The sequence below is a fragment of the Catenulispora sp. GP43 genome (assembly GCF_041260665.1).
In the GTDB taxonomy this organism is placed as follows: Bacteria; Actinomycetota; Actinomycetes; order Streptomycetales; family Catenulisporaceae; genus Catenulispora.
The window spans coordinates 1-57,671 of record NZ_JBGCCT010000037.1 but is presented as its reverse complement, the minus strand read 5'-3'; the positions used below and the strand labels follow the sequence as shown (position 1 = coordinate 57,671).

The 57,671-nt window shown below is 66.7% G+C and carries 44 protein-coding genes and 4 pseudogenes (1 of these 48 running past the window's edge); 30 read left to right on the top strand and 18 right to left on the bottom strand.

Going from position 1 to position 57,671, the window contains the following annotated elements:
* From ABH926_RS45675 to ABH926_RS45665, 3 genes are all read right to left on the bottom strand, one after another.
* Positions 1-2,038 carry the 5' portion of a tetratricopeptide repeat protein gene (locus tag ABH926_RS45675; protein WP_370373337.1) on the bottom strand. It extends 1,094 nt beyond the left edge of the window, so only the first 2,038 of its 3,132 coding nucleotides appear in the window; the start codon lies at positions 2,036-2,038; its stop codon lies beyond the left edge, outside the window.
* A 316-nt stretch (positions 2,039-2,354) separates the two neighbouring features.
* On the bottom strand, positions 2,355-2,864 hold the full coding sequence (locus tag ABH926_RS45670) for a transposase (protein ID WP_370373335.1): 510 nt from the start codon (positions 2,862-2,864) through the stop codon (positions 2,355-2,357).
* A gap of 409 nt (positions 2,865-3,273) precedes the next feature.
* Positions 3,274-4,062 (bottom strand): G1 family glutamic endopeptidase, encoded by a 789-nt coding sequence (locus ABH926_RS45665; protein ID WP_370373333.1) that lies wholly within the window; start codon positions 4,060-4,062, stop codon positions 3,274-3,276.
* 819 nt (positions 4,063-4,881) lie between these two features.
* Between ABH926_RS45665 and ABH926_RS45660 the strand changes: the two genes are divergently transcribed.
* On the top strand, positions 4,882-6,573 hold the full coding sequence (locus tag ABH926_RS45660; RefSeq protein WP_370373332.1) for a serine/threonine protein kinase: 1,692 nt from the start codon (positions 4,882-4,884) through the stop codon (positions 6,571-6,573).
* Between the two features lie 815 nt (positions 6,574-7,388).
* On the opposite strand, the gene ABH926_RS45655 is transcribed toward ABH926_RS45660, so the two are convergent.
* Entirely contained in the window at positions 7,389-8,240 is an 852-nt protein-coding gene (locus tag ABH926_RS45655) for a hypothetical protein (RefSeq protein WP_370373330.1), read from the bottom strand.
* A gap of 446 nt (positions 8,241-8,686) precedes the next feature.
* On the opposite strand from ABH926_RS45655, the gene ABH926_RS45650 reads away from it, so the two are divergent.
* Positions 8,687-8,995, top strand: coding sequence for a hypothetical protein (locus tag ABH926_RS45650; RefSeq protein WP_370373328.1), 309 nt, complete (start codon positions 8,687-8,689; stop codon positions 8,993-8,995).
* A 303-nt stretch (positions 8,996-9,298) separates the two neighbouring features.
* Positions 9,299-9,751, top strand: coding sequence for a hypothetical protein (locus ABH926_RS45645; protein ID WP_370373327.1), 453 nt, complete (start codon positions 9,299-9,301; stop codon positions 9,749-9,751).
* Between the two features lie 536 nt (positions 9,752-10,287).
* On the opposite strand, the gene ABH926_RS45640 is transcribed toward ABH926_RS45645, so the two are convergent.
* Positions 10,288-11,085, bottom strand: a complete 798-nt coding sequence (locus ABH926_RS45640; protein WP_370373325.1) for a serine/threonine protein kinase — start codon at positions 11,083-11,085, stop codon at positions 10,288-10,290.
* A 181-nt stretch (positions 11,086-11,266) separates the two neighbouring features.
* Here ABH926_RS45640 and ABH926_RS45635 point away from each other — a divergent pair.
* The 4 genes and pseudogenes from ABH926_RS45635 to ABH926_RS45620 all read left to right on the top strand — a co-directional run.
* A pseudogene (locus tag ABH926_RS45635) lies at positions 11,267-11,515 on the top strand (transposase); the annotation flags it as partial.
* 1,911 nt (positions 11,516-13,426) lie between these two features.
* Complete coding sequence (locus tag ABH926_RS45630) at positions 13,427-14,140, top strand: tetratricopeptide repeat protein (protein WP_370373324.1); 714 nt, start codon at positions 13,427-13,429, stop codon at positions 14,138-14,140.
* Between the two features lie 250 nt (positions 14,141-14,390).
* A complete protein-coding gene (locus ABH926_RS45625) occupies positions 14,391-14,864 on the top strand; it encodes a hypothetical protein (RefSeq protein WP_370373322.1) in 474 nt (157 codons plus the stop codon).
* Positions 14,839-15,036 (top strand): hypothetical protein, encoded by a 198-nt coding sequence (locus ABH926_RS45620; protein WP_370373320.1) that lies wholly within the window; start codon positions 14,839-14,841, stop codon positions 15,034-15,036. The genes ABH926_RS45625 and ABH926_RS45620 overlap by 26 nt, the downstream gene beginning before the upstream one ends.
* 175 nt (positions 15,037-15,211) lie before the next feature.
* On the opposite strand, the gene ABH926_RS45615 is transcribed toward ABH926_RS45620, so the two are convergent.
* Together ABH926_RS45615 and ABH926_RS45610 are read right to left on the bottom strand one after the other, a co-directional pair.
* A complete protein-coding gene (locus tag ABH926_RS45615; RefSeq protein WP_370373318.1) occupies positions 15,212-15,580 on the bottom strand; it encodes an integrase core domain-containing protein in 369 nt (122 codons plus the stop codon).
* A gap of 186 nt (positions 15,581-15,766) precedes the next feature.
* The gene (locus ABH926_RS45610; RefSeq protein ID WP_370373316.1) at positions 15,767-16,837 is read right to left on the bottom strand and encodes an integrase core domain-containing protein; all 1,071 of its coding nucleotides are present in this window, start codon (positions 16,835-16,837) and stop codon (positions 15,767-15,769) included.
* Positions 16,838-16,943: 106 nt separating this feature from the next.
* Here ABH926_RS45610 and ABH926_RS45605 point away from each other — a divergent pair, with 106 nt between their 5' ends.
* Both ABH926_RS45605 and ABH926_RS45600 read left to right on the top strand, forming a co-directional pair.
* Positions 16,944-17,492, top strand: coding sequence for a hypothetical protein (locus tag ABH926_RS45605; protein ID WP_370373314.1), 549 nt, complete (start codon positions 16,944-16,946; stop codon positions 17,490-17,492).
* Between the two features lie 200 nt (positions 17,493-17,692).
* The gene (locus ABH926_RS45600) at positions 17,693-18,250 is read left to right on the top strand and encodes an IS3 family transposase (protein ID WP_370373312.1); all 558 of its coding nucleotides are present in this window, start codon (positions 17,693-17,695) and stop codon (positions 18,248-18,250) included.
* Between the two features lie 8 nt (positions 18,251-18,258).
* Here ABH926_RS45600 and ABH926_RS45595 read toward each other — a convergent pair.
* A protein-coding gene (locus tag ABH926_RS45595) for an IS5 family transposase (RefSeq protein WP_370373310.1) occupies positions 18,259-19,247 on the bottom strand; the annotation gives its coding sequence in 2 pieces (ribosomal slippage) (positions 18,259-18,855 and positions 18,858-19,247; 987 coding nt in all).
* 89 nt (positions 19,248-19,336) lie between these two features.
* Between ABH926_RS45595 and ABH926_RS45590 the strand changes: the two genes are divergently transcribed.
* The 8 genes from ABH926_RS45590 (at position 19,337) to ABH926_RS45555 (ending at position 26,290) form a co-directional block, all read left to right on the top strand.
* Positions 19,337-19,546, top strand: coding sequence for a hypothetical protein (locus ABH926_RS45590; protein ID WP_370373308.1), 210 nt, complete (start codon positions 19,337-19,339; stop codon positions 19,544-19,546).
* 380 nt (positions 19,547-19,926) lie between these two features.
* Complete coding sequence (locus ABH926_RS45585) at positions 19,927-20,112, top strand: hypothetical protein (protein WP_370373306.1); 186 nt, start codon at positions 19,927-19,929, stop codon at positions 20,110-20,112.
* Complete coding sequence (locus tag ABH926_RS45580) at positions 20,105-20,794, top strand: cytochrome b N-terminal domain-containing protein (protein WP_370373304.1); 690 nt, start codon at positions 20,105-20,107, stop codon at positions 20,792-20,794. Before ABH926_RS45585 ends, ABH926_RS45580 begins: the two co-directional genes overlap by 8 nt.
* A complete protein-coding gene (locus ABH926_RS45575; protein WP_370373302.1) occupies positions 20,791-21,735 on the top strand; it encodes a hypothetical protein in 945 nt (314 codons plus the stop codon). The genes ABH926_RS45580 and ABH926_RS45575 overlap by 4 nt, the downstream gene beginning before the upstream one ends.
* Before the next feature lie 262 nt (positions 21,736-21,997).
* Complete coding sequence (locus tag ABH926_RS45570; RefSeq protein WP_370373300.1) at positions 21,998-23,206, top strand: PP2C family protein-serine/threonine phosphatase; 1,209 nt, start codon at positions 21,998-22,000, stop codon at positions 23,204-23,206.
* A gap of 79 nt (positions 23,207-23,285) precedes the next feature.
* A complete protein-coding gene (locus tag ABH926_RS45565; RefSeq protein ID WP_370373298.1) occupies positions 23,286-23,525 on the top strand; it encodes a transposase in 240 nt (79 codons plus the stop codon).
* A 202-nt stretch (positions 23,526-23,727) separates the two neighbouring features.
* On the top strand, positions 23,728-24,429 hold the full coding sequence (locus tag ABH926_RS45560) for an IS3 family transposase (RefSeq protein WP_370373418.1): 702 nt from the start codon (positions 23,728-23,730) through the stop codon (positions 24,427-24,429).
* Between the two features lie 94 nt (positions 24,430-24,523).
* Positions 24,524-26,290 carry a COR domain-containing protein gene (locus tag ABH926_RS45555; protein ID WP_370373296.1) on the top strand — a complete coding sequence of 589 codons (1,767 nt, stop codon included), beginning with the start codon at positions 24,524-24,526 and terminating at the stop codon, positions 26,288-26,290.
* A gap of 375 nt (positions 26,291-26,665) precedes the next feature.
* Here the strand turns inward: ABH926_RS45555 and ABH926_RS45550 are convergent, their stop codons facing one another.
* Positions 26,666-27,637: a DUF4185 domain-containing protein gene (locus tag ABH926_RS45550; RefSeq protein WP_370373294.1), complete on the bottom strand. Its 972-nt coding sequence runs from the start codon at positions 27,635-27,637 to the stop codon at positions 26,666-26,668.
* A gap of 410 nt (positions 27,638-28,047) precedes the next feature.
* Entirely contained in the window at positions 28,048-28,197 is a 150-nt protein-coding gene (locus tag ABH926_RS45545; RefSeq protein WP_370373292.1) for a hypothetical protein, read from the bottom strand.
* Between the two features lie 40 nt (positions 28,198-28,237).
* Between ABH926_RS45545 and ABH926_RS45540 the strand changes: the two are divergent.
* From ABH926_RS45540 to ABH926_RS45525, 4 genes and pseudogenes are all read left to right on the top strand, one after another.
* A pseudogene (locus ABH926_RS45540) lies at positions 28,238-28,680 on the top strand (integrase); the annotation flags it as partial.
* Between the two features lie 283 nt (positions 28,681-28,963).
* Positions 28,964-29,287 carry a hypothetical protein gene (locus ABH926_RS45535; protein WP_370373290.1) on the top strand — a complete coding sequence of 108 codons (324 nt, stop codon included), beginning with the start codon at positions 28,964-28,966 and terminating at the stop codon, positions 29,285-29,287.
* A 636-nt stretch (positions 29,288-29,923) separates the two neighbouring features.
* Positions 29,924-30,781, top strand: coding sequence for a transposase (locus ABH926_RS45530; RefSeq protein ID WP_370373288.1), 858 nt, complete (start codon positions 29,924-29,926; stop codon positions 30,779-30,781).
* Complete coding sequence (locus tag ABH926_RS45525) at positions 30,772-31,254, top strand: hypothetical protein (protein ID WP_370373286.1); 483 nt, start codon at positions 30,772-30,774, stop codon at positions 31,252-31,254. Before ABH926_RS45530 ends, ABH926_RS45525 begins: the two co-directional genes overlap by 10 nt.
* Before the next feature lie 61 nt (positions 31,255-31,315).
* Here ABH926_RS45525 and ABH926_RS45520 read toward each other — a convergent pair whose 3' ends face one another.
* The 5 genes from ABH926_RS45520 to ABH926_RS45500 form a co-directional block, all read right to left on the bottom strand.
* Entirely contained in the window at positions 31,316-32,422 is a 1,107-nt protein-coding gene (locus tag ABH926_RS45520) for an integrase core domain-containing protein (RefSeq protein ID WP_370373284.1), read from the bottom strand.
* Positions 32,423-32,880: 458 nt separating this feature from the next.
* Complete coding sequence (locus tag ABH926_RS45515; protein WP_370373282.1) at positions 32,881-34,983, bottom strand: putative Ig domain-containing protein; 2,103 nt, start codon at positions 34,981-34,983, stop codon at positions 32,881-32,883.
* Positions 34,984-36,156: 1,173 nt separating this feature from the next.
* Entirely contained in the window at positions 36,157-37,236 is a 1,080-nt protein-coding gene (locus ABH926_RS45510; RefSeq protein WP_370373280.1) for an integrase core domain-containing protein, read from the bottom strand.
* A 26-nt stretch (positions 37,237-37,262) separates the two neighbouring features.
* Positions 37,263-38,708 (bottom strand): group II intron reverse transcriptase/maturase, encoded by a 1,446-nt coding sequence (gene ltrA, locus ABH926_RS45505; RefSeq protein WP_370373278.1) that lies wholly within the window; start codon positions 38,706-38,708, stop codon positions 37,263-37,265.
* A 1,726-nt stretch (positions 38,709-40,434) separates the two neighbouring features.
* Complete coding sequence (locus ABH926_RS45500) at positions 40,435-41,577, bottom strand: ROK family protein (protein ID WP_370373276.1); 1,143 nt, start codon at positions 41,575-41,577, stop codon at positions 40,435-40,437.
* A gap of 166 nt (positions 41,578-41,743) precedes the next feature.
* Between ABH926_RS45500 and ABH926_RS45495 the strand changes: the two genes are divergently transcribed.
* The 6 genes from ABH926_RS45495 to ABH926_RS45470 all read left to right on the top strand — a co-directional run bounded on the left by ABH926_RS45495 (position 41,744) and on the right by ABH926_RS45470 (position 50,173).
* Entirely contained in the window at positions 41,744-43,048 is a 1,305-nt protein-coding gene (locus ABH926_RS45495) for an ABC transporter substrate-binding protein (RefSeq protein ID WP_370373274.1), read from the top strand.
* Positions 43,049-43,185: 137 nt separating this feature from the next.
* A complete protein-coding gene (locus ABH926_RS45490; protein ID WP_370373272.1) occupies positions 43,186-44,157 on the top strand; it encodes a carbohydrate ABC transporter permease in 972 nt (323 codons plus the stop codon).
* Positions 44,158-44,171: 14 nt separating this feature from the next.
* Positions 44,172-45,005, top strand: coding sequence for a carbohydrate ABC transporter permease (locus ABH926_RS45485; RefSeq protein ID WP_370373270.1), 834 nt, complete (start codon positions 44,172-44,174; stop codon positions 45,003-45,005).
* Between the two features lie 133 nt (positions 45,006-45,138).
* A complete protein-coding gene (locus tag ABH926_RS45480; RefSeq protein ID WP_370373416.1) occupies positions 45,139-46,404 on the top strand; it encodes a Gfo/Idh/MocA family protein in 1,266 nt (421 codons plus the stop codon).
* A gap of 97 nt (positions 46,405-46,501) precedes the next feature.
* Complete coding sequence (locus ABH926_RS45475; protein ID WP_370373268.1) at positions 46,502-49,735, top strand: NEW3 domain-containing protein; 3,234 nt, start codon at positions 46,502-46,504, stop codon at positions 49,733-49,735.
* Between the two features lie 132 nt (positions 49,736-49,867).
* Positions 49,868-50,173 (top strand): hypothetical protein, encoded by a 306-nt coding sequence (locus tag ABH926_RS45470; protein WP_370373266.1) that lies wholly within the window; start codon positions 49,868-49,870, stop codon positions 50,171-50,173.
* A 13-nt stretch (positions 50,174-50,186) separates the two neighbouring features.
* Here ABH926_RS45470 and ABH926_RS45465 read toward each other — a convergent pair whose 3' ends face one another.
* Positions 50,187-50,558, bottom strand: a complete 372-nt coding sequence (locus tag ABH926_RS45465) for an integrase core domain-containing protein (protein WP_370373265.1) — start codon at positions 50,556-50,558, stop codon at positions 50,187-50,189.
* Between the two features lie 9 nt (positions 50,559-50,567).
* Positions 50,568-51,658 (bottom strand): annotated as a pseudogene (locus tag ABH926_RS45460) (integrase core domain-containing protein).
* Between the two features lie 237 nt (positions 51,659-51,895).
* Between ABH926_RS45460 and ABH926_RS45455 the strand changes: the two are divergent.
* Entirely contained in the window at positions 51,896-52,018 is a 123-nt protein-coding gene (locus ABH926_RS45455) for a hypothetical protein (protein WP_370373264.1), read from the top strand.
* A 224-nt stretch (positions 52,019-52,242) separates the two neighbouring features.
* Complete coding sequence (locus ABH926_RS45450) at positions 52,243-55,191, top strand: LuxR C-terminal-related transcriptional regulator (protein WP_370373262.1); 2,949 nt, start codon at positions 52,243-52,245, stop codon at positions 55,189-55,191.
* A 54-nt stretch (positions 55,192-55,245) separates the two neighbouring features.
* Here the strand turns inward: ABH926_RS45450 and ABH926_RS45445 are convergent, their stop codons facing one another.
* Positions 55,246-55,767, bottom strand: a complete 522-nt coding sequence (locus ABH926_RS45445) for a hypothetical protein (RefSeq protein WP_370373260.1) — start codon at positions 55,765-55,767, stop codon at positions 55,246-55,248.
* A gap of 289 nt (positions 55,768-56,056) precedes the next feature.
* Here ABH926_RS45445 and ABH926_RS45440 point away from each other — a divergent pair.
* A pseudogene (locus ABH926_RS45440) lies at positions 56,057-57,360 on the top strand (IS256 family transposase).
* The last annotated feature ends 311 nt before the right edge of the window (positions 57,361-57,671 follow it).

Here is a 57,671-nt window from a genome sequence, read left to right as displayed (position 1 = left end):
GCAGTTCGCTCAGCCCGGTGCTCAGCGCGATGACCTGGTCGGCCTTGTCCTCAGCGGCCATGCGGGCCAGGCAGGCCTCCAGGTTCGCCCGTTCCGCGCGCAGCCAGGCTCGGGCGTCCTCCGGCGTGCTCAGGTTCGGGGCGTGCCTGGTGCGGGGACGGGCACCGGGGCCGGGTGTCTCGCGGGTGAGTTTGGAGATGCAGGTGTTCGCCGTTTCCGCGGTGTGGCGGTAGTAGGCGAGCAGACGATCGAGCGCGGCGTCGCGTGCTGAGACGCCGTCGTCTATCAGGGTACATGCATACTGGCGGATCAGATCATGCATCCGGTAGCGGCCGGGGGCGGGTTCCGACAGCAGGTTGTGGTCCACCAGATCCTGCAACAGGTCGTCCCCGGCGTGCGGGGCTATGTCGAGAAGCGCGGCGACGGCGTAGGCATCGGTGTCGGGGCCCGGTATCAGGCCCAACCACCCGAAGGCGTTGCGCTGCTGGAGGGAGAGGGCTTGGTAGGACAGGGCGAAGACGGCGGAGAGGTCTCGGTCGCCGTCGGACAGAGACGTGAGAGTCTCCGGCGCGGTGCGGAGCTTCTCGACGAGCCGGGCCAGGGGCCAGGTGCTCCGGTGGCGCAGGAGTGCTGCGGAGATGCGGAGGGCCAAAGGCAGCTGCCCGCACAACGCGACCATCTCCTCGAGCGCGGGATCGCCGGCCGTGGTGCGTCCGGGCCCGGCGATCTGGTGGAACAAGGTGACGGCCTCGGATACGGACAGCAATCCCAGCGGCAGGATCTGCGCCTCGTCCAGGGATTTGAAACGTTTGCGGCTCGTGACCAGCACCAGGCACTGGTCGTTGGCCGGCAACAGGGCGCGCACCTGGGCTTCGTTGGCCGCGTTGTCGATGACGACCAGGGTCCTGGTGCCGGCCAGGCGGTTGCGGTAGAGCGCGGCGCGGGCCTCGACGCCTTCGGGGAGCTGGGGGGCTGTGACGCCGAGGGTTTGCAGGACGGTGGCGAGGGCGCCCGCCGGGTCACGGGGGCTGGTGCTCTGCGAGTAGCCGTGCAGGTCGACGAACAGCTGCCCGTCCGGGAACAGATCAGCCATCCGGTGCCCGGCGTGGACCGCGAGGGCCGTCTTGCCCACGCCGGCCATCCCGTCGATCGCGCAGACCAGCACGGTGCCGGCGCCCCGACCGGCCTGCGCGCGCCTGGCGATGCGATCCAGTGCGAGGAGTTCGTCCTCGCGACCGGTGAACGCGCCGGTGTCGGCCGGCAACTGGTAGCGGGGCGCGGTCGAGCGTGCCGCACGGTTCGGCGCGCGCCCGGCGAGCGCCTCGCTGTGTGCTCGGCGCAGCGCGGGTCCGGGTGTCCGTCCTTGTCGGACGAGGGCGTGTTCGGCGCGTGAGGCGACGTCGGCCGCTTCGGCGCTCTGACCGCTTTCGGTGAGCGCACGGACGAGCGAGGTGGTCACGGTCTCGTCCTGCGGATGCTGCGTCGCTAACTCGCGCAGGTGGGCAACGGCGTACGCCTGCCGGTCCGCCGCCATGTCGATGTCGGCTAGGAGCAGGACCGCGTCACGCCGTTTGGCCTCCAGGGCATCGGCCCGCCGCCGAAGATAGGGCGTCTCCAGTCCCTCGAGCGGCCGACCCCGCCACAGCTCCAGCGCAGCCCGCAGGTGACCGGCGGCGATCTCGTACTCCTGCCCGGCGCGAGCAAGTTGCGCCTGCCCGATTAACGAGTTGAAGCGGTCTGTGTCGAGCAACCCCGGCTTCACCAAGGCAGCGAACCCCGGCCGCCTGGCAACGAGCTGAACGTGGTCACCCGCAGAGCGCAGGACGCTGCGCAGCGCGGAGATGTAGTTGGCGATCTGCCGGTCGACCGAGTCCGGCGGCGTGGAGGGCCAAGCCCAGTCGGCCAGATCGGACCGGGAGACGGTGCGCCCGTGGTTCAGCAGCAGAACTGCGAGCAGGCACTTGCGCCGTTGGCCGCCGAGCGAGAGGTGTGTCTCGCCGTCGCGGATGCCCATGGCTCCGAGCATGCGGATGTCCATTTCCACCGAACCTGTCCCCGCAATCACGGTGTATCAGAATTCTTGTTTAACGGGGGCCGTATAAGGCCTCTGGCAAACGCTAGCCGCGGCGCGCGAGGAGCGGTCCTGTTAGGTTATGGGGTGGTTGTGTCTGTGCTGATAGGGGCGTGCGTTCGGTCTAGGAGCCTGCTGAATAACGTGGTTGTAGCGAGGCGGGAAGGGTGCCGACAAGGCCGTCTGTGCGGCGGATAGGTCAGGACATGGAGTCCGACACGGTGGTCGCCCTTCCCACGATGCCCTGCCGGATCGGTGTTTCCGGCCTGGGCAGGTGGTCCGCTCAACTCGACAGGGCCCAGTGTCCGGCGTGTTCGGTGAGGCCGAGGTTGAGCAGGCGCAGGTTGATCGCGGCGCCGCGCAGGTGTAGCCAGGCGTTGTTCTTGAAGGTGCCGTGGTAGCGCAGTTTCAGGCGTCGGCCGCCGCGGGTGGCTACCCGGGCGATAGCCCGCTCGACTTGCGGCCGGTCGACCCGGTAGGCGGCTGTCAGATCCGGGTCGGTGCTCCAGGCGGCGCGAGCGGCGCGCAGCAGCGCGTGTTCATAAAGATGCAGTGCTCGCCCGGACTTGCTGTCGGTGCAGCGCGCACGCAACACGCACTGGCGGCAGGCGATACCGAACACCACCGCGCGTTTCGGCGTGATTACCGGTATGACTCCGGCCGGGCGGGTGCAGGCGCCAGCGGCCCCATCCACAGGGAAGCCGTCGATGGGGAACCCGTCGGACACCGCCGGCCGGGTCGGCGGGGGTTTGAGCACCGCGCCGCATCCGGCCTGTCCCAGTGCGGCACGCAACTCTCCGGTGCCGTAGGCCGAGTCCCCGTAGCCGCGACCGGCCCGGTGCGCGCGGCGAGCATTCGGTCCTGTCCCGCGACCAGCGCCAACAGGCCGTTCGCATCGGCTGCCGCACCGTCAGCGGCTGCATCGGCTCCGGCAAAGTGCTCCACCAGCGCCAGCGCGTCGTTCACCAGCGTCGAGACCAAGCCGTCCCGGGCAGCCGGGTCGTCCCAGTCGATCCGTGGCTTGCCCGGCACCGAGTAGTCTGCACCCTGGCAGTGCCTCTCGATCGCCTCGTCAGCCGGGCACTTGCCGCCCCACCCGCCTGATCGCGGCGATCAGCTGGGTCACCGTGTCCTGGGTGGCGACCGCGTCGGCCAGGATCGTAGAGTCCCAGCCGATGCGATCAGCTCCAGTTGACGCCTGCTCAGTTATTCGCGGTCCAGGTCTCCGTGAAATCGGTGCCATTGGTCAGGGCGCTGGTCGTGGCCAGCGTGTGGCCGTTGCGGGCCAGGTTGATCTGGTCGGGGTCGGCCGCGGCGAGCGGCTGGCCGTCGATCCGGGAGCCGGTGAAGGTGGCGGTTCCGAAGTCGGGCAGCGGAGTGAGGACGCCGAAGATGGTCTTGGGCGTCTCGGCGACCACTTCGGCGCTGGCATTGGTGGCGCCGCTGGCGGCCTTCTGCAGGTTGTCCTCGGTCCAGCCCTGGGTCAGGTCGGTGAGCAAGAGCTCGTATTCGGCGTTGCCCTGGAAGGTCACCTTGGCGGTGAACTTGTCGCCGGCCTTGATCGGGTCCTTGTAGAACTGGATGGTGTTGGGGAAGGTCTCCCACCAGGTGGCGTAGGACGCCTGGCCCCAGGAGCACAGGGCGCCGGTGCCCGTCTGCTCGACAGTGGGGCTGCCGTCTCCGTCGAGACCGGCCCAGAGCAGGACCCAGCCGTCGCCCTTCGAGCAGTCCACGGCCGGCTGGGTCCAGGTGGATTCCACGCTGGTGTAGGTACCGGAGTGGGCGGCGTAGCCGGACCAGTTCTGGGTGGTGGTGGTTTGCGCGCGCAACAGGGAGTGTGCCGCGTGCGAGTTCGGGACCATCGGACCGGCGAACAAAGCGGCCGGGTGCGCAGTTGGCGCGGCGGCTTCGACGGCCAGAGTCCCGGTGGCGACAACGGCTATAGCGACCGCAGGCACACCGAGCCTGCGCTTGTTGTGTGAGGGTGACATGTCATCCTTCCGCGATGCTGGAGGTCAGGGTACGTACACAGACGGAAGTAGTATTGCAATCAGAATTCACAATCTGCGCACAGCGATCGCATAGCAAGGGCCTGACTAGTAGGGCTCGGTTAGGCCGGGGAACGTTCCTGGCCGGGTGTGGTCAGGGGCCTTCGGCAGGTGGGGCACCGGCCGGTCCATACCGCGAGCACCGTTTGCAGGTCGGCGGTGATGCGGTATGCCGTCAGGCCGGTGCCTCCGGTTTTGGGTTCAAACGCTCGCTGGTCACGAAGGCGGGCCACGGCGACCAGCACGACGTGGTGGTGCCAGCCGGCCCAGGGACGTCGGCTGGCTCGAAGCCCATCCCACCCGACCCCCGACCCCCGACCCCCGACTTGGAGCGGCGGATCATGCTGCCTTGCTCCTTGTGGCTGCTGTGGTCGGTGCCGTCCAGGGCGAGGTAGCGCAGTGCGATGAACTGGGCTTCGATCCGGTTCAGCCTTGAGGAGTTCGTCGGGGTGTAGGGGCCGTTGACACCCCCGACGAGTCAGGCCGCTCCTGCCACCTGACCTTCAGTGGCGGCCGACCAATGGAGGGGTCGCTCAGGGCAGGCGCCCCGCGGTCATCGACCCTTGGGGGAATGTGATCGCGGAAGTGGGCACTCGTGAAGAGGTCCTGCGGGTGGACGTCGATCCGGGACTGGTCGCGCGGGCGCGTACGCGTCGCCAGTTCTCCCCGATCGCCGCCTGCAATGAGGGCCGGGGCATCGCGGATCATCCTGCTGCCCCATAATGGCCGGGAAGCCGTACAGGGGGAGACAGGGCTCTGAATATGAACGAGAGCGTACACATGGGGGAGGCCGCGGCGACCGATCGCATCGGGCCCTACCTGATCGTCACCCAGCTCGGATCGGGTGCCATGGGCCGGGTGTTCCTCGGAACGGACCAGGATGGACGCCAGGCCGCGGTCAAGGTGGTCCGCTCGGACCTGGCCGACCTCCCCGAGTTCCGCAAACGTTTCTCGCGGGAGTTGCAGGTAGCCGAGCGCATCCACAGCCCGCGTATCGCTGAGATCTACAACGCCCAGACCGAAGGCCCGCGGCCGTGGCTGGCGACGGAGTACGTGCCCGGACCGACGTTGCAGGACGCCGTGGATCAGGGCGGCGGCTTCGGCAGCGAGCGACTCCGGGCCCTGGCCGCCGCCATCGCCGAAGCCCTGCTCGCCATCCACGCCGCAGAGGTCGTCCACCGCGACCTCAAGCCTGCGAACGTCCTGTTGGGCCCGGACGGGCCCAAGGTGATTGACTTCGGCGTGGCCCGCGCTCTGGACGCCTCACTGCTGACCAACACAGGACAGACGCTGGGCACACCGGCCTACATGTCTCCAGAGCAAGCCGACGGACGCTCCGTGGACAGCGCATCGGACGTGTTCGCTCTGGGCTCTCTCTTGGTCTATGCGGCAACCGGGCGTCTCGCCTTCGGCGACGGGGCGCCGTTGGCGATTCTGCACCGCGTCGTCAACAACGAGCCGGACCTCAACGGCGTCGCGGAGGACGACGCGGTACTGCGCGGGATCATCGAGGGCTGCCTGGCCAAGGAGCCGAACGACCGGCCCTCGCCACAGCACATAGCGGAGACGTTCGGCACCGCCAGTCGGCAGCCGCTGACCGGCCGCGCGGGGCAGCAGCCCGCGCTCGGCGTCGGCCTGCCGCCCACCGCTTCCGAGTCCGCCGATCTGCCGACCGCGGCCATTACGCCCAAGCGCGGCGGCAAACGCATCGCGGTGATCTCCGCGGCGACTGTTACCGCGCTCATTCTGGCCACCATCGCCGCGGTCGAGACCAGCGGCGGAGGCGCTAAGGGGAACCTCGCGACGGACGCCCCGCGCAAGGGCGACACGGCGCCCGGCGCCGGGCAGAACGGCGGTTCGTTCCCGGCCACGAACGGAACGTCCGGCAGCGGCAGTGCCGGCGGTCAGACTTCGACCGCTAGCAGTCCGAACCCGGCTCCGTCGCCGAACGGGGCGGTCGTGCCGGTGAAATCCGGTGGCGGAACCACGACGCCTGCTCCGCGCAATTCGGTGCAGGTCACGATCACCGTCTCCACCACCGGCGCGGGCGGCGGCCGGAACAGCCAGCCCGCCCCGACAACGGCTTCACACCCCGGCTCCTATCCCTCGACGACCGGACAAACGACGATGCCCCCGCCTCCAGCGCACAACCCGCCGGGGCCGATGGTCGCGAACGACATCAAATACCAGGTTCCCTACTGGGTCGGCGCCGCCACAGTCAACCTGACGTGGAAGGCCCATTCCGACGCCACGAGCTACGACGTGCATTGGACGGACAACTTCGGGAGCGGATCTGATCAGACCGTCAACGTCACCGGCACCGCGTACAGCTTTCAAATGGCCGCCGGAAGCAAAGCCTGCTTCCAGATCCGCACGGTCAACCAGTACGGTTCATCTGCCTTCTACCCGAGCCCGATCTACTGCATCGATGACCAGGGCCACCAAGTCAGCTGAGGATCCCCGCCGTACCCCTACCGGCCAGTATGTCACCGGCGGTATCGGGCATGGGGACCTGGGATCGCAAATCGTCAACGGAATAGTCGTGGTCATCACCTGTGAGGCGCGCGGGATCGGTGCGGACGCCGCACGCTGCCTGGCCCGCCGCGGAGCTGAGCGAAATGTGCGCTGATCTGCCTGGAGCCGGAGGAACTCCGCAAGACTGTAGAGGCCTGCGGCCCCGGCGCGACCGCGCGGGACGCGGACGTGACGTCCTGCGAGCAGCTCGCGGCGGCCCAGGAGCAGCAGGGTTGTCCTTGTCGAAACGTTCATCCGTGCTGGTCAGGCGACCATTCGATACGAACGGTCAGTCGTAGCAGAGGCCTGAGCCAGTTACCGTCGACCTGCGCGCGGACGGTCTCAACACCGGGCGCAGTCGCTGCTCGACCTCGCCACTGGCTCAGGAAGCTGACGCCGCCTTCGCGGAGGCGGCTGCGGCCGATCCCCGGCATCTGGCCGTCGCCTACAACGCCGGCCTGCGGCGGTGGCGGCGCGGGGAGGTGACCGACGAGGATCTGGTCACGACCCTGGAGGGGCTCCGCAGCGGAGCAGATTCCGAGCAGGTCAAGTATCTCCTGTTGAAGTACCCGGCTGCCGGCAACGCGATGGGCCGGGATGCTCGGGTGCGAGGGTGGAGCGCTGCCGGGGTGGCGGTGTCCTCGGGTGGTCTGGAGAGCGTGCGCGGTATCCGGACACTGCGATGGCGTTGGTCGAAGTCGTCGCGCGCGTATGAGAGTGGCTTCCTAGGAGGCGGGGCCTTCGTGCCCCGTCCCTCAGTCGACCAATCCCCACTTGCGTTCCACGGCGACCAGCGCCGGGTCGTCATGAGCCGTGGCGGACTGCATCGCCGCCGCGACTTCGGCCCGGATTATGTCGTTCACCTGGGTGTTCTGCACGAGACTCGTGAGCTGCTCCCACGTCAGGTACGCGGGACCGCGCAGCTCGGTGATGATCACGCCGTACTTGAGCAGCAGCGCGATGATCGGGGCACCGCACGGATCGGCGCCGTTCATGAGCGCGAAGGCCAACTCCTGCCTCAGGGCCGGGTTGGCCGACTCGTCGTGCAGGAGCGCCATTATCTTGCGGGCGTCAGCCACCCGGGGATCGGAGCCCACGTTCGAGGGCGGCTGGTACTGCACGCCTTCGGGTGTTCGGGGCGGCCCGCCGGTCCGGTTCCGTTGTCCGCAGAAGCCGGCGACGAGGATCAGGCTCAGGAAGAACCACACCACGCCGAGCGCCGGCACGGCGGTTCCCAGGGCGGCGGCCGGGCCGAAGATGATCGCAGGACAAAGGAGCCAGTGGAAGAGGTAGGTGCCCAGGATGTCTTCCGGACGCATCGCGACCATGCCGAGGATCTGGTAGCCGACGGTCGTCCCTGTGCGGTTTCGGCCGTAGCCGACCGAGTTGGTCCGCGCTGGTCCCTGCTGGGCCAGGTAGAGCCGGTTCAGCGGGACCAGCGGCATGGACAGGACGGACGCCCAGCGCGTCGCGAAGAACCGGCCCTCGGCGTCCGGGGCGCTGCGGTTCTTCAACGTGACGCCGGTGCCGTTGGTCGAGCGCATGCCGCCCACGCGGTCGTGGGGGCCCAGCGGGCGGACCTTCTCCTGGATCGGCTGGTTCGCCATGGCGACACCCTTTCGTAGGCTTCTGAGGAATCCAACTCCTCCTGTCCCAGCACCGCTCCGTTCCGCTCGACGGCTCGAAGTACCAACCGGGATTCATCATCCCCCTGGACCGGCGCGGCCGACCAAGATCACCGGTGAAGGCCCAGGCATGATCGAGGGTGCTGCTGAAGCGGATTTCCGGTATCGAAGTGTAAAAAAAGACGCACAGGATCGGTCCTGGAAGCTTCCAGGGTCAACACCCTCGGCCGTCCGGAAGGGGGGCGACAAGGTACCCGCTCCGGCGGTGTCCGATCTGCGGCGCTTGACTGCCCTGGAGGCTTACAGGTACCGACGCGGGTCAGAGCCCTGCTTGCATGGGCGGTGCACGACAGCCCCCCGATGAGGACCCCGGTACGGAAATGCCGGCCCGTCCGAAGGACCCTGCCACCGACAGAAGAGAGAGGCACATGACAACCAGGAATCGCGTCGCCGCGATCATCGTCGCGACCGGACTCGGACTGTTCGGCGTTACCTCCGCTGACCAGGCTTCGGCGCTCAGCTCCGATACCGGAGTCTGCTCCGGGGTCCCCAGCGGCTCGACGTACACAGGGCACTGCCACGGATACGCGGCTGGGACCTTCTTTGAAGCCTACGCCCAGTGCTCCGACGGCCACACCGCGATCGGAGACCTGGCACCCGCCGACAGCGGCGGCGGGTTCTCCACCGCCTTCTGCGGCAGCAGCACCGCGCTATACGGTTGGAACCAGCTGATCTGACCCCGATACCGCAATCCTCGCGCGGTCTCGAAGCCGCCGCGTGGAAATGCCGCAGCTTCGGTGACGGGTCAGAGGCTGCGGCATCCGATTCGGCCGGAGCATGGAACCCGACCTGCGGCTTCCGCCGCCCTGGAAGCTTACAGGTGCCGACACGGATCAAAGCCCTGTTTGTATGGCGGAGCAAGGCGCCCCCCTGAGGAGGATCCAGATACAGGAATGCCCGGCTCGTCCATACAGTCGCTGATAGTGGGCGCCTCCTGAAGCACCAGGTAGCTTGAACTTCTGATCAAGGGGAGTTGTTTCATGTCTGCTCGTCCTCGTATGCCGGCAATGGTCGGTGCCGCGTGCGTCGCACTGTTGCTCGCCGGGTGCTCGAGTTCGGGCACGGTCGGCGTGGACGGGCTGTCGAAGGGCGGTGCGCGGGCTATCACTGGGGGGACCTCCGACAGCGCGTCAGGCCAGACAGGTGGCGCGAGCGGCGATGCCGGCTGCTCCGAGGCGTTGCCCGCCATTCAGAACGCCGAGAAGGCCCAGAAATCCAATGACTTGCAGGCTGCCCTGAAGGTTGCCGACACCTCGATAGGGCAGCTGCGGCAGGCCGCTCTCGTCACCCAGAAGTCCGGCGGGAAGGACGCGATGAACAAGGTCGCCGACGACATGCAGGCCGTCGTGACGCAGGCGGAGAGCGGGCGGAATCCGTCCACGCACCAGGCAGTGACGGACGCCCAGGTGGTCGCGGGGATCTGCGGGGCGTGAGCCGGTCCGCTGCGTGGTGGGTCCGCTGGCGGGCTACCCGGCCCGCGATCCGCCGCGCGCCTGGTCAACACCGAACCAACGCAGGTTCCCGCACCCGTAGAACTGGCCGGCCAGCTTGACGCGTCCGCGGCCTTCGTCCGCGGCATCAGACGGGCCAGGGCGCTCCAGCGAGTCCGAGCCGACTCGTTGAGCTCACCGAAGCTCTGCTTGCGCCAGTATGCTGTTATGTGGACTGTCGCCGCAGTCGGTCCATGCCGGATCAGCAGCGATGCCGGCGATGGCGAAGACGTCGACGTCCCGCAAGGCCTCGGACAGGACGCGCGGCGGTACGCCCACCAGATCAGCCGGCCGCCACTGCCATCCCTGCTTGCGGGCGAAGCGGACCTGGTCGGTGGGGCGCAGCGGGCTTGCATCCTGGTCGTCATCCGCAATGACCAGGATGACGAAGAACCGGGCGTGCCAGTCGGTCCCGGTGAACTCCTTGACCGCTTCGGTCTGGAGCCCCGAGCTCCATCAGGGCGCCTTGCCCGGGCCGCTCACGGTCGCCGGCCTGGCGCGATTGTCTCGATCATCTGCGGATGGGCGGGGCCGACGGCTGACCAGCCAAAGGTTCGTGATGGCAGGAGGCTGAGATGTTCCTCGCGCACCAGGTTGAACCGCAGTGCTGTGGATACGAGGGCGGCGCGCTGCCAGTCGGCCTTATCCTCCTTCTCGCCACTGTCCGGGGCGACGTCCCGGACCCGCAGCTTGGTGCGCGCCAGGTAGTCGATGTGGAAGTTGATGGCGGACCGCGTCAGGTCACGGCAGGACTCCAGACCCCGCAGACGCTCGACGATCTGCGGGACGCTGGGCAGCACCACCGAGGCTCCGTCGCGCAGCCGCGGCTCACACAAGGCGACCAGCACCAGGAAGTATTTGGCGCTCTCGTTGAGCAGGAAGGCGGCCTGGGTCTTCAACGCGCCGTGGCTGACGGCTTTGGTGACGTAGACGTGTTCCGGGGCGAATATGGTCACTGACAACTGGCCGTCCCGGCCGGGCACCACAAGCTTGGAGATCTCGAATGGCACCGGCATGTCGAGCCGCCCCTGTGCCACCTTCACGAACTCACCCCCGCCCTCCGGGTTCTCCACGATGTACGTGGCTCGCGAGGACAGGTTGGAGATCGTCCAGTAGTCGTCCACCGCCCGGATGCGCCCGGCCAGCCGCGACACCGCCGGATCGTCGAACGGCACGTCCACCGCCGCCGCACCCCGGCCCCCGCGCCCGAAGGTCGCCTCTTCGTCCGGCGCCAGCTCCAACAGCCGATCGGGAAGCTGGATGATCAGACTGGTCACGTCACGGTTCCCCACAGAAGGAGCATACTGTCGTTCGGCTTGTGCGAAACGCAGCCTATGCGATGTGCGAGTCATCGCACCACAACAGCCGATAATCGCCCGAACATACCGTAGCCGGACTCTTCACCGCTCGCTCACGGTCGTCGGTGCCGCGGCTTCCGTCCTAGCGTTCCGCTTCTGTCATAGGTCGAACCTGCTGGAGCGACTCAACCGCGAGGTCAAACGCCGAGCCGACGTCGTGCAGGTCTTCCCCAACCTGGCCGCACCCGAACGCCTCACCGGCGCGGTCCTGGCCGAACTCCACGACGAATGGCAGGTCGCCGTACGCGGCTACCTCTCTGATGGCTCCATGGCCGAACTCCTCGGCACCACCACCACAGCCCCGTTCACCGGACCAGCCGCACTCCCACCCGGCAAGAAGGCCGCCTAACAAGAGCACTTACACCACTTAGCCGCAGGTCGAATCACCCCAAGTGAACGCCATGGCGACGTTGTTGAACCCCACAGGCTCGGGGGTGGCTCTTCGGGGACTGTAAGTTGAACGGCGCTGTCGCACCTGCGGCAATATGGTCCGCATAGGGGTGGCTGCAGAGTCAGTCGCGACATCGCAGCGCCGCGGCCAGCTGATAGGCGGCTGGATCTTCCTGCTGATAGCTGCCCCCATGTTCGTGGCCGGCCTCGCCGTTCCCAACTTGCACCAAGGAGGACCACCGGTTGCGCTTTGGTGGCTACTGACTGTCTCCATGTTGTTGCTGGGTATCTATATCGCCTCGGCGGGCGCTTCGAACCATGGGGTTCACCTGATGAAGGGCCAAGGGGCCATATCGGACGTACATTCGATCCGCGAGCGGCCGACCAGGTAAGCAGAAGTCTCAACTTAGTGCGGAACGGAGTTGGCGCCAGCGGACGCGATCTGTTCCCACGGGCAGTCCTCGGCCTCCGACAGCGGCGGGTGCTCTCCTTCGTCTCGGCTGTCTGCGCCTCCGAAACATCAACGAGGTCTGGTACAGCATCGCGCTCGCAGGCTGTCGCGCAGACCGGAACCCGCTTATGTCAGGATCCTTAGTCGTAACTCCCGCCGCGCATGAACCGGCGGGAGCCATGCAACGCGCAGAGCGGCGGCTACCGGTGCACTGTGGCTTTCAAGTGTCGCGCCGATCCGCATACGACGATTTCGCCATCGCGATCAGTCCGAAGTACGACAGCGCCCGTCGAGCCGGCTAACGAGACGGTACTAGGCGACGGGTGGCCGCATGTGTTCCCTGATCCAACCGGGATGATCGATACTCGTGGTCTGGTGGTCCTGATGAAATCGGGGTTCTGGTACTTGCTCCCGCGGTGCCACAGCTTCTACTGAGCCCACCATCGATTCGTAAGCTTATGTTCCATTTTAGTAGTACTAGCTTGGCTATGTTTTGGGCCACATCATGCAGACGGCGTTCATTCACCGCGCGACTCGCGTCGGCGAAGAACACCGCTCATCGCACGTAGGTGGAGGGGTGGATCGTCACGAGCCTGGTTGTCCACAGGTCCTATGGACAACGCAGCGGAGCCATGCAGCGACGGCAGGCTGGCAGGAGCGCTCGCCGCGACGCTACCCAGGTTCGGCGATGCTGCACGCGGCTACTGGGCTGCTCGTTCCGTGTGGAAGCGACCATCTTGCCGCGAGGACGTGTCAGGATGGTGTCGTGACGGACTTCCGGGTGACATAGGTGTGGGATCGGGGGGCGCTGGTCCAGATGCGGGCCAAGCTGGCAGAGGCTGGCATTGAGCGCATTTTATCTTGAACACGCTGGTTGGAGTGCTGGTGTGGATGGGTTCGTGGGTGCTCGTGCTGTTGGTGGGCGGGTGTCTGCGTTCTAGATCGTTTGTCAGCGGGTGGTTTCGAGGTTGGTGAGGACGAGCAGGGCTCGTAGCAGATTGGTTGCCCGTGCCGGGTCGAGCCGGAGTCGGGTGAGGATGCGCCAGTTCTTCGCGGCGAAGCCGTGCTCGACGGGTGCGCGGGCGGTGGCGATGAGTTGGTCGGCCTACTTCTGAGCCGCGGTGAGCTTCTACTTGCGGGTCCGCTTGGCCCAGGTGATGGCCACCGACTCGTCGAGGTCGGCCTCCAGGCCGACGAAGCCGAGGCCGGCCAGGGCGCCCTGACCTGCGGTGGGCAGGTGCTCGCAGATCTCGTCAAGGCACTGTGGATGTTTGGGCTACTTGCAGCGTTCTCGGACCGGTTCTGGAGGTGGTGGTGCATCGCACCTGATCACCGCCCTGGAACCTTATAGGTGTCGCTGAACGATCGTCGGTGATGGCATAGGTCATTGATGGCCGACGGGTCGAACGGGGGACGATCGTGACACCTGACGAGATGCTGCGGCTGGGGATCGAGCGCGAACAGCAGGGTGATCTCGCCGAGGCGGAGCGGCTTTATGCCGCCGCCGGGGAGGCCGGGATCGCTGATGCGATGAATCGGTGCGGGGATTTGATGGCCAAGCGGGGTGACGATGAGGGGGCTGAGCAGTGGTATCGCAGGGCCGCCGCCACCGGCGACGCGTTCGGGGCGTACAACCTCGGCTTCATGGCGCGCCAGCGCGGGGACGACGCTGAAGCTGAGGGGTGGTACCGCAAGGCTGCGGCGGCCGGGGACAAAGACGCGGCGCTGGAGTTGGCGGTGACGTTGGCGGCTCAGGGCCGGCCCGACGAAGCCGAAGGCCGGGACCATGCGGCCGCGCGCGGTCCAGCAGATGTCGACCGGCGCTTCTTCTGGTTGATTCCTCCTGCGGTGTCCTTGTCGATCACCCTGTTCTTGCTTCCGATTGCCATTGCCCTGGTGTTCCTGTCGGATTTCAGCAACGAATCGTGCGGTTCCGTTGCCGACTGTCCCAAGGACTTCGCCTCCCTGGACCACACGGGATGGCTCATAGACGCGTCGGGGATCGTGGCAATCGTCCAGTGGCTGCCTGCCTATTTCCTGCCCCGCGTCTTGCGGCTGGCGCTCGCCGCCGTGCCGCCACTGCTCGCCGTGGCCGCGATAGTCAACGCATGGAACACCCCGATCGGCCAGTGACGTGCATAGGTGTGGGGCTCGAAAATACGAATCTGGGGGGTCTGGCGCGCCGATACAGGTCGAGGACGTCGGCCGTCTCGCTGGTGATCGGCCCGTTCGGGTTCGCTGTAGCGGCCTTTCCAGGACATCAGGCCGGGAACGATCCGGCCGATGACGAACTGGGCCGGGTCCGGCTAGTCGGCCTATCATCGCCTATGCGCCTGCAGGGGCTCAGTTTGTTGACGTACACTCCGTGTTTCGGAGGTTTGGCTTGGTCGTCGTGGCGAAGGAGAAAGAGACAGTGCGGCTATTCACCCGTGTCGCAGCGGTGGCGACCGGTGCGGTGTTCGGGCTGGCTGTCGCAGGCTGCGGTAGCAGCGGCACCCTCAACAACGCGGGGTCCGGCACGAGCGGCACCGGTCGCCACTCGAACTCGCCCTCCTCGGGCGCGACCGGCAGCGGGTCGGTTGGCTGCGGCGTGTTCGACTCACTCTCGCAGCAACACCCAGACGAGTTGGCCGGCACCAGCACCGACTCCTCGGCGTATCGGGACGCCGAGCAGATGCTCACCGAACTCCCGAACGGGATCACTGCCGTGCTCCTCGCCGAGCTGCACAGCCTCAATGACGACTTGGGCTCCGCCGACTTGAACGTCTCCGACAACGGCTCGGTCTCGAACGACACCCAGAAAAAGCTGCTGGGCGACTTGGAGGCACTCCATGCGACGTGCGGCGGCGGCACCTGATCACGTCGACCCTCACATCGTCGAACACCTCAACGCTGCTGGCCTCGGCGCCCTGGCCGACCTCGGGTTCCTCGGCCTCGCCGACACCAGCGAGGACCCGGTGGTCATCACCGGCTACGGCGCCACCAAGAAACGCAAGCTCACAGCCGGCCAGAAGCGCGCCAACACGTGATCTCCGCAGCCCGCGCCCTCGTCGAGCACGGCTTCGCACACTTGAGAACTGGCGGATCCTCACCAAACTCCGCACCGACCCCGCCCGCGCCACCAACCTGCTCCGCGCCCTGCTCGTACTGACCAACCTCGAACTCGACCGGTGACGGACGATCAAGGCTGAGGGTGCCGATAACCTATGCGACCTGCCGATATTCGTGGAACAGCCCTCCGGCGCGATCACGCCGTCGGACCCGGAACTCCTCAAGATCGACCACGTTGTCCGGCCGCGGACGCATCGGCGCGGCCTGGTCGAGGGACCGGTGTGGGCGGTGACCGTTGTAGAAGGTCTCGTATTCGCGCAGCAGCCGCATCAGATGCTCCAAGTTCCAGATGAGGGTACGGTCGGTCAGCTCCGCACGCTGAGACCGGAACCAGCACTCCATGATCGCGTTCTGGCGGGGTGCCCGTATTCCGGTGCAGACCACGTCCATCCCGGCGGCAGCAAACACCGCGTCGAACGCCGCACCGAACGATGCGTCCCGATCGTGGATCAGGAACTTCACCCTCGCTCCGGCGTCATCCAAGTCCATCAGCACGTTCCGGGCCTGCTGCGTGACCCAATCCGCCGTCGGATGGAAGGTGGCACCCAACACCCGGGCCCGACGGGTCGCGTGCTCGATTACCGCCAGCACGTATGCCTTCGACCCTGTCCTACTCCAAAACCCTGCTACTGGGTGTGACCTGGGGTTTTAAGCCGCTGTTCGATACTCGTTGATCAAGCCTCCGAGCCGTTTTCGGCGGCGGATCTCGTTGATAGGCACTGGCATTGGGATTACGTTGGATCGATCGTCCGGTGCACGCAGACCCATTTTGTGGCCTTGATGAGAGCGGCCGGAGTTGTAGTGCTCGAGGTATTCGCCCAAGACCCGACGTAGGTGGTGCTGCCCGACTATGAGGAGACGGTCGCAGCATTCGCGGCGGATCGAGCCGATCAGCCGCTCCGCGTAGGCGTTCATCCTCGGCGCCTGCGGCGCGGTCAGCAAGGACTCGACACCGATCGAGGTGAACACCGCGTCGAAGGACTCGGTGAACTTTGCATCCCGGTCCCGGATCAGCCGGGTGAAGCGGTGCCCGGCCTGCTCCAGATCGGCGGCGAGTTCCCGGGCGACTTGAGTGGCCCAGGCGCCGGTCGGATGGTCGGTGACGCCCAGCAGATAGGCCCGGCGGCTGCCGACCTCAATGACGACCGCCGCATACAGCCGCTTTAGCATCACAGTGTCGACATGCAGAAAGTCGATTGCCAGAATCGTCTCTGCTTGTGAGCGCAGGAACGTTCGCCACGTGTCGTTACGCCGGTCCGGAGGCGGGATCCTGCGCGAGCGGAGGATCCGTCGGATCGTGGAGGCGCCGATGTGGTGACCGAGCCGGCGCAGTTCGCCCTGGATCCGCACCGTACCCCAGCTCGGGTTCTCGCTCGCGAGCCGGACGATCAACGCCACCACATCGGCCGGGATCGGCGGACGACCTGGCGGTTTGGGCTGGCGCCACTTGTTCGCGATCAGCCGGCGATGCCACCGCAGTAGCGTGCCGGGGGTCACCAGCCGGTGTGCTCGCAGCGCCTTCGGCAGGACCCTGGCCAACGCGGACAAGACTGCCCGATCGGACCAGTCAATCCGCGGCTTCGGATTGGTCCGGCGCAGCACCGCAACCTCATGCCGGAGAGCAAGTAATTCCGCGTCCTTCGATGCCGAGGACCGGGCCAACAACACCAGCCAACCCAGCACGCTGACGAAAATCCGATACAGCAGACCGACAGCCACGGGACGTGATCCTCCCAGATGCACCGTCCCAGGTCACACCCGATGGCCGAGTATTGGCGTAGGACAGGGCGTAACCGGCCTCGGCGGTCTCGCTGTCGCGGCCGGGATGCAGCAACGGGCGCCGCAGCCCACGCCTCCTGCCGTCGTCGCGCCGACCGGCGATACCGCCAGCGCCACGCCGTCACCCCGCGCGTCGACTGCCAAGCCGCCAGCGACAACGTCCCCGACCCCTTCGAGGCAGCCGGCCACCACCGCCAACACCGCGGACGGCGCGATCGCGGCACGGGGAACCATCAGTCCGCACAGCATCATCTACTGGGCTCAGAACGATCTGACGATCGACGTGGCGCAGCCGCTGACCACACTGACGGTAGAGATACGGATCGCGCAGACCGACGGCGTACAACACACAGGCGAGTGGCGGACGGCGCCAGCCGACGACTTCACCGTCAGCGTGGCGCCGGCCGACGGGTTCCTGGTCTACCGCTGGACCCTTAAGCCCGGCCGGACAGTCCCGGCACTGCAGGAGGTCTTCGCCGCCCAGTACAACCACAAGACCGGCAAGCGGGACGCTAGCAAAGACACCTTCCGCGTCGAGACCACCGTGGCCGGCCATACCTCCGTGGTCGGGGGGAACTTCCCGGCCGGAAGCTGAGCCCTCCCTGTGGGGTTCAATAACCCTGCCGAGGCGTTGACCTCGGTCTATGCTGCGGCGTCGTATTCGTTGATGAGGCCTCCGAGGATCTTCGTTCGAGTGATTTGCGGGGCCGGGAACGGGATGACGTTGGGGTCGTCCAGTGGCGCCCGCGGGTCAGAAGGAAGTGGGCCCAGCCCAGGCCGCCGGGGCCTCCGCCGATGGCGGAAGAGTTGGTGGAGTTGATCGTGCGCCTGGCCCGGGAGAACCGTACCTGGGGTGTGGTGCGGATCCAAGGCGAGTTGCGCCGGCTCGGACACCGGATCGGGGCGGGTACCATCCGCAGGATCCTGCGATCGCATCGCATCCCGCCACCTTCGGCCCGGGATGATTCGTGGCGCACTTTCCTGCGCGCTCACGCCGAGACGATCCTGGCCTTGGACTTCTTCCACGTCGACTGTGCGGTCACATTGACCCGGCTATACGTGGCGTTCGTGATCGAACACTCCACCCGCCGGGTCCACCTGCTCGGCGTGACTCGCTGTCCGACCGGGGCCTGGGCCGTGCAGCTGGCGCGGGAGTTCACCGCCGACCTGGAAGAGGCCGCGCACCGGTTCACCCGGCTGCTCCGGGATCGCGACAGCAAGTTCACCTGCGCCTTCGATGCCATGTTCGCCTCGGCGGGTATCGAGGCGGTGCTCACCGCGCCGCAGTCGCCGCGGATGAACGCGATCGCGGAACGGTTCGTACGCACCCATCCGCACCTAGGTCGTGTCTGAGGTTCTGATCACGCTGTTGGTTTGAGGCTGCGTATCCAGATCAGTGCCCCGCGTAGTTGGAGTCCGGCCAGGTAGCTCTCGGGCTTCTTGTCACTGCGCATGGCCAGGCCGCGCCATATCTTGATCTTGTTGATGCAGCGCTCCACCGTGTTGCGCTCCTTGTACAGTTCGGCGTCGAAGGCAACAGGTCGCCCGCCGGCACTCCCGCGCTTCTTGCGGTGTGCGGCCTGGTCCGTCTTCTCCGGGATCACTGCTTTAATGCCGCGTTTGTGCAGGTGGGCACGGTTGGCGCGGGATGAGTAGGCCTTATCGGCGGCGACCGCGTCCGGGCGGGTGCGCGGCCGCCCGACCGGGCCCCGGACCTTGACCTTCGCCAGGACCGCAGCGAATTGCGGACTGTCGCCGGCCTGGCCGGGGGTCAGCACGAAAGACAGCGGCCGGCACCACCTGTCCGCTGACAGGTGGACCTTGCCGGTCAGCCCGCCACGCGAACGCCCAAGTGCGGCGGCGGTGAGCCGGGCCCGGCGACGGCGTCGCACCCACCGCCGTTGTTCAGCCGCGTTCTGTTCCTCGTCGCTCAGTGGGGCGGTTTGTCCGGTTGCTGCCGCCCCTTTTCCTCGGCCGCTGCCTTCTCAAGCGCCTCGAGGACCTGCGGATCAAGGCGCATCCCCGCCGCATCCTGGTGTGCACGCACGCTGGTGGAGTCCACGCTCCCCAGCGACAGGTCCGCCTGCCCACGCCGGGCTGCCTCGGCGATCATCGCGTCCATCAACGCCGCGAACACCCCGGCCTCGCGCCAACGGGCGAACGCATCGTAGACCGTCTGCCAAGGCCCGAACTCGGCAGGCATCTCCCGCCACTGACTGCCCGTGCGGAACCGCCAAATCACCCCTTCGACCTGGTCACGCAGGCGTTGCGGGTACGGGCCGAACCGCCCGATCGGAAGCAGAGGCTCGATCAACGCCCACTCGTCGTCGCTCAGCTCACGTCGCGTCACATCAGCGTTCTACCAGCCTCAACCCGGTCACGGGATAGAAACTACGAATACTGATCGCAACACCAGACACGACCTAGTGCACCGATCGGATGCTCATCGCCGGAGAGCGCCCCCTGCGCACCGTCCTGGATCGATACATCGATCACTACAACACCGGACGAAGCCATCAGGGCCAGGGGATGGAACTACGCGCACCCAATGACGCTTCGAACGTGATCCCCTTCCCGGCCCTGCCGGGACAGATCCGCAAGAAATCCGTCCTAGAAGGACTGATCAACGAGTATCAAGCAGCTTCCTGAAACCCCAGGTCATAGCCTATGGGCGAGTTTCAGAGGTACTACAGGCAAGGCTACGGTGCTGGCCGCCGCCGTCTACGGCGTGCTGCGCCGGGCCGCGGGACAGCGGCGACGACGCTGCGGTGGCGTGATCCTCGTCAGTGCCGGCACAGGTGTGCCGGATACCTGCGGTCCCCCAGTTGGCCTACCGTCGCGAAACCTCGCGCTGCCGGGATCCCGTTGTCGTTCTACTCAGCCGTCGGCCTACGGCACGCGCTGAGCCGGTGCCGTCGGTCCTCGTAAGACAGGCCTATCGGCCCTGGTTCAGTGCCTGCCACGGAGAGACATTCACTCCGCCACTACTTCCAGACTCCGCATGTGTCTCCTGCGAAAGGCGATCCATCATGGCCGCACCACCGCCCACCTCGGTCGTGGCTGCTCCGGTCGACCTCAACCACACCGGGCACTACCTGCACTGGGGTGTGATCCAGATCTCGGTGGCCAACCTGACCGTCATCGGCATCATGATCCTGGTGTTCGTCCTCGCACTGCTGCTGCCCTTCCCGAAGGGACACAAGCACGATGACTGACCAGACCGCACCGTCATCCCCGAGGGCCGGGTCCGGTGGCTGGACCGGTGCCGTGCGCCGTCGCGCGGTCCGGACCTTCCCTCCGGACAAGCTGCTGCCGGATACGCAGCCGTCCTGGGTCGCCTCCTGGATCTATGTGTTCGGAGTACTGACGCTGTCCGCGCTGTGCGTGGTCCTCGCCACCGGCGGCATCCTGGCGCTGAAGGGCCCGACCTGGTGGCACGTCTCGTCCGTCGGCCGCTACGTCAACTCGCTGCACCTTTGGAGCGTCGAGCTGTTCATGGCCTTCATGGTCATCCACCTGTGGGGCAAGTTCTTCATGGCCGCATGGCGCGGCCGTCGTGCGGCGACCTGGATCACCGGCGCGGTCGCGTTCCTGGCCTCTGTCGGCACTGCCTTCACCGGGTACCTGGTCCAGCAGAACTTCGACTCGCAGTGGATCGGTACCCAGGCCAAGGACGGGCTGAACTCGGTCGGGGTCGGCGCGTTCTTCAACGTCCTGGACTTCGGGCAGATGCTGATGTGGCACATCGTGCTGCTGCCGCTCGCCCTCGGGCTGCTGACCGCCTGGCACGTTCTGCTGGTCCGCCGCCGCGGCGTCGTGCCGCCGATCCCGCTGGACAGCGGTTCGGCCAGCGTGGAAACGGAAGCCAGCCAAACGCCTGAGGGGGAGGACCGATGACCCCCCGCTGGGCCCGCCTACCACAGCCCGAACCCGTACCGAAGCGCACCCGGCCCTACGACCTGGTCAAGGAGTTCGTGATCGCGCTGGTCGCGGTCGCACTGCTGACCGTCGGGCTGGCCGCGGTGTTCGGCGCGCCCGACGACAAGCCCGTGACGCTCCAGTCCTGGGCCAAGGCCGATCCGGGCGACTTCCTGTCCACAGCGTTCACCGAGCTGGACGGCAGCAGCACCACCGCCGGCTACGGACCGCCCTACAACAGCGCGGCACCCGGGCAGAAGATCGGTCCGGTCGGACTCGCGAAACTTGTCGGAGTGCACCAGCCGATCGACACCGTGAACGACTTCGTCCTCACCCCGCTGTCCAATGCCCCCCAGGCCGCTGATGTGGCCGCGGCGCTGACAGAGTACAAGAACGCCACCGCCGACCAGCAGACCGCGCTGCGCAAGCAGTACTCCGACGCGGTGACCGCGGCCAAGGGCGATCCGACCCAAGTCCCGGCGGGTACCGCCGGACCAGTTCAGGTCCTGCTGAACCAGCTGTTGAATCAAGCCCAGGCCGGGTCTCTGGACGGGCAGCTGCTATCGACCGGCGGATTTTACCAGAACGACTACACCAAGCCTCTGCTGTTCTTGAACGACGGCACATACATGGCCGGCCTCGCCGACGACAGACACCTGTCCGGCAACCAGTGGGGCATGATGAACGAGACCGGGAACTACCCCGGTCAGCCGTGGCTGTGGCTGTACACGTTCTGGTACCAGATCTCGCCGTTCGACCACACCACCAACGCCGACGCGCTCATCTGGGGCCTGATGGCGGTACTGAGTCTCGGCTTCGTCCTGATCCCCTTCATCCCCGGCGTCCGGTCGATCCCGCGCTACGTGCCGGTCTACCGGCTCGTCTGGCGCGACCACTACCGGCACGAACGCCGACAGTAGACACCAGCGGACGATAACCGGTGGCGTGGCGGCCACCGGGGTTGAGCTGGCCTTACGACCACCACTCACGGCCCACGCTTCGGCCTCAGCCAGCGACTTCCTGCCGCGTCTCAATGAAAGCGCAGTTCAGAGGCCGAAGCCAGGCTGGCGTATTAGGCTGGCTGCGGCGGTGAGTGCGGCGGATCCTCTGACGTTGGTGCACTGGGCGCCATCCGGTGCGCGGACGCGGGGGCGGATGTGAGTTCCGCCCCCGCCCGCACCGATGGATGGATTTCAAGGAAGGGGCGCTGCGACGGACCCCGAGGAGAGCGACGCGGCGCCGTCCGGCGCGGAGAGCGGCGACATCGAGCAGGTTGTGCAGGGCGCGCTGGGGCGCTTGACGGTGCTGCTCAACGCCAACGACGCGCTGGCCAGCACCATGAACTTGGAGACCGGGCTGCGCCGACTGTGCCGCACGCTGGTACCCGGCCTGGCCGACTGGTGCGCGGTCGATCTGGTCGACGACGCCGGCCGCCTGCACCGCGAGGTCGTGGAACACCGGGACCCCGACCTGCTGCCCCCGGGGCTCTTCGAGGCCGCCCTGCCGCCGATTCCCGACGACTCGCCCGCGCCGCTGGCCAGGACTCTGCGCGGCGCCGGCCCGCTACTGGTCAAGGATTTCCCCGAGCCGGAACACGCCGCCGACCCGCTGCACGCGGTCGAGTTGGAACTGTTCGCCCACCTGGGGGCCCACACGGCGGTCTTGGCGCCGTTGCGCTCTCGTCGGCAGGTTTTCGGGGCGCTGACGCTGGTCCGCAGCGGGGACACCGCGCCGTTCACAGAGGACGATCTTCCGTTGGTCGAGGACCTGGCCCACCGGGTCGCCTTGGCGGTGGACAACGGCCTCCTGCACACCGAGGTCCAACGCATCGCCGAGCGGCTGCAGCGTTCTCTGCTGCCGGAGTTGCCCGAGACGGGGCCGCTGGAAATCGCGGCACGCTACCAGCCGGCTGCGGAGCCTGCGGGGGTCGGTGGGGACTCGTATGACGCGTTCGTCCTGCCCTACGGCGCCACCGCTGTGATCATCGGGGACGTCGCCGGGCATGACCTGCGCGCCGCGGTCACGATGAGCCAGGTCCGCAACATGCTGCGCGGCGTCGCCTGCGACCGCAAGGAGCCGCCGGGGAAGATCCTGGCCCGATTGGACGCCGCACACCACATCTTCTACCAGGGCGACACCCTGAGCTGCATCTACGGCCTGGTGGAGAAGGACGCCCCGGACGAGCCATGGAAGTTCAACTACGCCGTCGCAGGCCATCCGCCCCCGGTGCTGGTCAGCAGTGAGGGCGACACGCGTTTCCTGACCGGCGGCCGGAGCATGCTGCTGGGCATCGATCCCACGCCCGTCCGCTCAGAGGCCACCGAGGTCCTGCCGCCGAACTCCACGCTTGTGCTGTATACCGATGGCTTGATCGCGGTGTCACCGCACTGACGTTTCCCTCGTATCGTGGAGGCCACAACTGACAGGGAGAGTCAGATGGCTGAGATGAGGCGCCGGTACGATCCGGATCGTGACCGAGACCGGGAAGTCGTGCGCGGAGGTGGCGCGGGACCTGGGGATCAACGAGACGACGTTGGCCACGTGGGTGAGTCGGGAGCGGGCCGCGCAGCGGCAGGCTGCGGCGAGTGGGCTGGGCGAGTCGAAGGCCGCGGAGCTGGCGCGGTTGCGGCGGGAGAACGCCGAGCTGCGGATGGAGCGTGATGTCCTCAAGCGTTCGGTGGTCCTGTGGGTGAAGGAGGCGACGAGGTAGCCGTGGCCGACTTCATCGCCTGCCAGAGGACCGAGCACGGGGTGCCGCATGCCCTGACGTGCCGGGCGCTGGGCGTCTCGGAATCCTGGTTCTACAAGTGGCATGATCGGGCGCCGACTGCACGGCAGCTGCGCAAGGCGGCGTTGTGTGAGCGCGTGACGAAGCTTTTCGAGGCGTCGGGCAAGGCTACGGCTCGCCGCGGATCCACCAGGACCTGGTCGATGAGGGCTGGGCGGTGTCGGTGAACACCGTTGCGCAGCTGATGGCCGAGCTCGGGTTGTCTGGGCGCAAGCCGCCCAAGCGACGCAGCTCGACCAGGCAGGGCAAGCGGCCGGTGGCCCGTGACCTGGTGCGTCGGAACTTCGACGCGGTCGCTCCGGACGTGCTGTGGTGCGGTGACATGACCGAGATCGTCACCAGCGAGGGGCGGCTGTGGTGCGCGAGCGTGATCGATCTGTTCAGCCGTCGGCTGCTGGGCTACGCCCTGGGTGAGCACCACGACGCGCAGTTGGTGGCCGCCGCTTTGCAGATGGCGGTTGCGACCCGTGGCGGTGACGTCGACGGCGTGATCTTTCACAGCGATCGCGGCTCGGAGTACACGTCCGCCCTGTTCAACGACCTGTGCGCGCGGCTTGGCGTGGTCCAGAGCATGGGCCGGGTCGGTTCGGCCCTGGACAACGCTGTGAGCGAGTCGTTCAACAGTGCGCTCAAGGTCGAGTTCGTCCACCGGCACTCGTTCGCCACCCACGCCGAGGCCCGGATCCGCATCGCGACCTGGATTGCCGACTTCTACAACACGCGCCGACGCCACAGCGCGGCCGGCTGCCTCGCGCCGACCGAGTTCGAACGGCTCATGAAGGAACGACGGAGCACCAACAATCATCAGGTGGCTCTAGCCGCTTGACAGAACCCTCCATGGTTCCAGGGGATAGACAGATGAGGATTCCCCGGCGACCCTGCCAGCCGATCTGGCCGGGCGCTACCCGCAGATCGCCGCCGTGCACAGGGCCGATTCCCGCACACCCACCGGCATCGGCGAGTTGCTGGAGACCATCACGGCTCTGGCCGCGAAGCTGCCGCTGATGGGAATGCGTTGGCCGACGGTGTGGGCCGACGCTGCTCAGGCGGTCCGCGACCTGCCCGGACGTACGGCCACGCGAAGTGCCGTCTTCAAGGCCATGGCCGCCGCCGGTCTCACCGATCCCGCGGGGCAGCAGGCGGTCGCGCGCGTCATGAACGACCTGGGCCAGATCGTGTACTTCGCGGACCGGCCGGACCTGGCTGCCAAGGTGATCCTGCGGCCCCGGTGGCTTGACGAGCGAATCACCCAGGTCATCGACAGCGCCGCGGTCACCGCCGCCGACGGGGTGCTGTCACGGGCCGAGCGGCACCGGCTGTGGAACGACCTGGCGGAGGCGGAGGACGATCCGGATCTGCCCGACCGGTTGATCCGCATGATGGAGAGCTTCGACCTGGCCTACCGCCTCGGCGACCATCACGACAGCGACGACGTCGCCTTCATCGTCGACCGGCTGCCCGAATCCCCGCCGACTGAGGTCGACGGGCAATGGCGCGAGCATGTCGCCGCCAAGGGCGCCCGCGAGATCGGCATCGTCTACCGGCTGCGCTCTCGCCAGGCCGGGATCCCGACGTGGTTCATCGCCCGCGAACACCGCTACACCGCCGGCCTGCACTGGCGCGGCGGGGCCCTGCTGCACGACCGCGACGGAGTCACCCCTGCCTGGGCCCTGATTGTGGACGACGGTCGCGAGCAGCCCACCGTCTCTATTCGCGTGACCGGGTCCTACCCAGTGCGGTTCCTGTCGGTGCTCACCGAGGCGTTCGACAACATCATCGAGGACCGTTACCCCGGGCTGGTCGAGGCACGCCTCGTTCCCTGCGTCTGCACCGGCCCTGACGGCACCGGTTGCACCCACGCGTTCGATCTGGACGAGTTGTTGGCCGAGGCCACGGATCCCGACCCGGACGCCCAGCATCTGGTCCGCTGCCCGAAAAGCCGGAGGAAGCTCGAGGCCGCCGTCATGCTCGACGGGCTGCGAGGCACCAGCCTCGTCGCCGAACTGGACGCCATCCGGCACCGCATGGACGCCCAGGACAGCACCCTGAACCGGATCGACGCCGAACAGCAGGCCATGCTCAACGGTATCCGCACCCTGTTGGAACACCGTGCCAACGCGGGCGTGCACTGCCCGGCGGTGTTCAGCATCCGCGTCGTCGGTCGGACCGCGGTCCTGCACCGCGACAAGCATGTGCTGAGCCTGTGGTGTGAATGGCCGGCCGGGCCCCATCTGCTGGACGACGGCGCCGGGGACTATCCGATCGACACCATCCCGCCAGCACTGGCACGCTACCTGCCGTTCCTCCGCTACCTGATCGCCGGCCTTGGGATCGTCGGCCCAGGAGTGCTGGCGGCCGGCCTCGGCGACCGTGTCCAGGCTACGATCGAGGCGGCCACCGCGACCGTCGAGTTCATCGACGATTTCACGAGCGGGAAGGACAGCACCTCCGGTCTGCAGTCGAACGTTCCCGTCAGCCCCTACCGCCGCACTGCGTCGGGTGGTGACTTCCGCTCTCTGCGTGACCTGCTGGAACGCCTGGAACGCGAGCACCGCAAGAACTGGGGAGGCCTGACGCCGATCAGCCGTCCCGAAGACCAACGGATCATGTATGTGTGCCCGCAGCATCTGGCCGATCTTGAATACCCCTTCCGCGGGAGATCGGACGTTGAGCTCCTGTCGTCTTGAAATTCTGTGCGTCCAGGTCGATGGCCGCAGGTTCGAATCCTGCCACCGGGACCTTCTGGCCTGGCATTCATCTGCCAGCGCCGACCTCCGCGTGCGGAGAGAACCAGCCGCAGCACAAGTACACGACGCTGACTTCGCTCCCTGACTCAGACGGTCTGTGATGACGGTGTGATGACGGACGTCGCGTTCGTCACGGTCACAAGATGGCATGCAGTGGACACTCTTCTAATCCGATGGTCGCAGCTCGAATCCTGCCGGGGGCACCTCCTGACCAGGCCTTCAGCCGTCAGCGCGCGGAAGGACAATCGCTATGTGCGACACCTGGGCACCCGATGATGGACTCCACTCGCGCACGGTCCCCCCACCGCTCGGCCCTCAAGGGAGGTTGATCGTCGAGTGGAACAGGTAAGTCTGATAGGTGTTCCAGTCCGATCCGTAGAAGTAGAGGTCCGTCCCCGTCGAGCGGGGGTCGATCATCGGGGCGTAGATCGTCCGGACGCTGTCCGGCAGGACCGTCTGCGGGGACGACCACGGCCCGGTGGGGCAGGTGGAGTACCGCAGGACCGTCGAGCCATTCGAGGTGTCGTTGTCGTCGTTGTACATCGCCACCCACCGGTTCACCGAGGGAAGGTACTGGGCCGACATCTCTCCGGCGGGCCCGGCGAAAACCGCCTCGGCCGATGACTCCGTCGAGGACCACCCGGTCCCGGTCCAGTACCGGTACGCCTCCTTGTCCAGGATGGCCGCGTCGGGCACCTGCATCAGGTAGACGTCACCGTGCCGCTCCGAGGGGGTGGAGTAGACGTACACGTACCCGTCCGGTCCCTCGGCCAGAGCCTGCTGCTGGAACTTCTCGGTGTACGAGGAGTCGTTCATCCAGACAGCGGTGTCCACCCGGTGCCAGGTGATTCCGCCGTCGTCCGACTCCGCGATGCCGTTGGCCCGCGTCTGCTCCTGGCCGGTGTGGCCCAGCCGGAAGATGATGTACTTCAGGTAGTCCTTGCCGTTGACGTGGATGCCACCGGACGGCACGATTCCGTCCTCGGAGCTGGAGATGGCAGGCAGGATCGCCTGCCGGTTCCCGGACGGGGTGTCGGTCCCGTTGGCGAACCCTGTGTACTGAATTCCCGTGCAGAGATCCCCGGTGGTGTCCCACCCGAGGGCGTTGGGCTGCCTGTCCGTCCCGGTCGGCCCGCCGAAGCCGGGGACGACCGAGCTGTAGTTGTCACCGAAGACGTGGAACACCGAGACGCCGTCGGACCACGCCACCCCGAGGTCCGCGCCGTTTATTCCCCACCGTGCGGACAGGGGCCCGGTGATTTGCTGGACCTGCGTGGCTTGGGTCACGACCGGGCCGGTGCCGCCGCCCCCACCTCCGCAGGAGGTGCTCGTCGAGGTGCTCCTGGAGGCGCGCTCCGCCTGGGCGCCAGGATACGCCCCCGAGTCGGCGGACCCCACAAGGATCACCGCTGATGCGGTTACCGCCGCCGCCAATCGACGTTTCACCTGCTGCTACCTCCGGTCTGCTGGAGCCGAGAGGTCACGAAATATGCGGGATCTTGTTCGGCGTGGGTGCCGCGGCCCGGCGGTGGCGTGGTCGGTTTCGTTAGGGCTGTCGCCAGCACGGTGAGTCTTGACGTTGGGCTGCCGAATATGTCGAGACGCACGGTGGCTTCACGGACTGGGAATGGAGCAATACTGACACAGTCAGGGACAGGATTGGCCGACATTCGGGATCAAACAGGCGGGCCGAAGGCTCAGCCGACGATGCCGGGCACGGCCGCTTCGATCAGGTGGGGGCCGGGTTCGGCGATGGCAGACGCAAGTGCCGCCGTGAGCTGTTCGTTGTCCCGGACCCGGACCGAGGGCACGCCCAGCCCGCCTGTCCTGGTCAGAAACTCGGCCAACAGCCTGACCTCGGGTGATCCCGTGGCATGATCGAGCTCTGTGGCCGTCGGTTTGTTCTACCGAATCCTCGTGAACCTCCTATCCTGGCTAGCGTTGCTGGCCCGATCGCAGGCGTCGAAGAACGCCGAGATACTGGTGTTACGCCAGGAAGTAGCGGTGCTGCGCCGGACGAACCCGAGGCCGAGGCTGGGCTGGACAGACCGTGCGGTGCTCGCGGCGCTGTTCAAGCTCCTGCCCCCCAGGCACTGCGCGGTCACCGGATCGTCACTCCGGGCACCCTGCTTCGCTGGCATCGGCGTCTGGTTGCGAACAAGTGGCGCCAACCGAGGCCGCCGGGCCGGCCACCTATAAGCGACGAACTGGTTGAGCTGATCGTCACCATGGCTCGGGAGAACCGCACCCGGGATGCGGTGCGGATCCAAGGCGAGCTGCGCCGACTCGGATACCGTGTGGCCGCGGCCACGATCCGCAAGATCCTGCGTACACATCGGATCTTCTAACTCGATGGCCATGGGTTTGCATCCTGCCGGGGGCACGAACCTGCGACGTATTTCCGCAGGTCATTGGGTTTTTTTCGGCGCGCGAACTCGAGGCGACCTCCAACCGGCGACGCTTCGGATGTTGCATTTCCGCATGTCAGACCTGGCGCGAAGCGGGCATCGAGCTGACGCCACCACCAACGATCAGTAAGAGCCGACGATCCGAGCCTCTCGAGGTCGAGTACGAGTTCGTCGTCGACGTCCCACACGCTCGAGCCCTCCAGCAATGCCAAACCAGAAGTACTCCTCGCCATCCCGCGATGGCTCCGCGAACACCCCACCGAAACCGAATAGCGAGTCAGCGGCACAGCTCATGGCGTGCCACCCCACGGTCGATCGCGGGCTCAACGCCCTGTCGCTGATCGTCGGGTTCGTCACCCTTAACGCGATCCAAAAGACGATGGCCTTCGACCAGTGCTCGGCGTTCACCGGATGCCTGCAGCGCAGTCCGATCGGCGCGACGATCCTGTCGGGCGCCCTCATCGCCGCCGGTGCTGCCTTATATCGCCCTGGTGCCGCCAGGGACTTGAACCCCGAACCCGCGGATTAAGAGAGGCTTGATCGAAGTCCACTGGTCGAAGCCACGTCGCGTTCGCGCCTTGCCCATCGTGGATCGATGGCGGACCGGGTTCCCTCTTCGTCGAACAGCTGGCCGGCCGGGCCGTTGTCCGGCAGTGGCGTCAGCCGGATGGCGATCGCGGCGTCCTGCTCCGGGGTCTGGGCCTCGTAGTCCCGTGAGGTCGATGTCGGGCGTGGTCTGCAGTGTCAGGGAGCTGACCTGACTGGTCTGGTTGGCGATCCGCGGGCGCTCCGAACGGCGTAGCGGCGATTGATTCGCCCGGGAACCACCGAGCAAGTCCCCCGAGTCCTCCGCGGGCACCACGGAGAGCAAGATCGAGCAGCTTCAGACACGGGTCGAACCCGGCGAATTGCGCCGACGCAAGGGCCGGTGAATTGCGGCGACGCTCACACCAGGCCGCCACGTCCTGGTCTCAGCCGTTTCCCGGCCCTTGAGCGTGCAGGCCCGGACCCCTCGTGTTTCGCACTTTTGAAGACTGTTTTGCTGGTCGACTGCGACACTGATCGACCGGTTCGAGTGGTTTAGATGGCTTCGCCGGGAACGGCGGCCACGACAGAAGGAGCATCGGCGGTATCTGATTCGCCCTCGTAAGAGAGTGAGCCGCCGATGCTCCCAACACCGAACATACCCACGCTGACCGTCTTGTTGTCCGGATTCCGCACCTGTTTCACTGCTCCGGGGTACCGCACCTTCAGCGGTCTGGTGATCGGCTTGGTCGCGCAGACTCGTCGGCGCACGGTCTGCGGGATGCTACTGGGCGCAGGGCTGGAACACTCCTGGCACCACGCCCGTGCCCACCGGTTCTTCGCCGCCGCGCGCTGGTGCGCCGACGAAGCCGGCCTGGCGATGACCGACCTGATCGTGATGCTGCTGCTCGCCACGGATATCCCGATCGTCGTCGTGGTCGACGACACCCTGTTCAAACGGGCTGGGAAGAAGGTGTTCGGCACCGCCTGGCATCACGACGGAGCCGCGAAGGGTCCCAAGCCGATCGGGTTCGGCAACTGCTGGGTGATCGCCGGGATCGTCGTGGACCTGCCGTTCTGCTCCCGGCCGGTATGCCTGCCGATCCTGGCCCGACTCTGGCGTCCCCGGCGCACCGGGAAGATCGCTTACGCCCGCGAGCTGGCAGAACTCATCGCGGCACGCTATCCGAACCGGACAATCCACGTGGTCGGGGACGCCGCATACGTCGGGGAGCACCTTCGCGGCTTGGACCCGCAGATCACCTGGACATCCCGGCTGAAAGTCACCTCGGTGCTGCATGAACTGCCACCCCGCGCACCGGGCGCTCCGGGCGGCCCCGGACCAAAGGCGAGCGGATCGGCACCCCCGGCGACCTGGCCAAGACGAAGACCTGGCGCACGACGACCGTGCGGCGCTACGGCCGCGATGATGTCGTCGAGCTCTGCGACACCCCGTGCCTGTGGTACGGGTCCTTTCACAGCCGCAGCGTGCGCGTGATCCTGGTCCGCGACGACAAACCCCGCACGAAGGAAAAGGACGACCGAGGTTACGGGCTGCCGCTGGTCACTACCGACCTGACCTCCAGCCCTGAAGAACCCGTCGCGCGCTACGCGGCGCGTTGGTGCATCGAAGTCGCGTTCTCCGACGCCCGGCAGACCCTTGGCGTGGGCGAGGCCCGCAACCGCGTCAAGAAGGCCGTCGAGCGCACCGTCCCGTTCGGCATGATCTGCCTGTCGCTGGTCACCGTCTGGTACGCCACCGCCGGCCACACCCCGAACGTTGCTGCCGAACGCCGTGCCCGCTCACCGTGGTACCGGACCAAGACTGAACCGTCCTTCGAGGACATGACGGTCAAGCTCCGGCGTGTCATCATCGCCTCGAGATTTCGGGGTCCACGCCCTGACCTGGCCCCCCGAAGAAACCCGGGCCGTACTGCTGGCCTGGGCCGCAGCCGGAACATGATCATCTAGAAGCGCGAAACACGAGGGACCCTGTGGGGCTCGGAAATACGAATCGGGGGTTGACCTGCGGTCAGGCGGCGATTTGGTACTCGTGGGTGAGTCCGCCGAGGATGGCCTTCCGGCGGATTCGGTAGTTGGCGAGGTTGATCGGCGTTGGCGGGCCGGTCTCGGCTTGGGTCGGGGTCAGCTGGTCGAGCCCGCGGTGCGGTCTGGCCTCGTTCCGGTGGGCGAGATAGGTCGTCAAGGTGCGGCGCAGGTGGTCTTCGTTGATGATCAGCATCCGGTCGAGCAGTTCGCGTCGTAGTTCCCCGATGGCCCTTTCGCAGATCGCGTTCGATCGAGGGGCTCGGGGCGGACTCTTCAGGATGCGGACTCCCTCGTCGGCGAACACGGCGTCGAAGCCGTCGGTGAACTTGGTGTCGCGATCCCGGATCAGGAACTTGATCTTCTTTCCCTGCTCGGCCAGGTCGATCAGGACGTTGCGGGCGGCCTGGGTTGTCCACTCTCCAGTCGGATGGGCGGTCACCCCGGCCAGGTGGGCCCGGCGGGTTCCGTGCTCGATGAGGATCAGGGCGTACAGCCGTTTCAATCCGATCGTGTCTACATGCACGAAGTCGATCGCGAGGATGCCGTGGGCTTGGGCGGTGAGGAACTGCTTCCATGTCGGGCCCGAACGCCGCGGTGCCGGATCCAACCCGGCCGCGTGCAGGATCTCCCACACCGTCGAGGAGGCGATCTGGTGGCCGAGCTTGACCAGTTCGCCCTGGATGTGGCGATGTCCCCACATCGGATTGTCCTTCGCCATGGTCAGCACGAGCTTCTTGGCTGCTGTGGCGGTCGGTGGCCTGCCGGGTTTCCACCGGGCGCTGTAGTCCCACTTGCGGGCGACCAGCTGGCGGTGCCAGGCCAACACCGTCGCCGGGCTGACCGGGAACACCTGAGGCCAACGCCGACGCGGGATCAGCGATGAGAGGGCCGCGAACCAGAACCGGTCGACCGACTCGTAACGGACTCTGTGGATTTGACGGCGCAGGACTGCATTCTCGTGGCGCAGCACCAGCAGCTCAGCGTCCTTGGACACGTCACTGCGAAACAAGACCGCCACGGAACCCAGAACACGGCGGGTTGCACGATACGCAAGCGACAAGAACATCAGGCCAGGATCGCAGCTCGACAACCACAGGCCAGCCGCGCCCAGGTCACAGGCCCGATCGTATTTCCGAGCCCTACAGGCTCCCGCTGCGCTCTACGCTCGGCGGTCAACCCGCCACCTTGCGCATATCTCACACAACAGGCGTACTGCCAGACCGGACAACTGTCAGCCCTCGACGACACCACCCCTTAAAGGTCAGTAACCTTCTGATCCGTAGCCGCGTCTAAGGGTCTTTGTATGGCGTTTCTACATGCTATGCCGGACCGAGCCGTACCCTGTCAGCCGATGCCATGACGTCCCTTCCCGGACCGTCCCCGAACTCGACCGCAGGTGCCATTCTGTGCCAACCAGTTCAGGACCACGTTCGAATACCGTAGGCCATCAGGTCCCACTCGAATCGAGTGGAGCCCGACCAACGGCCGTAACGGGGCCATTTCGGAGTATCGAACTCAGGCGGCGCTGAACGGCGTGGGGGACATGAGTCAGTTCACGTTCAGAGTCGTGTCGTCGACGACGAACGACGTCGGCAGCGAGGCGTTCTCGCTGCCGGTGAACTTCAGGGTGATGGTCTGGCCGATGTAGCTGGCCAGGCTGAAGGAGTGCTGGGTGTAGCCGTTGTTGGCGTTGAGGTTGCTGTAGGTCGCGAGCGTGCCGAGCACCGTACCGGAGGAGCTGAGCACCTGGACCTTGAGGGTGTCGAGGGCCGTGGTGGTGGTCCTCTCGCTGGTGTTGATGTGCAGCCAGAAGGAGGAGTTCGCCGTCTTGCAGGTGGCGGGGATGCTCACCTTCTGCGCCAGGGTGTCGGTGTGGGTGGTGCCGTAGCCGTCCAGCCACGCGTCCCAGCTACCAGAGTGGGCCGGCTCGGAGAGGATGTTGTTGTTCAGCACGCCGGCGGTCATGGACCACGGTGAGGCCGAGCCGGTCTCGAAGCCGGGGTTGCCGAGCAGCTGGGCTGCGGCGCAGCCGCCACCGCCGGAGGGGTTGACCGTCCAGGTGAAGGAGGTCGTTCCGGAGGCGGTGCCGGAGGAGGCGGTTACGGTCACGGTGGAGGTGCCGGCTGTGGTCGGGGTGCCGGTGATGGCGCCGGAGGCGCTGATCGACAGGCCGGCCGGGAGCCCGTTGGCCGAGTAGGTCAGCGCCTTGCCCATGGAGTCCGTGGCCTTCATCTGCAGGGTGCTGATGACGGTGTGCACTGTCGAGGTTTGGTTGCCCGGTTCGGTGACGGAGACCGTATCGGTACTGCTGTTGCCGGTCTGCAGGCCGGCGACGCCGTTCGGGGTTCCGATGCCGGTGGGGCCGTCGTAGCCGGTTTCGGCGGTACATAGGTAGGCGGGGCTGCATGTGCCGTTGTTGCCGGCGGTGACATCGAAGAAGTTGCTGGTGTGCTGGTAGATGTCCTGTGCCGGGCTGGCGCCGGCGTTACCGGCGAGCGCGAACATGGCCGCGACCATCGGGGAGGAGACGCTGGTGCCACCGACCTCGTTCCAGCCGGCGTTGCCGTTGGCGGTGTCATAGACGGCGGCGCCGGTGGCCGGGTCGGCGTCGGCGGCGACGTCATTGTCGATCCGGTTGGTGCAGCCGGCGGGCAGGTTCAGGGCGGTCTGCCAGGAGGGCCGGGCCTCGTAGGCCGAGCAGCCGGAGCCGGTGCCCTCTGAACCCGTCGTGGTATTCCAGACCGATTCGGTCCAGCCCCGCGAGTTCAAGGCCGGGCTCAGGCTGGTCCCGCCGACCGAGACCACCTTCGGGGAGGTCGCGGGGTAGCTGACGCCGTAGTCCGAGTCGCCCGCGGACACGGTGGTGACGATGCCCGAGGCGTGGGTGAAGTAGGAGGAGTCCATCGACGGCTCGGTGGAGGACTCGGTGCCACCCCAGGAATTCGATACGTATCCGGCCAGGCTGGCGGCGGCGTTCTGGGCGATGAAGAGCCCGTTGCCGGAGTCGTTGTTCGCCTCGACCAGGACGATGTTGCACAGCGGGCAGATCGCTGAGGCCATGTCCAAGTCGAGCGACTCCTCAAGGGTCCAGTCGTCGTTGGCCGGCGGGGCGGAGGGCAGCGGCGAGGCGGCCCCGGTCTGATTCACCTTCTTGAAGTTGGCTGCGGGCAGGCCGGCGGCGGACCGGTACGCGGCCAGGTCGCTCGCCGCGTTCGCGTCGTCGTACGCGTCGACGATCGCGATGGTCCGCCCGGCGCCGTCGGAGGCGGAGGCCGAAGTCAGGTTGTAGGCCGACTGCAGCTGGGAGGGCCCGTAACCGACGCCGGAAGGGATGGAAGCCGGTGACGCCGAGGCCAAGGAATTGTGGATCCCGTTGCGCTTGAGCGCGAAGCAGTACTCGTGGCCGACCATGATCACAGCCGGGCAGGCGTGGGTGGAGCCCTGATTCGCGGTTGAGGGCGCGGGCTGCGAAGCATGCGCGGAGCCCGCTGTCTCGGCGGTGATCATGGCCGCTGCCGCCGAGATCGTCGCGGATGACGACTGCGCCGTGGAGGCGATCGCCCCGGTCGCGGTGCCGATCGCGAGCGCGCCGCCTACGGCGACGGCTGTCGCCAGGCACGCGAACGCGCGCAGGCGTGAGCTGATCTTCACTGTGGTGGTTCCCTCTCGATACGTGGGGAGATGGCGTGAAATTTTGGCGCGGGCCACCTGGTGGTAGGGGTGGATCAGCCCGGGGATAGGAGAGGCGTTGCACGGGGCCGTGCGAGTCAGCAATCGGCGGGTTGAGATGCCGCGATGTCCGCCGCCATGGGTGTTACGGATCCTGATCCGGCCGTGCCGTTGTGCTTCATCGTGCTGTTGTACACGCGAGGAACGCTCAGACGTCGTGGCGACCCAATGGGCGTTCTGTGACGAAGGGCGATAGCGGTCGTGCCAGGCGCGCTGTGGCGATAAAGAGCGTCCTACAGCGCGTATTGCATTAGGATATTTACTAATGTCTCACTGCGGTCGCTGTTTCCACCGGAAGTGTCCATATAGTTAGGGGTCATATAATCCACCTCAGGTGCTGGGCTTTTGACGCGGTCCATTGCGCTGAACGGCGGACGGGTCACGTATCGGAGTTACGGATCGGTGGGCGGGGTTCCCGAGGGTGCCGAGTGGCCGACGAGGGCTCCCGTGAGCGTGTCCTCGAGGGGCCGGTTGCCCAGTGGGTGGCCGAGTGTGACGGACGCCCAGCCGATGCGAGCGATCTGCGGACAGACGACGCCGGGCGCAGACCTGTCGACTGTGGTCAGCGTGAGCTGGACCAGCGTCGACGTCTCAGCTGCTGCCAGGGTTGGCTTCTGTTCGCATCCCGACCAGGCGACGTGTACGGATACGGTCAGATCGTCGCCGGACAGACGCGCCGGGCCGACGATCGACTTAGCCTTGACCGTGCTCGAAGACGTCAGTATGGACTGTGTCGGGGCAGGGCTTCCTATTGTCCTGGGTGCGGAGCTGCTCCCACATCCAGGCAGTATCAGTGCTGCCGTCGCAGTGACGGCAGCGAAGACTTTGTTCATGTCGACCTCGCCTTCCTGCTGGGACTGATCTTCCTGGGAGGAAGGTGCGCGTTGGACCGCTTGAGGCGCGCTCTAGAACAGTTCCTTTATAATCGAGTTCTCCGCCCATTTAGGGCATTTTGGTTGTTTCCACCTTAGCCGACGGCCGGCGCGTCATCCGTAACGTCTGGGGTCGCGCCTGGGCCGATCTCGGATGGCAGGCTCATGAGACCAGGTCGATGAAGATCAGCATTGCGCCTGCCGATAATGTCATCCAGGCAGGTCAGGCTGCGTGTTGGTACTCGTGGATGATGCCGCCGAGTCGGTCGTGTCGGCGGATGTCGAGGTCGGTGGTGTGCCGCGGGTCGGTGATCGGTGGGGGCACTGCACGCAGTGGTGCGGCCTGCTGCATCGCTTGGTGAGCGCGGTGGCTGTTGTAGTGGGCCTCGTATTCGTGTAGGGCGTGCAGCAGGTGACGTTGGTTCCAGATCAAGGTGCGGTCCAGCAGCTCGTGGCGGCAGGTCTGCACCCACCGCTCCATGACCGAGTTCATCCGCGGCACACGGATGCCGCTGAGCACGACCTGGATCCCGGTCTGTGCGAGGATCTCGTCGAACAGTGGCGGGAACTTCGCGTCCCGGTCCCGGATCAGGTACTTGACCATGGCGCAGGCGTCTTCGAGATCCATGACTAAGTTCCGTGCCGCCTGGGTGACCCAGGCGGCGGTGGGATGCGCTGCGGTGCCCAGCACGCGCACCCGCCGGGTGCTGTGTTCGATAACGGTCAGGATGTACTGCCGCTGCCCGGTCAGTGTGACCGTCTCGATGAAGTCGCACGCCAGCAGCGCGTCGGCCTGGCTGCGCAGGAACGCGGCCCAGGTGGTGGCGGTGCGCTCCGGTGCCGGGTTGAGGCCCTCGTCCTTGAGGATCTCCCAGACGGTTGAGGCCGCGATCTTGATGCCCAAGGTGGCTAGTTCGCCATGGACTCGGCGATGACCCCAACTCGGATTCTCGCGGACCAAGCGCAGCACCAGTCGCCGGATCGAGGCAATCGTACGCGGGCGTCCCGTTCGCTGGGGCCGGCAGGTGTTCGCATGGCGTCGGCGCAGCAGATCGCGGTGCCATCGCAACACCGTGTCCGGGCTGACGATCAGATGCAGCCGACGAAGTGAGCCGCGGGGCAGGGGCTTGAGCAGCGCTGCAAGGAAGGCGCGGTCCTCGGGGGCGAACTTGGCCCTGTTCGAACCCAGCTGCCGCTGCAGGACCGCGAGCTGTAGGGGTCGGGCCCGGGCGCGGTGCTGGCGTTGCCGCCAGTCCGTTTCCCGGACCCGCCCTCCGCACCGGACATGCACGTCTCCGCGCATCCGGCGCTCCACGGATTCCCGGTGGGTCAGACGGTTGCGCTGGGAATGCCCGCCCAGGGGCTTGGGATTCGCGTCGCCCGCCATCGATACCGAGTGATCGGAACCTTCTGTGGGCTGAATAATACGATCCCGTCCTCCGTCAGACGCTGCCATGGCCGGGCGGTCATGAAGCGCCGGTACAACTGTTTCCACGTCAGGCCTTTGTGCCGCTTGAGCAGCCAGCGGGTCACCCGGTGCCACGCGTAGTGGTCCAGGTAGCTGAACGTGCCGGTGGACACGGCGTGCCGGAAGTAGTTGCACCATCCCTGCAATGCCGGGTTGAGCTGGCGCAGCAGGTCGACGAGCGATTCGTTGCGTGCGCTGTTCGTCAGCACGCGCACTTTCCCGACGATCGAGGCCAGCGCCTTCTTTGACGGGTAGGTGTAGACGTACTTACGGTTCGTTCCCGCCTTGGTGCGCCGCTGGATGTGGAACCCGAGGAAATCGAACCCCTCATCGATATGGCAGACCCTCGTCTTCTGCACGGACAGCCGCAGCCCCATCGGGGCCAGAACGTCCGCGACTTCGTCCCAGAGCGCGTCCGCATGATGTCGATCGCCGTCCACCATGATGACGAAGTCGTCCGCGTAGCGGACGATCCGATAGGTGGCGCCGCCGCGTCTGCGGTGCTCCCATCTGCGCTGGTAGGTGACATGTGCGTCCCATTTTGCGCAGAAGTGCTCGTCCAGCACCGATAGTGCGATGTTGGCGAGCAGAGGCGAGAGGATCCCCCCTTGCGGAGTGCCGGTCACCGAATCGCCGACCGTGCCGTCCCGGACCATGATTCCGGCCTTAAGGAACGCCTTGACCAGCAGCAGGACGCGCTTGTCTCCGATCCGGCCACGCACCCGGTCCATCAGGGCCACGTGGTCGATCTCATCGAAGCACGCCGTGATGTCCGCCTCGAACACCCACCGGTAGGTGTGGGACCCGAAGTAGTGGATCTCGGCGATCGCGTCCTGCGCCCGACGTTTGGGGCGGAAGCCGTAGCTGACCGGCTTGAAGTCCGCCTCGAAAATCGGTTCCAGGACCAGCTTCAGGGCTGCTTGCACGCACCGGTCGGCGGCGGTTGGAATACCCAGTGCTCTGACTTTGCCATTGCCCTTGGGAATCATCACCTGCCGCACCGGCAGCGGCCGAAACGACCGAGTCTTCAACTGCTCCCGCAACTCCGCCAGGAAGGCGATGCTCTCCTCCGGCCTGACGAACCGCGGCTTGACCCGGTCGATACCCGCTGTGCGCGCGCCCTGGTTACTCCGGACCCGCTCCCACGCCGTGACGAGGAAAGCCGGGTCGGCAACGAGGTTGAACAGATCGTCGAACCGGCGACCTGAATCGCCGGCCGCCCACTGGTGCAGTTTGGCCTGCATCCGCAGTACCCGCCGCTCGGCCTCGAAAGGATCGGGCCAAGACAGCGGTTCCCCGGTGTTCACCGAAGACTCCTCCCATTGCAGGTGCCGAACATGCGTGAATCCGCTGTGCCCCTTCGCCCTGTGACCGGCTTTCCCGGACTCCGACTACTACGGGCACTCCGCCCCGCTGTTCCGGCCTTCGGCCGACCACGCACCTTCCCGAACCTCGCACTCCTGGCTGGAGCGCGGGACGGGAGCCAGACAGCGGTTCCCACGTTCACTGCGAACCGATCGATCGGTGAGGTGCCCATCTATGCCCCAGCAGCATCGCCATGGCTACGCCGCAGACTTTCACCATGGCCTCCCGACCAGCGTCACCAACCAGCCCAGGAGTTCCCCGACACGCCGAAACGCCCGGGTGCGCACTGCATACCAGCCCAGATCCACCGGGTTCGAGCTGGTGGCTCTCTTGAAGGGCTTTACAACAACGGTTCCTCTCGTACACCTTCCGATCTCGCTAGCCGGACCCGCGCCGTCCGGTAGTGCCGACGCGTCCCGTCGTTGTCGGGGCTGCTCCCACCCTTCCCGTCGTCCCCCGGGTCAGGCTGCCCCCAGCTTCACCGACCTGCTGCGACAGGCCGACGGTGGAGCCCTTCCATCTCCACTCGGTTCAACAGCGCCTCGTGGCGCACGATGACGCAGCGCCAAGATCTCCGCGTCCTTGTCCCGGTCGCTCATCGGCAACAGCCGCAGGACTGCGAAGGCGTTCGTGACGGCGAGATAGGTCAGACGCAGCAGCACAACCTGCCATCATGCCCGAGCCTTCGCCGAGAACACAGCACCAGCTTCGATGCCAGGTTGACCGCCTCCACGCAAGCCCGCCTATGCTGCTGACCTGCAAGGACGAGGTATTCGGCAGGCGCACAGGCGGAGGATTAGATCAACCAGTTCGTCGCTGATCGGCGGGCGTCCCGGCGGGCGGGGCTGTCGCCATTTCGCTGCAGCCAGTCGCCGGTGCCAGCGCAGCACGCTGCCCGGCGTGATGAGTCGATGCACGTGAAGGTCTTTGGGCGGCAGCGGGATCGGCGCCGCGAACAGTGCGCGGTCGGTCCAGTCCAGTCGGGGGTTCGGATTGGCCCGGCGCAAGGACCGCCACCTTATGGCGCAGTACGAGCAGCTCAACGTCCTTGGCCGCGCTGCTGCGCCCGATCAGCACCAGCCAGGACGCTATCCGGCAGAACAGGAGGTACACCAGGCGAACAGGCACAAGCATCCATCATTCCGCAATGGCCGCCGGTGCAGGCTGAATCTCCCCAGGTGAACGCCCTGGCGGCGTTATTGAACCCCACAGGCCGATGCAGCGCTACACCGGCCGCCGTGAGGACTTCGCCGAGACCCAGGCCGCGATCGCGGGCCTGGTCTCCGACCGCTCCGACCGCCGAGTCACTCGTCGCGAGACCAGCACCGAATTAGCCATCGCCAACCCGACACCTGCTGATCAACCCAGAGCCGAACCGCCAGGCCGCCACGTCCCGACCTCAATCGCTCCCCGAGCCTTAAGGCTTCCAACTCGGGATCAGCCCCGCACGCGCGGGGAGCACACCACGTGGGCGGCCAAGACCTCGCGCCAGTCGGGATCAGCCCCGCATCTGCGGAGAGAAACTGGCCCCAGCCGTCTCTACGCTCGAACGCCCCCGCACTACCTCCGCCTGGCGCAAGAGTCTGCGACGCCGGCGTCAGGTTCGAGAGGCAGGGACCACCGCCGTTTCGCCAGGGAGAGCCGGTGGCGTGCGTCGGTGCCCTCGGCTCAGGTCGTGAGCGCGGAGGCCAGGCGCACGGACTCGGTGTCGAACAAGGTGCTCTCGACGTGGTCGAGCGCCAGGCGCACGGCGCCGAGCGAGACCGCGTCGTGGTCGAGCGTCGAAACGTGGATCGGGACGGGAAAGAGGATCTTGGCGTCGAGGTGGCGCTGGAGCGGAGACAAGAGGGTCTGGCCGGCGCGGCTGAGGCCACCGGCGAGGATGACGCATTCGGGGTCGACGGAGAGTACGACGGCTGCGATGCCGGTCGCCAGGTGGTCGGCGAGTTCGTCGATGCGGGCCTGTGCGTCGGTGTCGCCCGCCGCCGCCGCGGCGGCGGTGGCCTCCCGGCCGTGTGGCCAGGCCGCCATCGCCTGGAGTGCGGTGTCCCAGCGGGACTCAGGCAGTATGCCGATCTCGCCGGCGGCGCCGTTGGTGCCGGTCAGCAGCCGTCCGTTGAGGAAGACGCTGGCGGTGATGTGGCGGCCGGCGACGATGTGGACGAAGTCGTCGGTGCCGCGGGCCGTGCCGAGCCAGCGTTCGGCCAGGGTGAACAGCCGGGCGTCGTTTCCGACGAGCACCGGCATGCCGGGAACCACCGCCAGGTCTTCGGCGAGATTGCGGCCCTGGATCTGGGGGAGTCGGGTGCTGTGGACGACGCGTCCGGTGCGATCGACGATGCCGGTCGTGGCGACGCCGATCGCCAGGACGTCGGATGGACGGATTCCTCCAGTGTGCATCGTTGAGAGCAGCGCCTCACGGGCTGCTACGACGCGATCGTCGGCCGAGGCGCGCGGATCCAAGGGCTGGCTGAACCGGGCGCGTTCGATGCCGCGTAGGTTGGTGGCGAGCACGTTGACTTCGTGAACGGCGAGGTCGACACCCAGTACACAGCCGAAGTCGGCGCGGAACCGGTAGACCTTGGCCGGACGGCCGACGCGACGCTGGTCGTTGACCTCGGGTCGGACCTCCTCGGCGACCCCGGTCTCGACCAGCGCGGTCGCGGCATCCTCGGCGGTGTTGCGCGAGACGCCGGCTGCGGCTGCGAGATCGCGCAACGTCAGCCGCTCGGCACCGTGCAGGGCCCGCAGCACCGCCACGGTGTTGATCTTCTGGAGCAGCGATCGGTCGCCGCCCGATGGTCTCACCACTGACCCACCACTCTCTTGACAACGTTCCGTGGCCCTTGGACACTCACCCTACCGCATTATTTCAGTCAGTGACTCAAAAAATCCGCAGCCGGGTGACACCCGCCGCGTGTGCAAGGCATCCCTCGACGACGAACTCAGGCCCGGCGACGGGCTGGGAAGGAACACCGTGCGTAAGAAGGCGATAGTGGTCTCGATCGGTGCAGTGGCGGCGCTTGTGTTGTCCGGCTGCGCGGCCGGCGGCGGGGGCGGCGGGTCCGCCCAGTCAGGCGGCGCCAAGGGAAGCGTCACGCTGACGTTCCTGACCTTCGAGACGCCCAACCTCACGGCGAAGTACTGGGACGACGCGATCTCCAGGGCGTCGGCGAAGGTCCCCGGCGTCACCATCAAGAAGCTGGTCGCCCCGAGCGCGGACCGGGCCGGGTACGCCAAGCAGCTCGCGGCGTCCGGCCAGCTGCCGGACATCATGATCGCGGTGTCGCCGAACGGCTTCGCTCAGGCCGGGCAGCTGGCGCCGTGGACGGATGCGGAGCTGTCGGATTTCATCTCGCCGCACTCGAACCCGATCGGCGGCAAGATCTACCAGCTGCCGTACGACACACAGCCCACACCGTTCGTGTACTACAACAAGAAGGACTTCGCCGACGCCGGTATCACCGCGCCGCCGAAGACGTATCAGGACCTGCTGGACGACAGCGCGAAGCTGAAGGCCAAGGGCATCAACCCCTTCGTGGTCGGCGGCGGTGGCAAGGACACCTGGGCCGACATGTATCCGCTGATCGGCGCGGTGGCCACTGACACCTACAAGCAGACTCCGGACTGGCTGGCCCAGAAAGCCGCGGGCAAGGTGAAGTTCACGGATCCGGCGTTCACCAAGGCCGCGCAGAAGGTCAGCGACCTGGCCAAGGACGGCTACATCGACACCGCCGGGTTGTCCCGTTCCTACGCCGACGACGAGCAGGCGTTCCGCGACAACAAGGGCGCGATGTACCCGATGGGCTCGTGGTTCGCGGCCTCCGCCGACGCCAAGCCGCCGTCGTTCGATGTCGGTGTCTTCGCCTGGCCGTCCGACGACGGCTCGCTCGTGGTCCCGGCCTACACCGGTGGCGGTATGAGCGTGTCGTCGAAGGCACCGAACGTGGATCTGGCCAAGAAGTGGGCGCTGGCGTTCATGCTCGACAAGACCTCGCTCGACGCCAGCGTCAAGACCGACGGGTCGATCATCGCGCTGAAGGACTACACCGCACCGACCGGCATGGGCCCGGTCTACACCGAGACCTTGAACCTGTACCAGCAGGCGGTGAAGCAGAACGCGATCGTGAACGCCTTCTCGATCGAGACCGGGGACGGCTCCATGCCCGCGGGCGTGGCGGACAAGGCCGCGGCGGGTGTCGCCGATCTGATCGACGGCAAGAAGAACGCCGATCAGTTCGCGTCGTTCCTGGACGACGAGTGGGCCAAGGCGAGCCAGTAGCCGTCGGCCGGCGGGAGCGGGCTTGGTCATCCGATCCCGCCAGGTCCGCACATCCCGAACCCGTCGGAAACCGCCGACAGCTCGAAGAGAGCCGGTCAGCTCCATTGACGACCGGTCCGCACAGGAAGAGACGAACAATGGCTGCGACGATCCTGCCGCATGATGGCGTCGGCATCCGAACACAGCGGGGTGTGGCGGACCGCCGGTCCCCGCCGGGCAGACAGCGACCTTCCAGAGGGTTGTCCGGGGTACTGCATTTTCTGACCTTCGGCGCGCCGGGGCTGGTTGTCTTCCTGGTCTTCGTCCTGATCCCGATCGCGATGACGGTTCGGACGGGCTTCACCAACGAGAATCCCGCCAACCCGCCGACGAAGTGGGTCGGTCTGCGGAACTACACCAGGCTTTTCGGCGACGCCGACTTCACCGGCGCGTTGAAGAACACGGTGATCCTCACCCTCATCGTGACCGTCGCGGCGAATGTCCTGGGTCTGGCCATCGCACAAATGCTGGATCGGCGGGGTCGCTTTTACAACGCGTTGCGCAGTGTCTTCTTCACCCCGGTCATCCTGTCGTCGGTAGTGGTCTCGGTGATCTGGGAGGCGATCCTGTCCGATGACGGGATGCTGGACTCCGCCCTCCACAGTTTGGGCGTAGCCCATCCGCCCGGCTGGCTGTCCGATCCGAATCTCGCGCTTTACTCGGTGGCGTTCATCATCACCTGGCAGGTCCTGGGGTTCTGTGTCGTGGTCTACCTGGCCGGCCTGGCCGGCGTTCCCCCCGAGTTGTTGGAGGCCGCCGAGATGGACGGCGCCAGCCGGTGGGCCCGGTTCCGGCACGTCACCTGGCCGATGCTGGCCCCCGCCGTGACCATCAACACCGTCATGCTGCTGATCACCGGTTTCAAGGCCTACGACCAGATCCAGGTGATCACCAACGGCGGCCCCGGCAACGGCACCACCTCCACCATCGCCTTCCAGGTCGTGCAGACCACATTCACCGGCAACCACATCGGCTACGGCGCGGCCATGGCCACCTCGATGCTGGTGATCATCGCGGTGATATCGGTCGTCGCCCTGCGCATCCTGCAGCGGCGGGAGGTGACGCTGTGACAGTCCCGGGCATCATGCGAACGCCGCGTACGTCGTCGTGGCTCCGACCCATTGCCGCGAGCTTCGTGACCGCCGTGTTCTTCCTGCCGCTCTACATCGTCGTCGTCAACGTCTTCAAACGCGGCCAGGACATCACCGCTCACCCGGTGAGCCTGCCCGTCCCGCCGACGCTGGCCTCGATCCACCAAGTCCTCTCCCGCCCGGACCGCCTGTTCTGGTACGGCCTGATCAACAGCGTCGAGGTCACCGCTTTGTCCATCACGGTCCTGACCGTGGTCTCGGCGATGCTCGGCCACTACCTGGCACGTTCCCACAGCCGATGGGCCAAGGCGACGCTGGCGGTGTTGTTGTGCGGGTTGATGATCCCGCCGCCGGTCATCCTGGAGCCGGTCACCGAGGTTCTGCGCTCGTTGGGTTTGATGACCACGATTCCCGGACTGGTGCTGGTCGACGTCGGCTACTACGTGCCGTTCGGGGTGTTCGTCTTCACCGGATTCGTGAAGTCCATTCCGATCGAGCTGGAGGAGGCCGCGGCCTTGGACGGCTCTGGACGCTTCCGGACTTTCTGGACGGTGGTGTTCCCGCTGCTGCGGCCGGCCTCGGCCAGTGTTCTGATCTTCCTGGGTGTGTGGATCTGGAACGACTTCCTCAACCCGCTGATCATCCTGGGCCCGGCCAACGGCACGACCGTCACGGTCGGCATCTACCGCGCGATCGGCGAGCACCAAAGCGATTTCGGCGCGGTTTTCGCGCTCATGTTCCTGGCCACCTTGCCCATTCTTGTGTTCTACCTGGCCTTCCAGAAGCACTTCGTCAAGGGCCTCACCGGAGGGGCGACCAAGGGGTGACGGCCTTCGCACCGTTGCGCGGCTTCCGCTGCCTCCCTGACCGGTCCTGCCCTGACGCACCACATCACCATCATGGGAGCAGCTTGTGAACCCCACCATCGGCATCGAACCGGACGCATTCGTCACCGGCGAAATGGGCGAGGTCCTGGACCGTCCGCTGACGTTGGCGATCCTCGGGGCCGGAGCCCGTGGCGCCGGCTATGCCGACATCGCTGCGAAACGTCCGGGCATCGCGCGTGTGGTCGCGGTCGCCGAACCACGCGACCTGGTCCGCAAAGCCTTCGCCGCCAAGCACCAAGTCACCCCCGACCGCACCTTCGGCCATTGGCGCGACCTGCTCGAAGGACCGCGCATCGCCGACGTGGCGGTGATCGCGGTTCCGGACGCCGAGCATGTCGCCGCCGCCATCGCCTTGGCGGACCTCGGCTATCAGATCCTGCTGGAAAAGCCGATGGCCACCACCGAGGCCGACTGCGAGACGATCGCTGAGGCGGGGCGACGCAACGGCACGGCCATGGCCGTCGCGCATGTCATGCGGTACACACCGTATTCCGTCAAGCTCAAGCAGCTCCTGCGCGATGGCGGGATCGGCGACATCGTCTCGCTCCAGCACCTGGAGCCGGTCGGCTACTACCACTTCGCGCATTCCTTCGTCCGTGGCAACTGGCGCCGGGAAGACGAGTCCTCCCCGTTGCTGCTGGCCAAGTCCTGCCACGACATCGACTGGATCGCCGACATCGTGGGCCGGACAGTGGCCCGGGTCAGCTCGTTCGGCTCGCTGACCCATTTCCGCCCCGAGCGGGCCCCGGCCGGAGCCACCGACCGCTGCCTCACCTGCCCTCTGCAGCACACGTGCCAGTACTCGGCCACGACGCTGTATCGCGAAGGACTGCGCAACGGCGGCACCAAGCAGTACTTCGCCCGGATCATGGCCGAAGGCGATCTGTCGGAGGAAGGGGTGACCGCGGCGCTGGCCGACGGCCCCTACGGCCGCTGCGTCTACCACAGCGATAACGACGTTGTGGATCACCAGGTGGTGAACCTGGAATTCGACGACGGCGTCACCGCCTCCTTCACCCTGGCCGCGTTCACCCCGCTGGAGAACCGCCACACCAAGGTCTTCGGCACCCGCGGCCAGTTGACCGGCGACGGCCGGTTCATCGAGATCTACGACTTCCACACCGAGACGCGCACCGTCTACGACACGTCTCTGGACGGTTCCTCAGCTGCTGAGGGGCATGCCGGCGGCGACGAGGCGATGTTCAACGCGTTCCTCGACGCCCTGCACCGGGGGCGCCCCGAGCTGATCGTCTCCGGCATCGAGACCAGCCTCGCCAGCCACCGCGTCGTGTTCGCCGCCGAGCGCGCCCGCAAGAACAGGACGGTGATCGAGATGTAAGGACGCGAGGTTACCGGGCGTCGCGCGCTACTCACCAAGGAGAGGAAGCACCATGGTACCTGCACCAAGATCGTACAGAACGAGATTCAGAGTCGCTGTGACGGCCGTGTTGACCGCGGCGTTGGCAGCGACCGGGACTTTCGCCTTTGGCGCCGAGTCCCGACCTGGAGCCATCGGACATGACGGCTCCGGGGGATACGTGGTCGACGCCGGCTACCTCCATCTGGGCCTCAGCAGCACCGGGCAGGTCACCGCCTTGACCGACAATCGGACCGGGACGAACTACCTCGCCACCGGGCACGGCACCGCCTCACTGGTCAGCCTGATGGTAGGCGGCCACCAGGTGCAGCCGACCAAGCTGACTTCCCGCGCGAACAACACGCTCCGCTTCACCGGCACCGGCGGCCTCGAGATCGACGTCGCCGTCCAGAACAAGACGACCTACTCCACCTTGACCGTCACCAAGGCCGTCGCGCCAAGCGGCGGTGACCTGCAGACCTTGCTGTGGGGCCCGCTTCCGACCACCATCACCCAAACGCTCGGCGAAGCCGTCGGCATCGTACGCGACAACGGCTTCGCGGTCGGGATGAAACCGCTCACCGACGGCACCGAGGGCGGCTGGCCGCGCGAGGAGGTGAACACCCCCATCGGCTGGCAGAACGAGGTCGCCTCCGACCCGTCCAACCTCCAGGTCTCGCCCAACGGGCTGGAGGAGTGGAGCGTGGGGGCTCGCACGCCCTGGGGGACGCTGCTGCGTGCCTTCACCTTCGACTACACCAAGCAGCGCTACCGCCAGGCCAGCTACAACGGCGGCCCCAACTACCCGACTCCGGAGGGGCCGTTGCCGGGGAACCAGGGCTCGGTCGTCGGGTCGAGCATCGCGCTGTTCGGCACCACCCCTGACATGGCACCCACTGTGCTGTCGGCGGTAGCGGCCAACCAAGGGCTGCCGTACCCGACGATCAACGGACAATGGCAGAAGACCGCACAGGCCACGTCCCAGTCGTTCCTGGTCCTGTCCGACTTGAACACCGGCAACGTGGACCAGGCGGCCGCGTACGCCAAGGCGGCCGGGATCAACGTGGTCTACTCGCTGCCGAACGCCGAGGGCCCCTGGCAGTCCGCCGGCCATTACCAGTTCGACAGCGCATTCGGTGGCAGCGATAGCGCGGCCAAGGCTCTGGTCAGCAAGGCGAACGCGGACGGCGTACAAGTGGGGACACACACGCTGTCGGACTTCGTCGACCTCAACGACCCCTACGTCACACCGGTTCCGAGTGCCGATCTGGGACGCGGTCTGTCTGCCACTCTGGTGCAGAGCCTGAGTGCCGGGAGTACCACCGCGTATCTCACCAGTTGCGCGCCGCTGGCCGATGGCGTCGCGGGCAGGATGCTGCTGGTCGACAACGAGTTCTTCAGCTATGCCTCCTCCAGCATGGTCAACGGGCAGTGCGTGGTCACGGGCCTGGGCCGTGGCGGCTGGGGTTCCAAGGCCGCCGACCACGCCAGCGGGGCAACGGCGTCTCGCGTCCTGGAGAACGAGTACGGCGGGGCCTTGGGCGACCTGAATATCATCAACGCCATCGCCTCCCGCTTCGCCGACATGTGGAACACCACCGGTGTCAGGGCGATGTCGTTCGACGGCCTGGAGTCGGCCTCGCAGGCCGGCTGGGGACCGTACGGCATGGCTAGCCTGGTCAACGGTACCTACCGCCAGCAGAGCTCGCATGACGGGTTCATCTCCGAGACCAGCCGCATGGGCTCCAACGTCTGGGACGGCCTGTCCCGGGCCAGCTGGGGCGAGGTCGGCTCGACCAGCATGAACCAGGTGTTCATCAACAACGCCTACTACCAGGCCAACTACCTTCCCGGCATGCTTGGCTGGATCTCCTTGAACGACAGCCTGCAGACGGTGGAGGACGACCTGGCTCGCGGCGCCGGCCTCAACGCAGGAGCCGGATTCCAGACCTCGGTGTCCGCCCTGAACTCCGGATCTCAGACCTCAGCACTGCTCGACGCCGCCAAGCAGTGGGAGACCGCCCGCAACCTCGGTGCGTTCACCGCCGATGAGCGCGCACAGATGCGGAACCAGGCGACGCACTGGCACTTGAGCGTCATCACCCCCGGCCGGGTGTGGTCGCTGCAGCAGCTCGACGGATCCGGCAACCCCGTCGGTTCCGCGCAGGCCGTCACTGCTCCGACCCCGGCGTTCACCGCAACCGGTCTGCCCGCGGTGGTCGCGGGCAAGCTCTATGAGGCGTGGGTGGCCACCAACAGCCCCGAAACGGTCCGCTATGCCGTCACGCGCGGCTCGCTGCCCGCGGGCCTGACGCTCAACCCCGACACCGGCGGCATCACCGGTGTCCCGAAGTCCTCGAAGAACGCGACTTTCACCATCACCGGCAAGGGCGGTCCCGGAGTCGCCGACGCCAGCGGAACTTTCACGACGGGAACCGTGGGTGTCGCACCCTCGGTGGCTTTGACAGCGGGCAGCGGCTACGTGACTCAGGGCGGGTCGGCCACGATGACCGCCTCTGTGACGAATCCCGGCGCGACCACGATGACCGGGGTCACCGCGACACTCAAGTTGCCCTCCGGCTGGACGACCCCCGCCACGACCGCGACCGTCGGTGCGATCGCCGCCGGTGCCACCGCGACCGCTTCGTGGATCGCGAATGTCCCCGCGAACGCCGGCACCGGTGACCAGACCAGTTCGGTGTCGGTGTCCTACCCCAGCAGTCCCGGTGATTCCGAGGCCACGCTGGCGCTGCCGGTCGCGTTCCCCAGCTTGGCCGCGACGTTCGACAACGTGGGCGTCAGCGACGACTCGACGCCATCCCCAGGCGACTTCGACGGCTACGGAAACAGCTACTCCAAGCAGGCACTGTCCGCGGCCGGAGTGAACTCCGGTGCGACACTGACCTACAACCAGACGTCCTTCACCTGGCCGAGCGCAGCCGCCGGAGCCAACGACAACACCATCGCCGACGGCCAGATCATCCCCGTCTCCGGCACCGGCGCGTCCCTGGCCTTCCTCGGAGCCGACATCGGCGGATCCTCAGGCCCCGTCACCGTCTACTACACCGACGGCACCACCTCGACCAGCAGCCTCGGCTTCCCGAACTGGCTCAGCGACACACCGACGCAGTTCGGCGCGCAGCCCGTCATCACCACTACCTATCGCAACACGCAGTCCGGACCGGCCAATCAAGGCAACCAATACAACGTCTACTACAACAGCGTGCCGCTGACCCCGGGCAAGACAGTCTCCGGTGTGCAACTGCCGCAGAACCCGTCGATACACGTCTTCGCTATGGGCGTCGGCTCGTGATCGCTGCCAAACCAGCCCGCTGAAACACCCTGATCAGGGGCGGGACGGGATCGTCAGAACTCGTCCCGCCCTTGTGGCCAGTCCTCAGCGCAGGGACTTCATCATGATCCGAATACCTGCCCGCTTCGGTGAGTGCGGCGACGATCTCAACGACTCAGCGCCGACGGCAACCAGGCCGTTCTGGCGGCTTGCAAACACACCGCCGCCCAGAAGTGGACCCACATCAACGGCGCGCTGACCATCAACGGCGGATGCATGCATGTGTTCGCCACCTCGTCGCGCCTTCCTGTCCGTCAGCTTGATCAGCGCGGCCGCAGTCGCCGCCGACCTCGGCTCGGCCACTGCGGCCTGCGGATCGGGAAGTACCAGATCTACGTCTCCGATTGGCTGAGCGCTTGGGGCTCGCCGGTGGCCACCGGCGCCTTCCCGGACACTTGAGAGTGCCGAAAACCTATGCGACCTGCTCGTATTCGTGGATCACGCCTCCGGCTCGATCTCGTCGCCGGACACGTAGCGCGTCGAGGTCGATCATGTTGTCCGGCAGCGGCTGCTGTGGTGCGGCATGGCGGAGTGCGCGGTGCGGGCGGTGCGGGCGGTGCGTGTTGTAGTGCTGCTCGTACTCGCGGAGCAGGCGCATCAGGTGGGGCAGGTTCCAGATGAGGGTGCGGTCGGTGAGCTCCACGCGAAGGCTTCGGAACCACCGCTCCATAATCGAGTTCTGGCGCGGTGCCCGGACCCCAGTCCGGATGACCTCGATGCCGGCGGCGTCGAACACCGCGTCGAACGCGGCGCCGAAGGACGCTGTGGGTGCCGAATATTTCATCCATGCAGGTCAGGCTGCGTGCTCGTACTCGCGCAGGATGCCGCCGAGTCGGTCGCGTCTTCGGACGTTCAGGTCGACGATGTCGGCGCTGCCGGTGATCGGTTCGGGCGCGGGCTGCAGTGGCGCGCTCTGGTCCAGCGACCGGTGTGGCCGATGCAGGTTGTAGTAGCTCTCGAATTCGCGCAGCGCATGCAGCAGGTGGGTCTGGTTTCAGATCAGCATCCGGTCCGGCAGTTCGCGTCGGCAGGTACCCACCCAGCGCTCCATCACTGCGTTCATCCGCGGCGCCCGAACCCGGCTGAGCACGACCTGAATGTCGGCATCAGCCAGTACCTCGTCGAATGCGGCGCAGAACTTCCCGTCACGGTCACGAATCAGATACTTGATCGAACATCCGGCGTCCTCCAGGTCCATCACCAGGTTCCGGGCCGCCTGGGCGACCCACGAAGCCGTGGGGTGCGCCGTGGTGCCGAGAATGCGGATCCTACGGGTAGCGTGTTTGATGACGGCCAGGATGTACTGGCGCTGCCCACGCAGCGTGACCGTCTTGATGAAGTCGCAAGCCAGGATTGTCTCGGCCTGGCCGCGCAGGAACGCCGCCCAACTTGTTGCGGACCGATCCGGCGACGGGTCGACGCCGGCGTCCTTGAGGATCTCCCACACGGTGGAGGCGGCGACCGTGACGCCCAGCAATGCCAGCTCGCCGTGGATACGCCGGTCGCCCCACGTGCCGTTCTCGCGTGCCAAACGCAGCACCAGCCGCCGGATCGAGGCCACAGTCCGCGGATGCCCGGGACGCTTGGGCCTGCTGCGAGCCGCACGACGCCGGTTGAGTAGATCGCGATGCCAGCGCAGGACGGTGTCCGGACTCACTATCAGCTGTAGCTGGCGTAAGGTTCTGCGTGCCGAGCAATGCCGCCAGCAACGCCCGATCAGCGCGTTTCAATCGGACCCGTTCGCTGCCCAATTGGCGCTGCAAGACCCGGAGCACGGTGTCGCAGCGCCAAGATCTCCGCGTCCTTTTCCCGGCTGCTCATCGGAAGTAGACGCAACGCAGCGAACGTATTCGACACCGCCAGATATGCGAACCGGACCAGCACGACCAACCATTATCGCCATCCTGGGTTGGCGCTGCACCGAAAACCGGCTGATCACTTGCCGCTACGAAGCGACGGACCAACCGCTCTTGACCAGCGCGGACGATATTTTCGGCACGCACAAGGTTGGTCGCGCATTGAAACTCTCGTGAAAACGCTACTGTCCTATATGCCCAATGCCGCCGACGTTGCGAAGGTGGAGCTTCTCAAGGTCCATGGGCTGTATTTGTGTGCCACACAATGGACGAGTCGTCCGCGCTGATCAACGACCGCGTCCGGGCGATCCCCGGTGTGCGGGAGGTGGAGTCGTTCCCCTACTTCGGCATCCACGTCCACCGCTTCACCTGGGATGCGCCGGACTGACCGCTCGCCGACCGCGAGGGTCCGAATCGGAAGTCAATTTCACGTTGCGCTTAAGAAGCTTAAGCCTAAGCCGCGTTCCTGCTTACATATGCCGAGTACACTTCAACCGTCGCAGCCTCCGGGCCGCCAGAACACCGAACGTCTACGGACTGGATGCGTGTGAGCTGGCAAGATCCATCTGCCGTGGAGTACGACTTCTCACAGCGCAGTTTGGAGGGGCCCGCATGTTCGTCGCAGCTTCGCAAGGGACCGAAGGTCCACTGGTCGGACGGGATACCGAGACCGCCCGGCTCGTCGGGGTGTTGGAGGAGCTGGGCTCAGGGCGCGGCACCGTGGTGGAGATCGCCGGTGATCCGGGGATCGGCAAGACGCGCTTGATGAACATGCTGGCGGAGATGGCCCAGCGGCGCGGAGTTCAGGTGGCCCGGGCCCACGCTATACGCGGGAGCGCCATTCCGTACCAAGCGTTCCGCGAAGCCGCGGGTGACTGGCCGCACCCCGATCAGTCAGTGAGCGATGAAGCGGTTTTCCGCGAGATCCGCACCCGGATGGCGGGCTGGGCCGCGGACGGCGTAGGGGGGATGCTGCTGTTGGACGACGTCCACTTGTGCGACGAGGCCTCGTCGCAACTCGCCGCACGCCTGGTCCGGACCCTCGCGCCCGGGCCGTTGGTGCTAGCTCTGGCACACCAGCCGCGGCGGACCGACTCTATGCTGCTGGAGGCGCTGGAGCATGGTTCGCGGACTGGAAGCGTGATCCGCATCGAACCGCAGCCGTTGGACGCCGAAACGGTGGCCGTTCTGCTTGACCACTGGCGTACATCCGAGGACAGCGCCACGATCCCGTACACCGGCCCGACGCGCCAACGTGCGACACCGGCCGACAGCTCTGCCCACCGTGGGCCACTTGACTCTCCGGAGTTCGCGGAGCAGCTGCGCGCCGCGTCCGGAGGCAACCCGCGCCATCTGCGCGTCCTGGTAGCCGGGGGTTGGGAGCCTGAGCACTGGCCCGACCGCCCCGGATCCGATACGGACGGACTGCTTCGAGAGGCCGTGGCGATGACGGCGGAGCTAGACGCCCTGACGCCGGACGTGTCGGCCGCAGCGCACACGGCTGCGGTGCTCGGCGACCCGTTCCGACCGGAGGACGTCGCCGAGACCTCGGGGCGCAACCTCGGCCAGATCCTCGACGCGCTGAGCGACCTCGTGCGGGCCGACGTGGTACGTCCCCTCGCCTCGAACGGGCGCTTCGCCTTCCGGCACCCGCTGCTGCGCCACATCGCCCACGAACGCGCGGCGATATCCGTCCTTCTGGCCGCGCACCAGCGGGCGCTGGACCTGTTCGCGGCCCGCGGGGCCTCCGCCGTGCAGCTGGCACGGCATGCTGAGCACCTCGTCGGCACGGACGCTTCGGTTGCCGTCAACCTACTGACCCGGGGCGCGACGGAGGTCCTCCCGGACGCTCCGGCGACTGCGGTCCGCTGGCTGCGTCTGGCCCTGGAGAACCTGCCGAGTGGCGACCGCCCGACTGCCGAGCGGGCCACCTTGATGCTCGAATGCTCCCGCGCCCTGAGCGCTGCCGGAAGGCTCGAGGCTGCCCGGACCATGGCCCACGAAGTCCTGCGCGACCACACGTATCTGGCCGAGGACCTGCGGTTGAATGCCTACGCCGTCCGCGCGGCCACCGAACGCCAACTCGGCCGATTCGCCGAAGCCGAGGCATCCGCGCGAATCGCCCTGCACACGCTGCCGCGACCGCTGCCCGCCGCAGCCGCCGAACTTGCCTTCGAATACGGGTTCCTGCATGTGTTCTGGGGTACCTACCGTGAAGCACGCACGCTGGTGCGCGAAGTCGTGAGTGCCACCACGACAGGGGGCGGGGCAGGCACCCGCGGACAGGGCGACGCGACGTCCGTCGCATCTGTGCGCGTCCTGTCCGCGTTCGGCGACAGCTACCTCGGTGACACGGCGGCCGTGATACCCGCCCTCGTCGACAGCGCCCAACTCGTCGACGGGCTGCCGGACTCGGCCGCCGCACGAACCCCCGAGCTTTTGGCCATGCTCGGCTGCACCGAGCTGTTCACCGAACAGTACCCCGCCGCGTCACGGCACTTCCGCCGCGGTCTGACCCTCGCACAGGCCGGAGGCCCCCAGCAGGCCCTGCCGCACTGCCTGCTGGGCCTGTCCTACATCGACCAGGAGGCCGGCCGGCTGAGCGAGGCCGAACAGAGGGCGCTGGAGGCGGAACGTGTCGCCCGCGCCACCGGTGTGGACGACGCGATCAGCATGAGCAAAGCGATGAGGGTCGGCGCGATGATCTGGACGCGGAGCCGGCACGACTCCGCCGCGGTCGTCGCACTCGCCGAGGAGAGTGCACGCACCGCCCAGCCGGGCTGGTGGGCAGGGTCCGCAGCCATGCAACTGGCCATGGTGCGGCTCATCAGCGGAGACGCCCCCGGCTGCACCGAGGCCCTGCTCGAGGGAGGCGGCGGTGAGGACCTGCACTTGTTCCAGCCCAACTTCCACCCGATGCTGCTGGCCATGCTGTCGACGGCCGCACTGCTCACCGGCGACACCGACGCGGCCCAGCGCTGGGCCCGTGACGGCGACTCCGCCGCCGAGCGACTCGGGCTCGCCGTCCAGCGAGCGCATGTCGACCGCGCCCAAGCCATCCTGCACATGGCCGAAGGCGAACACGCCATGGCGGCGAAACTTTTCGAGCAGGCCGCGCACGGGTTCCGGCGAGGCGGCAGGCCGATCCACCATGCCTGGACGCTCGTCGTGGGTGCGCACTCAGCCGAGAGCGCGCACGGATCAGCGACCGCCGCCAACTGGCTGGCCTCAGCGGTGAACCTGGCCGACATTCACGGTGCGGTGCGAGTACGTGAGGAAGCCGTAGCGGCACAAGACCTGCTGGCAGCGAGCGTCACCTTCGACGGCACGGCCGCGGAATCCCCAGGGCCCGACATCACGGCCCTGCTCACCGACCGGGAGCGCCAGATCGCGGAACTGGTCACCGCCGGCAAGCGCAGCCGGGACGTCGCGGAACAACTGTTCCTCAGCAAACGCACTGTGGACGCCCACCTCGCGAGGATCTACCGCAAACTCAACGTCTCCTCCCGCACAGCCCTCACCCGCCTCCTTCTCGGAGCCGACGATGGTGGCTCGGAATGATCGAACCATCCCTTCGACGCGGAGCCGACTCGATGTGAGTGTGGGATCGAGTGTTTACGCGAAGGAGTCGACCGCGGGCCAGAATTCCGCATACAGGGCGTGCTCCGCAGCCCGATAGTCGAAGAACGACTCGTCGGAGAAGACCACGCGAATCTTCACGTACCCGCCGCGGCTCTGCCCGGTCCTGCTGATGGAGCTGATGTCCTGCCGCGCGACCGCGACCTGTCGGGACGGGGGGAACGTCTGCGAAGTCGGCCCGAAGTCCCAGATCGACAGGCCCCTGTCGCTGATGACCAGCGCACGGCTGGCCGCGTCGCGCGGCAGCGTCCGTGCGATGCTCCCGCTGTCACCGCTGATATGACGCGCCTTGGACACCTGTTCGGAGACCTTGTTGATGACGAGTCCGGTCAGGCGGGCGGTGCCGAAACCGGTGCCGGATCCGGTCTCGAACGCGACGGGCGTGCCAAAGGTGAATCCCAGCAGTTCATCGTCCGGCCCGAGGGCCTCAACCAGTGCACTGCGGTGGTCGGGCAGATTCGTCATCGCTTTGGCGATGAGTCGATCGCGCAGGCCCATTGTCGATACCTCATTTTCGTCAAGCCACGTAGGACACTTGTCCGGCACAGCGTCAGCAGGATTGCGGAAACGGCGGAGCTCGCCTCAGCGCCGTACGCCAACACTTCCATCCATCGCGGATTAATGACATCCGCAAAGATACCTAATCGATCATTAGGTAACCGGCCTCCCTGTCGGCCCCTGCTGCGTCGTGTGCATGCCGGGGGATTCCGCACCCGCTGACATCGCGTGTCAGTCAAGTGAGGGTCTGTAGATTGAACGGTGTAACTTGATCTTGAAAGTGGCACCGATGACTGACCTCATAGCAGGACCCGTGGATGCGGTGGAGTTCGAGGACTCCGAGCCGCCGGCGGTGACAACCGATGCGATCGACGCCCAGTTGCTGGACCGGCTGGTGGATCAGGCCCGGTCCTCCGGGTTGCAGTTGGCCGGCGAGGGCGGGCTGCTGGCGCAGCTGACCAAGCGGTTGTTGGAGTCGGCCCTGGAAGGCGAGATCACCGATCATCTGGGCTATGACAAGCATGACCCGGCCGGGAAGAACGGCGGGAACTCCCGCAACGGCTCCCGATCCAAGACCGTCCTGACCGAGGTCGGGCCGGTCGAGGTCGACGTGCCACGGGATCGTGACGGCTCGTTCGAGCCGAAGATCGTGGCGAAGCGGCAGCGGCGGCTGTCCGGGGTCGACGACCTGGTGATCTCGCTGTCCGCGAAGGGCCTGACCACCGGCGAGGTGCAGGCGCATCTGGCCGACGTCTACGGCGCCGAGGTGTCCCGGCAGACGATCTCCACCATCACCGGCAAGGTGCTGGACGGCATGGCCGAGTGGCAGAACCGCCCGCTGGACCGCGTCTACCCGGTGATCTTCATTGACGCGATCCACGTCAAGATCCGGGACGGGAAGGTCGCCAACCGGCCGATCTATGTGGCCCTGGCCGTCACCGCCGCCGGCGAACGCGAAATCCTGGGCCTGTGGGCCGGCGACGGCGGCGAAGGCGCCAAGCACTGGCTGCAGGTCCTCACCGAGCTGAAGAACCGCGGCATCGACGACGTGTGCATGGTCGTCTGCGACGGCCTCAAAGGCCTGCCGGATGCCATCGGGCAGGTCTGGCCGCAGGCCATCTCCCAGACCTGCGTCATCCACCTGCTGCGGGGCAGCTTCCGCTACGCCGGCCGCCGGCACTGGGCGCAGATCGCCAAAGACCTCAAGCTGGTCTACACCGCCCCGACCGAGGCCGCCGCGACTGAACGGTTCCTGGAGTTCGCCGAGACCTGGGCGCGAAGTACCCGGCGATCATCCGGTTGTGGGAGAACGCCTGGGCGGAGTTCGTACCGTTCCTATCCTTCGACGCCGAGATCCGGACCATCATCTGCTCGACCAACGCCATCGAGTCGGTCAACGCCCGGATACGCCGGGCAGTCAAGGCCCGCGGCCACTTCCCGAACGAGCAGGCCGCGCTCAAGTGCGTATACATGGCCATCATGAGCCTGGACCCGACCGGCCAGGGCCGAGCCCGCTGGAGCAGGCGCTGGAAACCCGCGCTGAACGCGTTCGACATGACCTTCGACGGCCGCCTGTCAGCCGGACGGCAGTAACCCCAACATCAAACCCATTACACCGTTGCTTTGACAGACCCGCACGGGCTCCCCACACTCGTGGCGCTCGTTCCCCAGTGGCCGCAGGGTCGTAGCGTTGCTGATAGCGGTATCGGCCGTTCAGTCGGTCGGCCCGTCTGAGATAGGGGACGGGTACGTAGAGGCCTGATCGGCTATTGCGCTCTTGTCGGTGCCCCGTTGGGTGCGCGTGATGGTCTGAGAGGGCGGGACGTACTGTGATGTCCGGTATGGGTTTGCTCGATGGTGTGGCGTTCGGCTGAACCGCCCGACAGGCTGGCGGCTGCGTGGTG

Excerpts from the sequence above, each read along its gene's own strand:
- ABH926_RS45665 (WP_370373333.1), bottom strand. The coding sequence starts at position 4,062 with ATGTCACCCTCACACAACAAGCGCAGGCTCGGTGTGCCTGCGGTCGCT.
- ABH926_RS45660 (WP_370373332.1), top strand. The coding sequence starts at position 4,882 with ATGAACGAGAGCGTACACATGGGGGAGGCCGCGGCGACCGATCGCATC.
- ABH926_RS45655 (WP_370373330.1), bottom strand. The coding sequence starts at position 8,240 with ATGGCGAACCAGCCGATCCAGGAGAAGGTCCGCCCGCTGGGCCCCCAC.
- ABH926_RS45650 (WP_370373328.1), top strand. The coding sequence starts at position 8,687 with ATGACAACCAGGAATCGCGTCGCCGCGATCATCGTCGCGACCGGACTC.
- ABH926_RS45645 (WP_370373327.1), top strand. The coding sequence starts at position 9,299 with ATGTCTGCTCGTCCTCGTATGCCGGCAATGGTCGGTGCCGCGTGCGTC.
- ABH926_RS45620 (WP_370373320.1), top strand. The coding sequence starts at position 14,839 with ATGCGACGTGCGGCGGCGGCACCTGATCACGTCGACCCTCACATCGTC.
- ABH926_RS45605 (WP_370373314.1), top strand. The coding sequence starts at position 16,944 with ATGCAGCAACGGGCGCCGCAGCCCACGCCTCCTGCCGTCGTCGCGCCG.
- ABH926_RS45600 (WP_370373312.1), top strand. The coding sequence starts at position 17,693 with ATGGCGGAAGAGTTGGTGGAGTTGATCGTGCGCCTGGCCCGGGAGAAC.
- ABH926_RS45590 (WP_370373308.1), top strand. The coding sequence starts at position 19,337 with ATGCTCATCGCCGGAGAGCGCCCCCTGCGCACCGTCCTGGATCGATAC.
- ABH926_RS45585 (WP_370373306.1), top strand. The coding sequence starts at position 19,927 with ATGGCCGCACCACCGCCCACCTCGGTCGTGGCTGCTCCGGTCGACCTC.
- ABH926_RS45580 (WP_370373304.1), top strand. The coding sequence starts at position 20,105 with ATGACTGACCAGACCGCACCGTCATCCCCGAGGGCCGGGTCCGGTGGC.
- ABH926_RS45575 (WP_370373302.1), top strand. The coding sequence starts at position 20,791 with ATGACCCCCCGCTGGGCCCGCCTACCACAGCCCGAACCCGTACCGAAG.
- ABH926_RS45570 (WP_370373300.1), top strand. The coding sequence starts at position 21,998 with ATGGATGGATTTCAAGGAAGGGGCGCTGCGACGGACCCCGAGGAGAGC.
- ABH926_RS45535 (WP_370373290.1), top strand. The coding sequence starts at position 28,964 with ATGCCAAACCAGAAGTACTCCTCGCCATCCCGCGATGGCTCCGCGAAC.
- ABH926_RS45530 (WP_370373288.1), top strand. The coding sequence starts at position 29,924 with ATGCTCCCAACACCGAACATACCCACGCTGACCGTCTTGTTGTCCGGA.
- ABH926_RS45510 (WP_370373280.1), bottom strand. The coding sequence starts at position 37,236 with ATGCGCGGAGACGTGCATGTCCGGTGCGGAGGGCGGGTCCGGGAAACG.
- ABH926_RS45490 (WP_370373272.1), top strand. The coding sequence starts at position 43,186 with ATGGCTGCGACGATCCTGCCGCATGATGGCGTCGGCATCCGAACACAG.
- ABH926_RS45485 (WP_370373270.1), top strand. The coding sequence starts at position 44,172 with ATGCGAACGCCGCGTACGTCGTCGTGGCTCCGACCCATTGCCGCGAGC.
- ABH926_RS45480 (WP_370373416.1), top strand. The coding sequence starts at position 45,139 with ATGGGCGAGGTCCTGGACCGTCCGCTGACGTTGGCGATCCTCGGGGCC.
- ABH926_RS45465 (WP_370373265.1), bottom strand. The coding sequence starts at position 50,558 with ATGAAATATTCGGCACCCACAGCGTCCTTCGGCGCCGCGTTCGACGCG.
- ABH926_RS45455 (WP_370373264.1), top strand. The coding sequence starts at position 51,896 with ATGGACGAGTCGTCCGCGCTGATCAACGACCGCGTCCGGGCGATCCCC.
- ABH926_RS45450 (WP_370373262.1), top strand. The coding sequence starts at position 52,243 with ATGTTCGTCGCAGCTTCGCAAGGGACCGAAGGTCCACTGGTCGGACGG.
- ABH926_RS45445 (WP_370373260.1), bottom strand. The coding sequence starts at position 55,767 with ATGGGCCTGCGCGATCGACTCATCGCCAAAGCGATGACGAATCTGCCC.